The sequence below is a fragment of the Streptomyces sp. SAS_270 genome, assembly GCF_052543295.1.
Map to the genome: position 1 here is coordinate 42,243 of NZ_JBMNDS010000025.1, position 57,671 is coordinate 99,913.

Consider the following 57,671-nt stretch of genomic DNA (forward strand, 5'->3'; position numbering starts at 1 on the left):
CCTGGTGGAAGCGGGCCCCACGGGCGTGTGGGGCCACGATCGGGTGAAGCGGATCGATCACTCCTCCCGTGGGCTGTCCAGCCTACGATGATGCTCTCGACAACAGCCCACGGGAGGCACGTGATGTCCGCAGCACCCGTCGAGTGGTCCGAGCACCCGGCCGAGCATCGGCCCAAGACACTCCTCGAAGTGGCAGACGACATCATGGACCGGATGCCTGGCTACCGCGTCGAGATCATCGGAGGCCAGATCCTCGTGTCCCCGCCCCCAGACGGCGCCCATGCCCGCGCCCTGACCAAGCTCATGCGTCCCTTCCTTGCCGCGGGCCTGGACGAGGAGGAGACGAACGTGCTCCAGGCAGTCGGGCTCTGGCTACCCGAAGGAGACGCAGCCTTCGCGGTACCTGACCTCGCGGTCGTCGACGCCGACTTCGAAGAACATCTTGTCAAGCGCAACTGCTACGCCCCGGTCTGCTTCCGCCTTGTCCTGGAAGTCACTTCCAGTAACTGGACGACTGACGTCCTCATCAAGGACTCCGTGTACGCCGAGGCGGAGATCCCCATCTACGTCATCGTCGACCGCAAGCACCAGCGCCTCCACGTCCTCACTGACCCCGCCGAAGGCGAGTACGCAAACCATCGAGTCCACGCCCCCGGCGAGATCGCCCAGCTCCCCGACTCCATCGGCGCCAAGGTCACCCTGGACGTGGCGGAGATCCTCGCCGCCGGGCAGCCGAAGCGGGACTGATCCGGCGGCCGGGCCATCGGTGTGAAACCCACCGAGAGACCCGCCCCCCTCCTCTTCCTCGGCGGCCGCCTGGGCGGTGCACTCCCGGTACGTCTCACGGCGCGCGCCACTCCGCCCACACCTCCTTGCCTCCACCGCTACGCCGCCCGTTGACTACCCGGTAGTGCCCCCAGTCCTCGGCACACGCCCGCAACAGCCAGAGCCCGCGCCCACTTTCGGAGTCGAGACTGGGACCCGCCCCCGGACTCACCGTCGGCGGAAACGGACAGCTGTCCCACACGCTCAACCGCAGCCGCCCATCAGCGCGTACGAGCCGCACGGCGACGGGATCCCACGTACAGGCAAGGGAGTTGGTCACCAGCTCGGACGCGACGAGCTGGGCGTTGTCGAGTACGGCGGGGGTGACTTGGTAGCGGGTGAGCACCGCCCGTACGTGAGCACGGACGATGCCGGGTCCGAGGGGCGAGTGGGGGATACGGAGGGCGTACTCCCAGTCGGCGTCGAGCGGAGAGCCATCGGAGTTCGTCAGGGCGAGTTCGGTCATGGCCGTAACTCCTCTTTGAGGTACGGGGGTTGGATGAGGGGGTGGAGATGAGGATGAGGTCGGGTGACGCGGGCGGTGGCTCTGTCGCCGTGCGGTGCCACGCGCTGTGCGTGGGCGGGGCGGTGCGCTTACGGGAACCCCGGTGTCACGTTGGGTAGTTGATGCGACACTGAAGGTAGAGGGTGCGGAGTAGGATTACTACCTACTCGGGAAAACCACTACCCCAACGAGTGAGGGGACGACCGCATGCCGCCAAGGGAGACAGCAACCGTACGGCAGCAGCGCGTGGGTGCCGAGCTGCGCAAACTGCGAGAGCGGTCAGGCCTGAACTCCCGTGAGGCAAGCGAGCTGTTGAGCGTCAACGCGGCACGCATCAGCTCCATCGAGGCCGGCCGCTTCGGCGTCAGCGCTGATCGGGTCCGTATGTTCGCCCACAGCTACGGCTGCTCGGACGATCCGTACATCGAGGCTCTCGCGGCCATGACCGCAGGACGGACCCGCAACTGGTGGGACGAATACCGCGAGACCCTGCCGGCGGGCCTCCTGGACCTCGCCGAGCTGGAGCACCACGCAACAGCGATCCGCACAGCCCAAGTCGCCCACGTTCCCGGCCTGTTCCAGACCGTCGACTACGCACGCCTGATCTTCAGGCAGTCCATCCCGAAGCTGTCACCACCCGAGATCGAGTACCGCGTCACGCACCGCATCAAGCGCCAGGGCATCCTCTTCGCGACCAACCCCACCCCGTACACGGCGATCATCCACGAGGCCGCCCTGCGCATGCGCTTCGGCGGTCGGGACGTGACACGCGAACAGTTGGAGCACATCGTCGAGATGAGCGAACGGGACCACGTGACCGTCCTCGTCATCCCGTACGACGCCGGAGTCTTCCCCGGCGCGGGACAGAGCGTCCTCTACGCCGAAGGCCCCGTCCCCCCGCTGGACGCCGTGCAACTCGACGCCGAACATGGGTCCGTATTCCTCCACGCGGACCTCCAACTGGAGAAGTACCGCACTTTCATGACCCGCTTCGAGGCGGTCGCCCTCAAGGAGACCCCCTCAAGAGACCTGATCCGCGAGATCATCAACGCCCTCTGAAAGGCCCCGAAGTGCCCACCCTCCACTGGCAGAAGTCGTCCTACAGCAGCGAGGGAAACAACTGCCTCGAACTCGCCACCGCCCCCGACGGAACGATACACCTCCGCGAGTCCGACGACCCGGCGGTCACCCTTTCCCTCCGCACTGCCACTCTCACTTCTCTCCTGGCAGCCACACGCCGAGACATATCAACCGCAGATCTTGCCGGGCGAGGAAAGCCGTAGGGTCACGCCGTACGACCACCCCGCGGGCCACCGCCATCCGCCGCACACTCCAGCGCACCAGCGCAGGCGGGCTCATCACGCTGCCCACCAAAACTCGTGCTGCCGAGCGCCGCATCGCCATCCCCACCCGCTGCGTCCGCTCACTTAAGCACCGCCACGAGCAGCAGCGCGAGCGTAAGGCCGCGGGCCCGGCGTTGCAGAACAAAGGGCACGTTTTCACCAATGCGACAGGTAGAACGATCGACCCGACCAACCTCACCCGCACCTTCACCACATTCCTCCGCAAGGCCGGCCTCCGCCGCATCCGCTTCCACGACCTCAGACACGCCACCGCCACTCTGCTCCTGGAACAGGGCGTCGACCTCGTCGTCATCAAGGAACTCCTCGGGCACGCCCACATCGGCGTCACCGCCGGGGTCTACGCCCACGTACGCCTCCGCCCCCAGCGCCAGGCCATCGACACCCTGGGGCAGGTCCTCGGTGACCAAGACGACGACCCCGACTCCCTCACCCACCGCAGTCGTCGTCCGCTGACGTTGCCGTCAAGCACCACAGAAGCCCCACCAGAAACAAATTCTGGGTGGGGCTTCTGCATTCAAGGTCATTGCCTCAAGTGACCGACCGTTTGTTGGCGCGGATCATCACTCCTCCGGACCAACGATTCTTACTGAATCCGGAAATTCACTAAGCAAGCCTGAATCACCTGCCACGACCCTGGTTCCCCTAAGTCGAAGGTCACGCAGGGAACCCATACCGAGAAGCGGAGCCACCGATCGCACCTCCCCCCCGTACGTAACTCTGAGCTCTTCCAGATTATTTAGAGCTGACACTGCGCTGAAGTCCAGCGGCTCAGGCTGAATTGACTCCCCTCCGCCAATCAGCCAGCATCGGCGCAGATCTTGGAGGCATCGAAGAGGGGCAAGACTTTCAACGCGCGCCTCAAGAATCTCCAGGTCGTCGAGTTTCGTGCAGTTCTCCAAACCGCGAAGATCCACAATCTGCCCCACACCTTCCAGCTTGAATGACGAGATCCCGGGCGCACTCCTCAGGAATCCCAAATCACTCCTACCGGATGACCAAATCGTCAATCTCGCCAGGGCGGGAAACCCTGCAAGGTCAATTGCGCCCGCCCGATCATCTAGCGCCAACGCCGCCAGAGAGGCGTTCCGGACTGCAGGGATCGCAACTTGCCCCCTCGTGAGGAGCACCAGTTCGCGGAGTCCAGCGATTTTGAAAGCGTGCGAGTCATCGACGATGCGGCCTTCGATCTCCAGATACTTGAGCTCCGGCAAGCTGGACAAGAAATCAAGGCCGCCCAGCCGTGCGCTTCCGCTCGCACGGAGGAACAATCCGTTGAATTCTCCGGACTGATACTGCTGGCCGAGTTCACGCTCATCGATCGACTCGTCGGCTCGCCAATTCAGGACTCTATAGTCCGCCCGCATTAAGGAACCTCATTTCGGCGATTCAAAAGCGTACCGCCACCCACGCCGCCATATTGATCTATTACCGACTGCTCTTGCTCCCTGATCGCTTTCCAGGAGTGGCCAGACATATCGTTCACCGATATGTTGGAAATGTCGCTTGTCGTGTAACCCGCCGACTTCACAGCCGCCTTGTCTGAATTGAAAGCGGCATGCAGGCGACTGTGTATGTTGGTTGAACTGGACCCAACATACACCTTGCCATCCTTCATCGTGATGGTGTAAACCCCGGGCACGGTCGGAGCATTCTTGAATCCGAACGTGCTACACGACGAGTTATGCACCAGCACCGGCGTATTCCCCGCCAGCACATAGTACGTATGCAGACCATCAACCGTGAGGTTGTACGTCCGCGCATGCCTAGTGAAGGCGCGGTTCCCCGTGACGATGACAGCACTTCCGTCGTCGGTACGCAAGGTCATGCCCGGTTGAAGGGCGCCCGCTTCGACCCAGTCATGCTCGGACGGGGACCAGAAGGGGTGCTCGTGCGTGGCGGTGAGCTTTTCGATGCCGTCCTTGGTGGCAATGGACAGCTCGTTGAAGTACTTGTCACTCTCGGTGCGGATGAGCCGGGCCACCTTGCGGGGCTGCGTCTTCCCGGTTTTCGGGTCGGTTGCCTTTACATGGTCACCGAGTTTGACGTCCTCAATGTTCTTGGTCGTTCCGTCTGCCATCAGGACATCGGTTCCGGCCAGGAAGCACTTGCATGGACTCCGCAGGTTGACACCAGTCTCACCTCGGCCAGCCGGACCTTCCCCCGGTCCGGCCAAAGCCATCATGGTGACCGCACTCGGAGGGCGCATGGTGCCCGCACATCCGCTTTCATGACCCAATCGCATGCAGGCCTGGAATTTGACCATCTCCAGGATGGTCTGACCCGCTTCCTCATTCGCACTGGGTTCGGTCAAGCAACCCGGACTTTCGCCCCTACACCATGACTCGGCCACCTGCGAGAGCTTATCGGCGTACTTTTCCGCGTACTTCCAACTCCGGTCGACGAAAATACCGGGATAGACCTCCTTGTGTGTCTTGATGAAGGAAGCGGGGTAGATATTTCCGGCCTTAAATGCAGCCTGATAGTTCTGTGAGTACCTCGGCGGTCCGGATGAAGCCGGGTGTGTCGGAGTCCTGTTCTCGTGGTTCGTCGTTGACCTTGTGGGGCAGTCGAGGTCTGCACACAAACCGGTGGGGTCGCTGTTACCTATCGGGCTGTTGCTGCTGTATGCATATCCGTTCATCTGCAGCGGGTCCGCGATGTCGATGATCGGGTCTGCGGAGAGGAAGCGGCCCGAGCTCTGGTCGTATTCGCGGGCGCCGATGTGCGTCAGGCCAGTGGCCACGTCGTCGATGCCGACGCCGAGGTAGCTGCGCTTGTTGGGCCAGCTCGACGGCTTGGTGCCGCGGGCCTCGCCGTACGGCTTGAACACGCGGCGCGTGACCGGCTGGCCGCTGGAGAGGTCCACCGACGTGTTCGCCGTGCCGAGGTGATCGGCGATGAGCACGCTGAGCTTGTGGCCTGTCGTCGCGCCGTTGGTGGCGGTTCGGACGACCGAGGGGGCGCCAGGCTGGGCGTAGGAGCGCGAGGCACGGGTGATGGTGCCTGACGCGTTTGTCGTCAGTTCCGTCTCGCCCACGTACAGGGTCGAGCCCGATGACGAGTTCTCCAGGATGCGGCTTCCGTCGGCGTCGTAGACGTACGTCGTCTTCTTGCCGTCGTCCGTGATCGAGTCGAGCTTGTTCTCCGGCGACCAGACCAGGTTCTGTGTCGTGTTGGACAGGTCCCGGACCGTGGTGTTGCCCGTGTCGTCGTAGGTGTAGGCGCTGCCCTTGCCGGACGGGGTGGAGCTAATGGAGGTGACCGTGTGCGGCTGGGTCGTGCCGCCGGTGACCGTCTTGCCGTAGCGGTGGGTGAACGTGACGTTCTTCGTCGCGTCCGCCGTGTCGTGCTCGGTCATCGTCGCCCGGTTGCCGAGCCAGTCGAACGTGAACGACTGGCGGTAGGCGGTGGCGCCGGTCGACACCGTCGCCGCGTCCGGGGCCGCCGCAGCGAGCGTCGACGTCAGGGAGGCGTCCGGGCTGGTGGTGTCCGTCGCCGCGTCCGGGGCTTCGGCTACCGGGCCGGACTCGGCCGCATAGTCAGTGCGGTACCCCCACGTCGTGCCGCTCGACGACTTGCAGCCCGTGCCGTTCCCGCCAGGAGTGGTCTTCGATGTCCATGCGTGCGCGAGCTCGCCCATCACGTCGTACGTGAAGCACTGGGTGTCCCAGGTGTCACCGGTCGCATCACTGAGCCGGCGGGCATTGGAGGTGATCGTGCCGGACGTGTCGTAGGAGTAGTAGCTGTCCGTGATGCGGTGCGGGCCCGAGGTCTCGCGGTCCGAGACCGTGCGCTGAAGGCGGCCCGTGTACGGATCGACGAAGTTCGACATCCAGACGCGGTAGGGCTGGGATCCGGAGACCGTCCGCAGTACCTCGCCGTACGGCGAGTACGTGGCATCAGCCGTGTACCAGCTCTGGCCGGAGGTCGACTCCTCCAGACCGTCGGCGTTGTAGCGGGTGACGACCTTCTCGCGCGACAGGCCACCGGCGGCGGGCAAGGTGACCGACTGAGGCTTTCCTGTCGGCGTGTACGTGTAGGCGTACGCGTATGTGCCGGCCAGGCCCGTCGTCATCGTGTTGGACGGGACGACCGTCTCGTTGCCGGTGACGTGGTACTCGGTGTCGTAACCGGTGACGCGGTTGATGTAGTCGCCGTTGGCGGTGTGACGGATCGATGCCACCGGCTTGCCGAGCCCGCCGGTCAGCGTGTCGTAGGTGTACTCCTTGGCAGGGCTCGCGGTCGCGGACCCCTGCCTCACCTTGAGGACGCGTCCGAGTACGTCGTACTCGGTGAAGACCTCCTGCTGGCGTGCGCTCTTCACCCGGTTCGGGCGGTCGGCGTCGTCGTACCACGTGGACGTGGTACCGGTGTCGGGATCGGTGGAGGACATCAGCCGACCACGGGCGTCATACGTGTACGACCACACGTTCCCGGCCGGGTCAGTGACTGTGCTGCGGTTGCCTCGGGCATCGTAGTCGTAGGTAGTCGTACGCCCCTCGGACGCACCGGAGTCCTGCTTGGTGTAGTGCTTGATGGAGGTGACCCGCCCAAGGGCGTCGTAGGACGTCCGTGTTGTCGGAGTCGTCGAGCCCGCAGGATTCACCCACGTGCTGGTGTCGCTGTAGCTGGTGTACGTCGAGTGCTTGTAGTCGCCGCCCTGATAGACCGACGAACGGACCTCGCGCTCCAGACCGTCGTAGCGGTGCTTGACCGAACTCGGGATGAGGGACTTCGATTTCGGAGCGAAGAGTCCTGAACTCGGGTCACCCTTCGCGAGGTATCCGCCGGTCACCTCGTCGACGAGACCATGGTCGTCGTACGTCGTGTCCGTGACGATCCGACCGGGACCCTGGGCCTCGCTCTGCTTCTGGACCTCACGCGTCAGACCGTCGTAGAGAGTCACCTCACGGCTGTAAGAACCGTCGTCCTTGAGTGTCTTGACGGTCATTGCGGCCGGACTGTTCCGGTCGGACGTGGCGATCGCCATCTGGTAGTCGATCTCGACGTTCGGCGACTTGCCGCCGGACGAGCGCGACGGGGACCAGCCCTTCACCAGGCGCCCGAGGGCGTCGTACTCGTTGCGCGTCACGCGGCCGTTGGGGTCGGTGACCGTCAGGGCCAGACCACGGCCAGGGTCGAATGTCGTGGTGGTGGCGTGGCCCTTGGCGTTGATCGACTTGACCGACGTGACCGGTCCGCCGTCGTCACCGGGGGTGTACTGCGTCTCCGTGGTGCCCGTTCCCGGCGCGGTGACGGTCCGGACGCGGCCCAACGGGTCGTAGGTCGTGCTGGTGACGACCGAGTACGCGGTTCCGGCTCCGTCGGCCTGCGCCTCCGAGGTGAGCAGACCCTTGGTAGGCGTCGCCCCATAAGCCAAGCTGTCGTAGGAAAGATGCACCGCCGACTTGAGCTCGGTCGCCGGATCGGCGGTGGCGTAGCCGGCGCAGGACGTGCCCGTGCTGCGCTGCTCCTTCGGCAGGCCGATCAGCCACGCCGACGTGTTGTGCAGGTACGACGTAACGGTGCAGGTCTGGTCGGAGAGCGCCTCGCCGGTGCCGTTGGGCTTGACGACGGCCGTCTCCACCTGGGTGGGCAGGCCGTAGGTGTCGTCGACCGTGGTGAGCGTGCGGACGGCACGCCAACTGTCGCCGTCCGTCTGGATCTCATCCGCTCGCTTGACTCCCACACGGTGGGCGAGCAGCGGCTCCCCAGCGGTCCCGTCCTCGTACTCGCGCGAGCGCGACGCGGTCTGCTTGGACCAGGGGAAGTTCAGGTTGCGCTTGAGGACCTCTCCGTCGGAGTCGCGGTAGGTGATGGACTCCGCTGTCATGCCCGCGTACTGCGGCGCATCGTCCGTCAGGAGCGTGTACTTGCTCTCGGAGTCCTTTACCTCGCCGCCGGTGCCCTGGAAGTAGCGCGTCACGGCGTACGACTGGGACTGCTTGACGCCTGCCTCGGATGCGGACTTGCTGCCCTTGAGAGTCGTGACCTGCCGGTAGCCTCGCCAGTCGCTGTACGTACGCAGCGCGGGCCGCGTGAACTCGTCGTCGCTCTTCGCCCAGGCCGGGCCCGAGTACTTGTACTTGGTGACGACCGGCTTGCCATGCGAGGTGACCTTGTCGGTCTCGGTGACGGAGTCGACGACGTACTTGTTGAACCAGGCCTTGGCGGGCGTCCTCTCGTCACCGTCGGGCGACCAGCGGACGGGGTAACAGGTGCCGTTGCTCTTGCCCTTGTCCTCCGAGGGCTCGGCCGCGCAGCCGCCCTTGTACTCGACCTCGATGTCACCGCCGTACTCGGTGGAGACCGTGCCGATGCGGGGGCGGGTGAAGCCGGGCCGTTGGTCGCTCTTGTCCCTGGGCACGAGGTTGGGCAACTGGCGATCCAGAAGTCGCTTGCGCAATTCCTTCGGCGAGCTGGTGCCCACCGTGTAGGGCGCGAAACTGATGCCGTCCTCGGACTGGAGGGTGCCGGTGGTGTCGCCAGACGCGTATCCGGTGCGCGTGATCGAGTCGAGCCACAGGCCGGGCGCGGAGTCGTACCAGCCGTCGGGGAAGGACTGTTGGAGCGTGTACGTGTCCACCTTCTGGAGGGCGCTGGAGCCGGGGCGCTGCGCGTAGGTGGTGACTGCGGAAAGGCGCAGGCGGGTCCAGAAGGTCGGGAAGGCGGGGCAGAGCTTCGACGTGGACTTGCAGTTGAGGTTTCCGGGGCTGTCCCACCAGGGGCGGTAGGCACCGGGGTCATCGGTCTTGTCGAAGTTGGCGCCGGCGCAGACCGTGGCGGAGGCGAGGCAGCGCTGGGCCACGATCAGGTCGACCCTGGCGGACGGCTTGGTGAGGTCCGAGGAGCGCATGCCGTACTCGATGGAGTCCGGGTAGGCGGCTCGGTCGTAGGCCTCCGGCGTCTTGAACTTCTTCTTCACCGCGTAGTAGTTGGTGGACTGATGCCAGTCGATCACCATCGCGTTGCCGTGAACGTCGACGACCTTGTCCAAGCCCCAGCGCCAGGCCTGCTGCTTGCCGGAGCCGCAGCGCGAGTCCACGAAGGCGGTCGCATGGCAGGGCTCGCCGGGGTGATTGCCGAAGACGGGGACGGTCGAGACCGAGTCGGTGTCGGCGTGGCCGCCGCCCACGCTGTTCAGGCCGTAGTAGTACTTCGTGCCGTCCGGAGTCGTGACGACCCAGTACTCGCCGTTGTTGTCGTCGTTGCTGCCGCCGGTCTTCCGCTCGACGCGGGTGCCGTCGTCCTGCTGCGGGCGGTAGATCTCGGTGTCGGTCTCGGGGTTGCTGCCTGCGGCGGCGTCACGGACCAGCTCGGTGGTCTTGCCCGCCAGGGACATCACCGCGTTGTACGACACCCAGCACAGGTCGGACGTCTTGTCCTTCTTGGCAGTGTTGTTGGGGGTGCCGGAGTCGAGCTTCTTCCGGTCGTCCTGGCAGGTGCGGTAGCGGCGCTCGATGTGGCCGGGGTCGTAGTCCCACCCCTCGCCGATCCAGGAGGCCTGTGGCGAGGAGACCGCGGTACGGCCGTCCACCGTCTGCGAGTTGTAGTCGAAGGAGACCTTGGGGGCGGGACCTGCGGGCGGGCTCGGCACCGTCAGCGGATACGACCAGCTGAACGCGCCCGACGATCCTCCCGCTTCCCACTTGCCGTCGGAGGCGAGCGGTGTCGCCTTGAAGCTACTTGCCTCGGATGCGCCCGAGTCGACCGCGCCGACGACGGCGGTGTCGCCGGCGGCCGCGGGAGTCACCGAGGTGGACCTCCGGTAGGCCGCCTGCGCCACGCCCGAACCCTTGGCGTCCGAGGACGTCGCCGAGGCCGGGGTCACCGTGCCGTCGGCCGCCGGGTCGACGGTCGCGGTGAGGGACTTCGACGCGGTGTCGTTCGTCGTCTCCAGTTCCTCGTACGTCTGGCACGCCTCGTCGTCCGGCGTCGTCAGATAGCACTCGGGGAACTGCACGAAGCGCAGACGGGAGGCCCAGTCAGCACCGTAGAGGCTCTTGAACTTGGAGTAGTCCAGCTTCACGGAGACCGGGACCGCGCCGGTGTCCGGGGCGCGGAGGACCAGTACGGCGCCGTCCACGCCTTGGCTGACCGAGGAGGTGCGGTCCGGGATGGTGACCTGCCATGTGCCCGTCGGGGCCGGCTGGTCGGGGGCCTGGCCGAGGCTGACGGGGAGGGTGCCGACGGGCGACAGGGCTGCCTGGTCGGCGGTGGCACCGGCGGCGGCTGTTCGGGCCGAGGCCGTCGTCGTGGTCGTGGTCGTGGTCGTGGTCGAGCCGAAGTTGACCGAACCCGTCAGGTTGGAGGGCGGGCTCGTCGTGCCCGTCTTTGCCGTGAGGAGGTCCTTGGGGACATCGGCCTTCAGCGTGGCCAGGTGGCGGCTGAAGACCTTGCCCGGGATCGGCAGATCGCGCTTCAGGTCCTCCAGGGTCAGCGTCTCGCGCCCCGTCTCCGCCTTGTCCGGATTCGGTGGCAGCGCCAGCGACTGCGCGGGCAGCAGACCCACCAGCAATGCGGCTGCCGTCACGGGTACGGCTGTGCGCGCGAGGCGGCGCCTGCGGGCATGCGAAAGTCGCTCGAACACGGCGAGGTCCCCCGGACCAATTGGTGCGGGGCCAATGACAGACCACGCGTGACGACGTAACAGACAGCGAAGATTCTGTGATCGTCCTGTGAGGAAATGCCAGACATGACCGGACGATGTGATCATCATCACGGAACGTAACGCATCGCTACGCAACGAATAGATCCGAAGTCCGGATACCACTTCGCAAGGGATTGACCAGCACTTTTGCATCTTTTGACGTGTACACGTGCGCAGCATGGCAAATGACCAGGCGTTTCACACCGGTTGGCGATGCTCCGCGCCTTTTGCCCCCCCCAAGGACGCGGGCCCACTCACTCCTCGTCAGCCGTCCGCCCCCCTTCCACCAGCAGCGGAGGGTCGCCCCTCGCACCTCCCCCACGAATCCCGCACAGGATGACGACAGCTTCCCCATAGGTCATCATCGGCTGGCCCGGCCACGCCCTGTCACGTGCCGGTTCCAAGAGGGAAGGGGAACCCGCCCGATGACGCGCATCACGCGCAACTGGCGTCGCATGCCCGGCCGTCGGGCCGGTGCGGCACTGGTCGCAGCCGCGGTCGCCACGACCGGCATCGTCTACGCCGGATTTCAGCTGGACAGCGACGCAACGGACGACGGGACCGGGCACGGCTCGAACTCGAAGACCGTCACTGAGGCCACGGCCATCAACCGGGCGGCCAAGACCGGCAAGTCCGTTGAGGTCACCGCCGCGCGCACCTCGCACTCGACCACCTGGGCCCGTCCCGACGGACTCATGACGAAGCGGCTCTACTCCTCGCCCGTCCGCGCCAAGGTGGGCGGCGAATGGAAGAAGATCGACCCGAGCCTGCACCACACCAAGGACGGGTGGGAGCCGAAGGCCACCAACACCCGGATGGTGTTCTCGGACGGCTCCGGCGGGAGCGGTGAGCGCGCCTCCCGCTCCACCGTGCGTCGCGTCTCCCTGGTGAAGGGAGCGGCCGACGCCGACACCGGGACCCCGCTGGTGACCCTGCACGTCGGCGACGGCGCCTACGACATCCAGCTCACCTGGCCCGGCGCCGTTCCCGCACCCGTCATCGACGGCAACCGCGCGCTGTACCCGGAGATCTTCCCGGGCGGCGACCTCGTGCTCACCGCCGACGACGACGGCTTCGGACAGCTCGTCGTCCTGAAGAACCGTCAGGCGGCCTCCGACCCTCACGTTCAGCAGCTCGTCTACGGCCTCCACTCCACCGATCTCACGTTCCGGCTCGACCCGGCCTCGGGCATCGTCAGCGCCGAGAACGCCGACGGCGAAGAGGTCGCCGTGTCGCCCACCCCGCTGATGTGGGACAGCAGCGGGTTGCCTGCCGGCACCGACACCGCCGTGGGCGAGTCCGCCCAACCCACCGAGCCCGAGTCCCCGGACCCGACGGACTCCGTCAGCTCCTCCCCCAGCGAGAGCGCGAGCCCGACGGACGAAGACCCCGTCGAGTCGGACGAGCAGAGCGACACCGACGTAGAGGCGCTGCCGTCGGCGAGCGACGGCCCCGAGCCGACAGTCTCGGAATCCCCGTTGCCGTCCCCGCCCGCCGAGCCGACCCCGGCACCGACGCAGACGGGCTCGGCGGCAACGCTGAGCCTGCCCTCACTCGACGGCCCGTCGCCCGACTCGCGCGGTGACCTCGTCGAGACCGACCTGTCTGCGGGGCAGTGGCTGCTCACGCCCGACCAGGACTTCCTGGCCGACCCGGAGACCACGTTCCCCGTGTTCATCGACCCCTCCGTCAAGAGGCAGTCACAGAACTGGACCACCGCCTACAACCGGTTCCCCAAATCCACCTTCTACAACGGCAAGGGCTTCAACAAGGGCGGCACCCACGAAGCCCGCGTCGGCTTCGAGTCCGACACCTGGGGCACCTCCCGCTCGTTCTTCAACATCCCTTTCGACAAGGACCTGAAGGGGACGAAGATCACCAAGGCGAAGTTGACCCTGCTGGAGACGTACTCCTGGTCGTGCCAGGACCGCTCGATGAGCGTTCACCTCACCGGCGAGATCGACTCGCACACCAATTGGAACAACGCGCCCAAGCTCCACGACGGCAACAAGCTCGCGACCAAGAGCTTCGCGCACGGCTGGAAGTCCAAGCAGTGTCATGACGACTACGAGTCCTTCGACGTGAAGAAGGGCGCCCAGAAGACCGCCGACGACGGCGATGACGACACCATCACCTTCGGGCTGCGCGCCCGCGACGAGCACGCCCAGTACGCGTGGAAGAAGTTCCAGGCCAACGGCGACTTCCCGCCCTCTCTGGAGCTGGTCTACAACCGCAAGCCCACGATCGTCTCCGGCTCCCTCGACCTGGGCCCGGACGCCAAGTGCACCACCACGCCGTCGTACGTCCGCATGGGTTCGGGCGACCTGACGTTCACCGCCAAGGCCGCGGACAAGGACAAGAACCTCGACCGCCTCGACTTCGACCTCTGGCCGACCGGGCAGTGGGACAGCACCGGTGACCTCCTCAAGTCGACCGGCACGGTGTCTGCCGGTGCTGACACCGACACAGCTCTGAGAACAACGAAGGCCTTCTCCACCAGCGGGCTCAAGAACGGCACCACGTACTCCTGGCGAGTGAGGGCGATCGACGACGCCGGCAGTACGTCGGCGTTCTACCCTGCCAAGACGCCTTGCCGGTTCGTCCTGGACACGGCCGCACCCCGGCCGCCCAAGGTCAGCTCCACCGACTTCCCGGATGCCGACGGCGACGAGAACGGCTTCGGCAGCGGCGGCGAGGACTCGAACTGGAGCACCCTCAAGTTCGGCACCGCAGGCTCCTTCACCGTGCGTGCCCTCAACACGGACGTCGTGCGCTACGAGTACGGGTTCAACTCGGCCAGCTACCCCTGGCATCTGGACCGCACCTCCGGCACCGCCACCTCCGTCAGCGCGACCCTCAGCAACGCCAAGCCGCCGACCGCGGGCCCGAACGTCCTCTACGTCCGGACAGTGGACAGCGCGGGCAACGCCTCGGAGCCGACGAAGTACTTCTTCTACGTCACACCGCGCGACCAGGCCGACGCTCCCGGAGACTTCACCGGCGACAAACTGCCGGACTTGATGGTCGTCACTGAGGGCGGCAACCTGTCCCTCTATCCCTCCCAGGCCGACAAGGACGACCTGACCAAGGGCACCGGCGACCTCGACTACTCCATGTCCGGCGCCTACCGGGCCAACCCGGACAAGGACCCGAACGGTGACGAGCTGCCGCCCTACGCCGCGGCACCCTCCGGCCACTTCAAGGACGCCCTGATCACCCACAACGGCGACATCTACGGCGGCGACGGCCTCCAGGACCTCGTCGCACGCGTCGGCGGCAAGCTCTGGGTCTACCCCGGCGACGGATATGGCGCCGTCAACATCGACAAGCGTCGGGAGATTCTGCTCCCCGAGGGCACCCCAAGTCCCTCGGACATCACCCAGCTCGTCAGCGCCGGGGATGTCACCGGTGACGGGCAAGCCGACTTCTTCGCCACTGTCGCGAACGGCGCCGACGACGAGCTGTGGGCGTTCACCGGCTACCACGGCGCCACCGTGGACCAGGCGATCCGCCTGTCCGCCTCCGGCTGGAAGGACCGCGACATCGTCACCGCCCAGGACATCACTGGCGACGACGTCACCGACCTCGTCTACCGCACCGACGTCTCGTCCCGGCTGCTGCTCCGCAAGGGCATCGCCGCGAGCGGCGCGGGAACCGACCTGAACTCGCTCGCCTCCGCCGCCGGCTCCTCCGGCGGGGCCGACACCGAGTACGGCGCCTCCGGCTGGTCCAGCAGCAGCGTCCCGCTCCTGATCGGCACGCCCGATGCCAACGGGGACTCCGTCCCGGACATCTGGGCCGTACGGTCCGACGGGTCGGTACGGTTCCACGCGGGCGGCAAGGCCGCTCTCTCAGGCTCCGGAGCGGAGATCATCGCCCCGGCGAGTTACTGGAAGACACGGATCGCCATCGGGTGAGCTGGTACGCGTACGTCCACGTGGGCGCCGTTTCCACAGGGTGGAAGCGGGGCCCACGTGCGTGTCGGGGCACGATCGGGTGACGTGGTGCGAACGGGACGCCGACAGCTCGCCCGGCCTACGATGATGCGCTCGACACCAGCCCACAGGAGGCACGCGATGTCTGCAGCATCTGTCGAGCGGCCGCACGGCGAACGGCCGCTGATCGCAGAGGCGAATCTCATCATGGAGAGTCTTCCGGGCCGCTGCGTCGAGATCATCGGAGGCCAGATCCTCGTGAGTCCAGCCCCGACGGCCCTCACTCGGAAGCCCTGATGCTCTTCGCCCTCCCCTTCATGCAGCTCGGCCTGATGCGGGCGCTGCCAGGTATCGGCCTCTGGCTCCCCAGCGGTCCGGAGGACTACGTGATCCCCGATCTGTCCGTGGTGGACGACGACTACCGCGAGCACCTGGTGGAGAACAGCTGCTACGACCCGGAATGCTTCCGCCTCGTCCTGGAAGTCACCTCCGGCAACTGGAAGACCGACCTGCGTACCAAGGTCTCCTACTACGCCAAGGCGAAGATCCCCGTCTACGTCATCATCGACCGCCGGCACCAGCGCCTGCACGTCCTCACCGACCCCACCCGGGACAGCTACGCCACCCACCGCATCCACGCCCCCAGCGAACTCGTCACCCTCCCCGACTCCATCGGCGCCAAGGTCACCGTCGATGTGACCAGGATCCTCGACGCCGGCCGGCCCAAGCGCCCCTGAGGCCCTCGGCCGGGGACCCCGAGGGCAGCTCGGGGTGGGGGTCAGGGGTGGGTCCGGGATCTTCCCGATGGCTTGCGGGCGGGGCGGCGGCAGACTCGTGGGCATGGCGAACTCACTGTTGCGCAGAGGAAATCGCGGGGTCGTGGTGGCGGCCGGGGCGCTGGCTGCTGTTCTGCTGGCCGCGGGAGCTGTTCCGGCGGCGGCCGCAGCGCCCGTGCACCGCGAGGCACAAGGGAATCAAGGCAATCAACGGCATCAAGGGCTGGACGAGAAGGCGTTAAGGGCCTCACTCGCCGGCCTGCCCGACGAGAACGTGACGGGCGGGCTCATTCGCATGAGCGGGAGCGACGGCCGATGGACGGGAACGGCGGGGCCCTCCGTCCCCTCCCCCGACGCGCACTTCAGGATCGGCAGCATCACGAAGATCTTCACGTCGACGGTGGTGCTGCAACTCGCCGCGGAACACCGGCTGAGCCTGGACGACACGGTGCAGCAGTGGCTGCCGGGGCTTCTCCCCACGGGCTACCACCCCATCGCCGTCCGCCAGTTGCTCAGCCACACCAGCGGGCTGCAGATACCGACCTGTGCCAAGGAGGACGTCCCTCCGCTGGAGGTGATCAGGTCGGCCCTGTCCTGCGGGACGCCGACGGAACCCGGCAAGGTCACGCAGTACAACGGCATCAACTACTTCATCGCCGGGCTGATCGTGGAGAAGGTGAGCGGCCACTCGTACGGTCATGAGGTCACCGCCCGCATACTCCGCCCCCTGGGCTTGCGCGACACCTCGGTGCCCGCGCTCGACGACTGGTCGATACCGGCGCCGTACACCCGCGGACTGGTGGCGGTGGAGGGCTCGGACGAGCTGAAGGACGTGAGCGTCCAGAGCCCGTACTCCTGGGCGGAAGGCGGCATGATCTCCAACGCCCCCGACCTGGGCCGGTTCTTCACGACCCTGTACCGCGGGCGGCTGCTTCCGCCCGCCCAGCAGAGGGAACTCTTCACGCTGCCCACCGGCGTCACCGGCGACAAACAGTTCAGCTACGGCGGCCTGCAGCGCACGGCGTTGCCGGACGGCACCGTCGTCTGGGGCAAGAGCGGCTCGTACCCCGGCTACACGAGCGGCGTCTTCGCCACCCGCGACCTGCGCCGAGTCCTGGTCTACTCGATCAACCCGACGGGCCGGGCCCCCGAGCTGCCGTACGTCATGCGCATAGCCGACGCGGCGTTCTGAGTCTCGCGCCCAGGCACCCCAGGCCCCCCTAACCCAGGGTCATCCCCAGGTCCGCCCCCAAAGACCGCGCCCCCGTCCCGCTGCCAACGTTGCTGTTCAGGCCCTGGTTCCTGGGTCTGGACAGGTCGCGTCGGCTCATGGCCGGGAGGGGCTGATCACTATGCAGCCGTACGAAGAAGAGGATTACGAGGAGCGCTACGAAGAGCGTGGCGAGGGGCGCCATGAGGAGCGCTACGAGGAGGAAGAGGAGTTCGGGGCCGAGGAGCACCGTGAGGCGCGGCGCGGGGAGCGGCGTGGGGAGCGGGTGCCCGAGTCGCTGGAGAGCCCGTTCAGCGAGGAGGAGGAACTCCAGCTGGCCACCGAGCTGTTGGGGGTCACCTCGGAGGAGGAGCTGGAGCAGTTCCTCGGCAACTGGCTGAAGTCCGCCGCGAAGAAGGCCGGCGGGTTTCTGCGTTCCTCGGTCGGCAAGCAGCTCGGCGGCATCCTGAAGAACGTCGCCAAGCAGGCCCTGCCGAGCATCGGAGGCGCCATCGGAACGGCGATCGCCCCGGGGCTCGGCACCGCCGTCGGCTCCAAGCTCGGCTCCTGGGCGAGCAACCTGTTCGAGGTGGAGGGCGAGGGACTCGACCACGAGGAGTACGAGTTCGAGGCCGCCCGGCGCTTCGTCGCCCTGTCCGGCGCCGCCGCCCGCAACGCGGCCCACGGCTCGCGCCGCACCGCCCCGCGCGCCCTCGCCCAGCAGGCCGCCCATTCCGCGGCCCGCCGTTACGCCCCCGGGGTCGCCCGCCGCTTCAGGGCGTTCGCCGTTCCGGCGCCCTGGTACTGGCCGGCGCCCATCCCTGTGGACGTCGACGGCCAGGCACCGGCGGACGCCGCCGGCGCATCGGGTGCGCCGGTCAAGGAGGAGTGGGGCTGGGCTCACGCCGAAGAGACCGGACAGTACGCGGAGGAGGAACGGGGCGAGGAAGAGGAGGAGGGTCGTCGGGAGTACGGCGAAGAGAGGCACCACGGCTTCGGCGAAGAAGCCCGGCGTCGCTACGGCGAAGAGGAAGAGCGCGGCTTCGGCGAAGAGGCCCACCGGGGTTACGGCGAAGAGGCGCACCGCGGCTTCGGTGAGGAAGAGCGGCGCGGCTTCGGCGAAGAGGCCGGGTGGGAGCGGGCCGAGGAGGCGCACGCTCACGGTGAGGGTGCGCGGCACGGCGGGCACGAGGGCGGGCATCACAACGGGCATGCCCGGTCCGGCCGTTGGGTCCGTCAGGGCCGCAAGATCGTCATCATGGGGGCCTGACCGCCGTGGACATGCGGCCGGCAGCCACCGCGCTGCTCGAGGGCGAGGCCCGCGCACTGCTGACCCGGCTGGCCCGGGTCAAGCCGTTCGCGCTGCACGAGACCATGGTGCCTGCCGCCGCACCGTCCCCCGCCGCCCAGAGCGCGATCGAGCGCTTCCTCATGGAGGGGCGGGCGAAACTGCGGGGCCGGGTCGGCGCGTATCTGGAGTGGCTCGAAGGGCCGGGCGGGGAACGGGAACCCGAGTGGCAGCAGCACCAGTTTTCCCTGCTGCGCTGGGAGTTCAACTCCGTACTGACCCACTTCGACCTCTTCCAGGAAGCGGTCACCCAGCGCAGTGAGCGCGAGGTGGGCGTGCTGCTAGCGGGGCTGGACGTGGCGGCGGTCGACGCGCTCACCTCGCCGGGCACGCCGCTCGCCGATCCGCCGCCCATCGTCTGCTACCTGGCCCGGGGTCCCGGCGGCGCGATCCGCCGGGTGCACACCCGGATCCCGGGCGGCGGCCGCAGCCCGGTCGCGCTGATCCGGATTCCGCGCGAGCGCATGGTCGGATACGGCATCGGCTCCTCGCTGACCCATGAGGTCGGGCATCAAGCAGTCGCGCAGCTCGGCCTGTTGGAGTCGTTGCGGCCCGTGCTGTACGACATCGAGCGGGGTGCCCGCACCGAGGCCGAGCGGACCGCCTTCCGGTACTGGGGGCTGACGCTCTCCGAGGTGCTGGCGGACTTCTTCGCCGTGGGGAAGCTCGGCATCGGCGGCACGCTGGGCCTGATGGCGGTGGTGTCCCTGCCGCGCAGGCTGGTGCTCGCGCCGGCGCCGCTGGACGACCCGCACCCGTTTCCGTACCTCCGGGTCCGGCTCAGCTGCGCCATGGGCGAGGCCCTCTACCCGCATCCGCAGTGGGGGCAGCTCGCCGAACTGTGGGCCTCGCTCTATCCGCCGCGCCGCGCCACACCTGAGGTGCGGGACCTGATCACGGCGCTCGAACGGTCCATGCCGCGCTTCGTCCGGCTGCTGGCGGCTCACCGTCCGCCCTCGCTGAGCGGCGCCCGGCTGGCCGATCTGATGCCCCGCGGCAGCCGCACGCCGGCACTGCTGACGGCGCGCCACCGGCGCTGGATGCGGCAGCCCGAGCTGCTGCGCACGGCGCCGCCCACGCTCGTCTTCGCGGTCCTCGGGCAGGCCAGGGCCGCGGCGCTCATCACGCCCGAGGAGGAGAGCCGGCTCCTCGGGGAGCTGATCGCCCACTGGGCGCTCGCGAGCACGCTCGGCACCCTGTCGGCGTGCGCGGCCACCGCGCCGCCGCTGCCTACGGCCGCCGCAGCCGCCGTATCCGCACCCGGCTGCGCATCCGAATCCGCATCCATTTCCACATCCGCATTCGTTTCCGAAAGCCGTTGAGGAGGCCGTCATGGCCACGATCGAAGTACGGCCCCAGCAGATCCAACAGGGCGGGCGCGTCTCGCTGCTCGCCAAACCCGCTCCGCGGGGACCGGCCGGAAGCACCGAGCCCACCGCCGCGGACGCCACGGCCACCGTCACCTGGGAGGTCGTCGGCTTCGGGCCGCTGACCCCCGACCCCGCGGACCCCGCCCGGGCCGTCTGGGACGTGCCGGACAACCAGCAGCCCGGGGGCTACACCGCCCGGGTCACCTTCCGCAGCCCCGGTGTCGCGGACGACGTGGGAACGGCCGACGTCACCGTGGCGGTGCGGCCGTTCGCCGCCGGCGACAGCATCAACGTGCAGCTGCGCAGGGCGGGTTCGGATCCGACGGACGACCAGGCGCTGTGGACGGCGATCCGCCGCTCCACCGACCGGATCTCGTTCAACGAGTACAGCGCCTTCATCGACCCGATCATGTGCAACACCACGCCCCTGCCCGGCGCCCACGAGCCGCGCAAGCAGATCGGGCCGCGCGCGCTGCCGTTCCCGGGCGTGGACGCCTACCGGCTGCTGAAGGTCGCCACCGAGGTGTTCCTCCTCGTGCGCTGCGGGGTGCTGGTCTCGGCCGACGACCTGATCACGCCGTTCGAGGGCGTCGACCTGGAGGAGGAGCGGCGGCGGTACGGCGAGTCGGGCGACGTGGACGGCGACGCGTTCGCACGGGCCATCCAGCAGCGCTGGCAGCGCTATATCTCGGCATCCTCGCCGGGTGACCGCCGCCCGGACGAGCAGGACTTGGCACTGCTGCCCTACCTCGGGGTGATCCGGCTGAAGCTGGGCGAGCTCGCGATCACCGATGCGGACAAGTTCGGTGTGGAGTGCTTCGGCATCCTCCGCGACAAGCTGACGTTCCCCTGCTTCCTCGAACTGATCTGGTCGTACTGGCACGAGGAGGGCATGCTGGTCAACTCGACCGAAGCCATCGCCAACCGCTTCCAGAACCTGCACGGCCCCGGCGACTACGACCCGCTCGCCCACGTCGACATCGACCCGCTGCGCGCCCTCAACCAGCTGATGTGGGGCTACGTACAGGACGAGCAGAACCGGCTGACCTCCCTGCGGCGGGCCTACGAGTACGACCACCAGTACGGGATCACGCAACTGGCGCCCGGCAACCCGCCGTTGCGGCCGGTGGACAGCCGTCCCCGCTTCCTTGAGGCCTTCCACACCCTGCTGAGCCTGACGTCGGTGTTCTTCCGCGAGGACGACGACACCACGGTCATCGCGGACGGCTTCCCGGTGCTCAACGCGCTCAAGGACGTCCATCTGCTGCTGACCGAGGGACAGCACAACCAGTACGGCGACCTGCCGTGGACGGCGCGGCAGGAGATGCTCATGGAGGAGTGGATCCTGGCCCGCCCGGAGATGCGCGAGTTCCTGCCGGGCCGCACGATGGTCGCCTATCCCGAGCAGTGGATGGACCGCGTCGACACGATGAAGCGGCTCCAGGGCTGGACCCCGGACACCGTCATCCACTTCCGCGACCTCGGCCGGTTCGGCGAGCAGCTGCTCCTGACGATCCGCTACGGCAACTGGAACTCGGTCAACGACCGTACGCAGGCGGCGAACTGGGCGCGCTACTGGCGTTCGGAGATCCAGGGATACCTGCACTCCTACCGCTCGGTGACCGGCGTCGACCTCGGCCTGGAGCGCACCGACGCACGCATCGACGCCACGATGCCGGCGGTGCACTTGCGGCGTCGGCTCCTTGAGCAGCAGGGCCGGCACTCGGTGGCCGCATCCTCCGGCGGTGACCGCCGGGACGGGCGCCGCATCGAACGGGCCCAGTCCAGGCCGCAGTTGCCCCCGGCCGCCGCCCGTACCCCGCAGGCCCTGCCCGGCGGCAGGCAGCCCGCCCGGCGTCCCGCGCAGTTGCCGCCGGGCCGCAACGCGGGGGCGCCCCGGCGCCGGCGCCCGGAAGGGGAGTGAGGGGCATGCCGACCGCCTGGAATCACCCCGAGGGGGCGCGGCTCGCTGCGCCCCCGGGGGCCGGCGCCCGGCCCTCGCGGGCCGCCGTCCCGGACGCCCGGGTCGCCCGGCTCTCCCCGCACTCCCGGGGCGCCCGTGCCCGGCGCGTGCAGGACACCACCGCCCGCAATCGTGCCTACGCCCGCTCGCTGGGCTGGGGCCACCACCTCCCGGCGCTGCGCCGGGCACTGAACTCGCGCCGTACGCAATGGGACTGGGCCGCGCTCGGCGACGAGACGATGAAGTGGCAGGCGGCGCAGGGGATTTCGCCCGCGGACGGTGACATCGGGGCCACCACCTGGCCCCTGCTGCGCACGGCCGCGGGAGTGGCCAAGGACCCCGCGGTCTCCTTCCAGCTTCCGGCGTCGGGTCCGGGGTTCCGGGCGTCCGGCCGCCCCGCACACCGATTCGGGCGGCCGGAGACCGGCCGGGCCCTGCTGGCGGTCGCGGCGGCCTGGAGCCGGGCGCACCCGAAGGGGCCGGTGCTCGACATCCGCGATCTGAGCCGGAGCGGCGGCGGCCCACTGCCGGGGCATGTCTCCCACCGCCTCGGGTTCGACGTGGACATCCGGCCCGTCAAGTCCAACGGCCGTCAGGGACCCTTGAGTTGGCGCCAGCCCGGGTACTCGCGAGCACTCACGCAGGAGCTCGTCGACCTGCTGCGCGGCAACCAGGTCCTGCCGGTCCACGCGATCTTCTTCAACGACCCGGAGGTACGCGGAGTGCGTCCCCTGAAAGGCCACGACAACCATCTGCACGTGCGGTTCGCACCGCATGCCCCCACTCCCCGCGGGCCCGAGCCGCCGGCCCTCGAAGTGGCGGCCGCGCCGCGCCTGGGCATCCTCACCGCGCAGGGCAAGGCTCCCTACCGGTTCACCGCCGAGGACCTCGAATGGACCGCGCGCTTCGTCATCGGCGAGTCGGGCGGCCGGGACGACGCGGACAGCCATGCGGTGATCTGGGCGATGTTCAACCGGTACGCGCTGCTCACCCGCCCCTACTACCGGACGTTCAACGCCTTCCTGCGCGCCTACTCGACACCCCTGCAACCGGTCCTGAAGAGCTGGGGCGCGAGCAGGCGGAACATGAACCGCCCCGACTACGTGCGGACCGGCGGCACCTTCGGACCGCCCGCACCGCCCGGAATCCCGCGCGGCCAGCGCCGCGCCTACCTCGACCTCCAGCAGCGCCCCTGGTCCCAACTGCCCGCTTCCGCAAGGTCGGTGGCGACCCGGGCGCTCGGCGGGGCGATCGCGAACCCGATCGGCAACGCGACCGAGTTCGGCTCCACCTACGTCTACTTCCACGACGCGAACCACCGCTACCCGAACCCGGAGGAGTGGCGGCGCTTCACCGACAAGTACGCGGCCTCGATGAGCTGGCAGTGGATCGGCCCCGTGCAGGGCCTCGACCAGAACAAGAACACCTTCTTCGTCCAGCGCAGGCTCGCCGGCCTCCCGGTCCCCGCGGTCCGGGTCCAGGCGGCCTGAGCCCCTCCGCTTCTCCGACGTTCCCCGGGCGTCCCCCGACCGCTCGCGAACCGCCGGTTCCCCTGACCCGACCGGTCCCGAGGGAACCGGCAGCACGCATTGAACCGTCATGACGGGGCCATCATCATGGCCTTGGCAGCACCGACGACACTGCGGGGGTAGACGTCGACATGCCGGTGAACACATCGCCGTACGCGCGAACAGCACAACCCGACGGAGCCGACGAGCTGGTGCTCTACGGCAGAGAGCAGCAGCTCGCGGCGCTGGAGGAACGACTGCGACAGGCCCGGGAAGGGGTCTCGCGGCTGGTGTTCGTCGAGGGCCCGTCCGGCATCGGGAAGACGGCGCTGATCCGCCGATTTCTGCGCACGGCGGACCGCGTACGCGTTTTGCAGGCCAGCGGCGCCGAGAACGAGACGGCACTTGCCTACGGCGTACTCACCCAGCTCCTCATGCGGACCGCGGCGTCCGCCTACGCTCCGGGCCCCGGCGACGAGGCCCACACTGCGGGTTCGCGGCTGCTGGCGCTGGCCGAACGCATCCCGGCGGACACCGTGGCCGTCCTCGTCGTCGACGACGCCCACTGGGCGGACGGACCGTCGCTGGAGGCCCTCACCTTCATGCTGCGCCGCCTGCAGTCCACACCGGTCCTCACGCTGCTCGCCGTCCACGACCCGGCCGACCACGAACTGCCCGACGGCCTGCGGCGGTTACGGGACGACGATCACACGCTGCGCCTCGCACTCGACGGCCTGACCGTCGAGCAGACGGCCGCGCTGAGCAGCCGTCTTCTCCCCGCCGGGCTGCCACCGCATGCGGTCGGCAGGCTCCATGCCCACACCCTGGGCAACCCGCTGCACCTGCGCGCCCTGCTCCGCCAGGTCCCGCCCGCCGTCCTCGCCGCCGCCAACTCCACGCTGCCCGCACCGCGTTCGTACGGCCTCGCGGTGCTCGAACGCCTCGCGCGCTGCGACCGGCCGACGCAGGACCTGGTCGCCGCGGCCAGCGTCCTCGGGCTGTGCGCCCCGCTGCACCGGGTGGCCCGGCTCGCCGACCTCGACCATCCGCTGCCGGCCGTCGAACAGGCCGTCGCTCAGGGCCTGTTGGCGGAGTGCCCGCCGGGCGGACCGCCCGAGCTGGTGTTCCCGCACCCGCTGATCCGGGCCGCGGTCTATCACCACCTGGGGCCGGCGCGGCGGGCCGCGCTGCACGCCGGCGCGGTGCAGGCGACGAGCGACACCGTCAGCCGCACCTGGCACCGGCTCCTCGCGGGCCGGGTCCCGGATCCGGCCCTGGTCGCCGATCTCGCCGCGGGCGCCCGCCGCCAGGCCACCGCGGGGTCCTGGTCCAACGCCGCCTCGATGGCCTCGCACGCGTCACGGCTGGCGACGACGCGCCCCGAGCGGGAGCGGCTCACCGTGGAGGCGGCGGACGCGCTGCTCTGCGACGGTCGGGTGTCGGAGGCCGCCGACCTGGTGCGTTCGCTGCCGGGCGACATGGCACGGGCGGCGCTGCGCTATGTCCACGGCCACCTCGCGTTCGTACGCGGTGAGACGCCCGGCGCGCGCGTACTGCTCGACGACGCGTGGCAGCAGTGCGACGCCTCCGCCGACCCGGCGCTGGCCCGGCGGATCGCCGAGCGCCTCTCCTACGTCTGCCTCAGCCAGGGCGAGGCGGGCGCCGCGGTGCGCTGGGCGCGCCGTGCGGAGCGGCTGCCCGCCGTGCCGTTCACCTGCGGGATGCTGCGCTACGCGCAACTGGCCGCGCTGGGTCTGACGGGCGCGGCCGAGGAGGGCATCGCGCTGGCGTCCCGGCTGCCGGAGTCGGTTCTCGTCCAGCCCGACGACGTGGACCTGCTCCTCGGCAGGGGCGCGCTGCGGCTCGGCTGCGACGACCTGGAGGGCAGCCGCGCCGACCTCCGCTCGGCGGCACCCCTGTGCCTGCGCGGCCCGGTCCCGCTGCGGGCGATGGCCCAACTACTCCTCGGTGAGACCGAGTTCAGGCTCGGCAACTGGGACGGCGCGCTGCACGAGCTGGAGTCGGCGGCATCGACCGCCACCGCGGCCGGGCTCGCCTGGCTGGAGCCCGTCGTCCACGCGGACGCCGCGGCCGTACTCGCCGTACGGGGCCGGACCGAGCGGGCCGCCGCGCACCTCGCGACCGCCCGCCGCAGCGGTGGGTACGGGCAGAGCGAGTCGGGGATCGCCCATGTCGCCCGCGCGGAGGCCCAGTTGGCGGCGGCGCGCGGTGCACCCGACGAGGTGGCCGCCGCGCTGACGCCGCTGCTGCGGCGCGAGGCCGTGGCGGAGACGGTCGTCGCCCCGTGGCGCGACCTGCTCGCCGACGCGCTGACCTCCCTCGGCGAACACCGCCAGGCCGAGCGGATCCTGGACGGCCTGGACGCCCCCGCCGCCCACCGGGACCGCCACTCCCACCTCGCGGCGGCGGCCCGGGCGCGGGGCACCCTGCTGGCGGCGCGCAGATCACCGGCCGCCGCCGAATGGTCCTTCCGCAAGGCCCTCGGCCACGCCGAACAGGTCCCGGACCCCTTCAACCGCGCGCGGGTCGCCCTCGCCTACGGCGCCTTCCTGCGCCGTACGGGAAAACGCACCGCCGCCGCCGAGCAGCTGAGCCGGGCCCTGGACACGTTCACCGCGCTGGGCGCCGCCCCCAGCGCCGCCCACTGCGATCGCGAACTGACCGCCTGCGGCCACCACTCCGCCGCCCCCGACTCCCCCCTCACCCCCCAGGAACTGGCCATCGCCCGCCTCGCCACCTCCGGCCTGACCAACCGCCAGATCGCCCGCCGCCTGGTCCTCAGCATCAAAACGGTCGAATTCCACCTCAGCCACGCCTACACCAAGCTGGGGATCACTTCCCGTATGGGCCTGCTGGACAAGCTGCCCTCCGCACCGACCGCACCCCAGTGACCGCCTGAAGCCGGACACAGAAGGCCGCCCCGTCGGCCAGATGTCGCGTGACCCCTGTGACCGGTGGGGCCCCTGTCACAGACTGCCCGTATGGCACCCCTGAGGAAAGTCACCGCCGCGCTGGCGGCCACCGCGGCCCTGCTGCTCGCGGCAACCACCACCGCCTCGGCGACGGCGCCCGCCCCGCACGGCACGCGCGTGCGGGAGAACTTCGACCGGCTGCCCCTCGGCCCGGTCACCGCGGGCAGGGGCTGGACCACGGACGCGTCCAACGGCACGCTGACCGTCGAGCCGAGCACCACGGGGCACGGCCGCGAACTCCGTATCCGCACCGAGGGCAACGGCCGCGCCTTCCTGGTGCTGTCCGACCTCGCCCCGCACGGCAACAGCCTGTGGGCCCGGCTGCGGCTGCGCGTGGCCGCGTTCCCGACGGCTCCCGACTGGGCGCACTGGACCGTCGCGGAAGCGTCCGGCGCCGACTCGCCCACGCTGGTACGACCGCTGGGCGGCCAGTACGCCCCCACCGAGAACGCCAACTTCTGGGGCGTCGGCTCCGACCTGGGTCCCACCGGCGACTGGACCGCCTGGAAGACCTCCGCCCCGGCCATCGCTTCGAAGTGGCAGTGCGTCGAATTCCACCTGGACGCCACGGACAACCAGGTCACCGTCTACCTCGACGGCGTCGAGCAGCCCGACCTGACTGTCTCCACCCACCACCACGGCGGCACCTCGGACGACTTCACCTTCCCCACCTTCGACAAGCTCAAGCTGGGCTGGCAGCTCTACCAGGCCGACCCGGCCCCGTCGTCGTACGACGTCCGCCTGGACGACATCGCCGTGAGCACCCGCCGGGTGGGCGGCTGCTGAATTCCCCGGAACGGGATACCGCCTCGCCTCAACGAGTGACCCCACCAGCCAGCCCCCGCCCGCAACAGCGGTGCCGTACCTAATCTGATGGCATGTCAGATGATGAGTCGTACGAGCTGCTCGGTTTCGACAACGTGCTGATGCCGGTGGGGGATCTCGGGGAGGCGGTGGCGTTCTACGAGCGGGTCGGGTTTCCGGTGGCGTTCCGGCTCGACGAGGCCGGGATCGTCCTGCTGAAGGTAGGCAAGGAGACGCCGGGGGTGCTGCTGCGGCTGGAGGAGGAGCTCAGCAGGCGGCAGCCCGTGTGGGCCTCGCCGCGGATGTGGCTGGAGGTGCGGGACGCGCGGGCGAAGGCCGAGGCGCTCACCGCGGCCGGCCTGGACCTCCTCGCCGAGCCCTTCTCCTGCGCCACCGGGTGGACCGTCGAGATCGCCGACCCCTGGGGGAACAGCATCGGCTTCACCGACTACAGCAAGCGGCCCGAACTGGCCCGGGCCTCATAGGGCCCACCTCACACCAGCCCCACCCTCCCTTGGCTTGAACGTGTTCAAAAGCAGGTCTACAGTCTTGCCCAGAAGCTTTTGAACGCGTTCAAGAGAGCGCGCAAGGGCACCGAAACGGCCCCGTCACGGGCCTTTTGAAGGGTGGGGGCATGGATCTCACGGTCGTGTCGTACGTCGTGTATCTCGTGGTCAGCGTCGGGCTGACGGTCTGGGTGGCGCGCACGCTGAGCCAGAACGGGCGGGTGTTCCTCGCCGACGTCCTGCACGGGAACGAGAAACTGGCCGAGGCCGTCAACCACCTGCTGGTGGTGGGGTTCTATCTCGTGAACCTCGGGTTCGTCGCGCTGTACCTGAGCGGCGACGACAACATCGGCAGCACGCGCGAGATCTTCGAGGCCCTGTCGACCAAGCTCGGCGTGGTGCTGCTGGTGCTCGGCGTGATGCACCTGGGGAACGTGTACGTGCTCAACAAGATCCGGCGGCGCGGGATGATGGAGCGGGAGCAGCTGCCGCCCGTCGCGCCGCAGGACTGGATCGCCCCCGCGGCCGGGGCCTGACCCCGATGGCCGCCACCAGGCCCACGGGGCCCGCAGCCGGGGCCACCGGGGCGATGGGGACCACCGCCCGGGCCACCGGACGCACCGCCGACCGGGACGCCGCGCGCGTCCCGGTCCGCGGGCTCACCGTCCTCTACGACCCGCAGTGCTCGCTCTGCGCCCACGTCCGCGACTGGCTCGGCAGGCAGCGCCAACTCGTACCGCTGGAGCTGGTCGCGGCCGGCTCCGAGGAGGCGCGGCGGCGTTTCCCCTCGCTCGACCACCGCGCCATGCTGGAGGACATCACCGTCGTCGGGGACGCCGGCCAGGTCTACCGGGGCTCCGCCGCCTGGGTCGTCACCCTGTGGGCGCTGCGCGAGCACCGGCCGCTCGCCCACCGGCTGAGCACCCCGGCGGGCGCCAGGCTCGCCAAGGGCGCCGCACTGGCGGCCGCCAAGTGGCGCGGGGCGCAGTGGCAGGGCAAGCAGGGCGGGACGCCGTGGCAGGGGCAGCCGGGCGGCGCCGGGTACCAGTGGGGCGACGGGTGGACGTACGACCCGGGCCGCGGGTGGACGTTCGCGGCTCCGGGGTGTGCCGACGGCACCTGCGGCACTCGTTAGGCTCCTTGCGTGCCCGCGAAGAACGACAGCCCAGAGCCCGCCACGAGCCTCAGCCCCGCCGGCGAAGGCGACGGCGGTGCGCCCAGCAAGTCCGAGCAGACCCGCGCGCTGATCCTGGAGACGGCGATGCGACTGTTCCAGGAACGGGGGTACGACAAGACGACGATGCGGGCCATCGCCCAGGAGGCCGGTGTCTCCGTGGGCAACGCGTACTACTACTTCGCCGGCAAGGAGCACCTGATCCAGGGCTTCTACGACCGGCTGGCCGCCGAGCACCGGGTGGCCGTGCGCGAGGTCCTGGAACGCGAGACGGATCTGGAGGCGCGGATCTCCGGGGTTCTGAAGACCTGGCTGGACATCGCCACGCCGTACCACGAGTTCGCGGTGCAGTTCTTCAAGAACGCCGCCGACCCGGACAGCCCGCTCAGCCCCTTCTCCGCCGAGTCGGAGCACGCGCGCGAGGAGGCCATCAGCGTCCACCGGGAGGTGCTGGCCGGGTCCAAGGCGAAGGTTCCGCCCGAACTGCGGGACATTCTCCCGGAGTTGATGTGGCTCTCCCAGATGGGCCTCGTCCTGTACTGGGTCTTCGACCGTACGGAGGGCCGCGAGCGCAGCTACCGGCTCGCCGAACGCGGTGCGCGCCTGACCACGCGGGGCGTCGGCCTGGCCCGCTTCCGGGTCCTGCGCCCGCTCGTCCTCGAAGTCCACGACCTGTTCACGGACTTCCTGCCCGGCATGACGAACGCCCTGCCGGACCCGGCCAGGAAGAAGCCCGACGCGAAGCAGCACCCCGACGCCAAGAAGAAGCCCGAAGGGAAGAAGGGGCGCCCGTTCGGCGCGGGCACCCCTCAGTAGGTCCTGCCAGCAGGTCCTGCCAGCAGGTTCCGTCAGCAGGTCCCGTCAGTAGATCCCGTACGCGGTCAGTTCACCGCGTCGACCTCCCCCTCCGCCAGCTCCACGTCGTGCACCAGGGGCTGGCCGCCCACGGTCACCTGGCGGGCGCGGGAGCCGTACGAGGCCGCCGACACCGACAGGAGGTACGTCCCCGGGGCCGGGACCGAGAGGATGTACGAGCCGTCGGCGAGGGACGCGACCCGGTCCAGCTGACGGCCGCCCTTCGACAGGAGGGTGACCGCGGCGTCCTCGACGGGGGTGCCGTCGGCGTCGCGGACGAAGCCGTGCACCACGGTCGGGCCGCCGTCGCCGTCGGCCGGAGCCGGCTCCGCGACGGTGTCCTCCTTCGGCTCCACCGCGAGGTGCGGCAGCCGCTTGTCCAGCCAGACCGGCAGCCACCAGTTGGAGTTCCCCAGCAGGTGCATCGCGGCCGGCACCAGCGCCGTACGCAGGATGAACGCGTCCAGCGCCACGGCCGCCGCGAGGCCGACGCCCGCCATCGCCGCGCCCGAGTCGCCGCTGAGCACGAAGGCGAGGAAGACGCAGACCATGATCAGGGCGGCGGAGTTGATGACGCGACTGGTCTCGGCGAGGCCCACCCTTACCGCACGCGCGTTGTCCTTCGTGTGGACCCACTCCTCGTGCATGCGGCTGACCAGGAACACCTGGTAGTCCATGGAGAGGCCGAAGAGCAGCGAGAGCATGATGACCGGCAGGAAGGCCTGGATCGGGCCCTCCTTGCCGAGGCCGAGCAGGTCCAGGCCCCAGCCCCACTGGAAGACCGCGACGAGTACGCCGAAGGACGCGGCGGCCGCGATCAGGTTCATCAGGGCGGCCGTCAGGGGCACCACGACGGAGCGGAAGGCGACCATCAGGAGCAGGAAGCCGAGGCCGATGATGGTCGCGATGAAGTACGGCAGCCGGTCCCCGGTCACGGACGCGAAGTCCTTGAAGATCGCGGTCACACCGCCGACATGCGCCTCGGCCCCCGCGGCCGGGATCACCTCGTCGCGCAGGGTGTCGATGAGCTGGTCGGTCTTCTCGGACTGCGGTGAGGTGGTCGGGACGACCTGGATCACCGACACGCCGTGCGCGGGCGGCAGCGCGGCGACCCGGGCGACCCCGTCGGCCGCCTGGATGCCCTTCACCAGAGCGGTCGTGTCACCGCCCTCCGTGACGACCTGAAGCGGTCCGTTGAAGCCGGGGCCGAAGCCCTCGGCGAGCAGGTCGTACGCCTTGCGGGTCGTCGACGACGCGTCGTTGTTGCCCTGGTCGCTGGCGCCCAGTCGCAGCGACAGTACGGGCAGGGCGAGGACGGCCATGACCACGAGGGCGAGGGCGGCGATCCGGATCGGGCGCTTCTGCACCGTTCCCGACCAGCGGGCGGCGAGACCGCTCGTGCGCTCCGGCTCGGGCCCGTCGGCGGCCAGCTTGCGTCGCTGCTTGCGGCTGAGCACCCGGGGGCCGAGGAAGCCGAGCAGCGCCGGCAGCAGGGTGACCGAAGCGATCACGCTGAGGACGACGGTGAGCGAGGTGCCGATGACCACGCCGTCCAGGAAGCGCAGGTTCGTCACCAGCATCCCGGCGAGGGCGATGCACACGGTGCCGCCCGCGAACAGCACGGCCCGGCCCGAGGTGTTGAGGGCGGTGGCCGCCGAATCCTCCGGCTCCATGCCCCGCAGGATGCCCTTGCGGTGCCGGGTGACGATGAACAGCGCGTAGTCGATGCCTACGCCGAGTCCGATCAACGAAGCGAGCAGCGGGGCCACTTCGGGCACGTCCGTCACATGGCTGAGCAGCTGTGTGGAGAACAGTCCGGTGCCGACGCCGAAGATGGCGATGCCGATCGGCAGCAGCATCGCGAAGAGCGAGCCGAAGGCGAGGAACAGCACGACGGCCGCCGCCGCGAGACCGACCACCTCGGCGATCCCGGTGGGCGGTTCCTCGACCCGCTGGACCGCCTGACCGCCCAACTCGACCTGCAGTGAGCCGTTCCCGGCCTTCTGAGCGGTGTCGACGACGTCCTGGATCAGTTCCTTCGGTACGCCGTTGGCCTGCTCGGTGAAGGTGATCTCGGCGTACGCGATCCGCCCGTTCCCGCTGATCTGCGCCGCGCCCCGGTCACCCCCGTACGGGCTGGTGACTCCCCCGACGCCCTTCATCTTGCCTATCCCGTCGAGCGCGGGCTCGATCCGGGACCGTACCGCCTGGTCGCGAACCGTTCCCCCGTCGACCTTCCACACCACCGTGTCGGTGTCGCCGGAGCTCTCCGGGAACGCCTTCTGCATCAGGTCGAACGCACTCTTGGAGTCCGTGTTCGGCAGGGAGAAGACGTTCGCGTAGGACGTGCCCGCGGTCGATGCCGCGAATCCCAGTCCCAACAGTGCCCCCACCCACAGCAACAGGACCACCAGCCGGTGCCGATAGCACCACCGCGCCAATGTCGCCACGCTCAACGCTCCTTCGATTGTCGCTCGGTCGGTCCCCCAGGTCCTGGGCACCAGCATTGGCGCCGACGCGCACGCGACAACACGGCTCGCCCATGACTCTCAAGGAACTCCAAGGCGCGAACGGCCCCACGGATCAGCGCGCCTGCCGATACTGGGGGCATGACGGCTCCAGGAACCGTGCTGGTCGTCGAGGACGAGCCGAGCATCGCCGACGTCCTCGCCATCGCCCTGCGCTACCACCGCTTCGAGGTGATGATCGCGGGCACCGTCCGCGAGGCGCTCACCCTCGCCGAGCGCACCCGCCCCGACGCGGCGCTTCTCGACGTGATGCTGCCGGACGGCGACGGCCGGGCGCTGGGCACCGAACTACGGCTGCGACAGCCCGACCTGGCGATCGTCTTCCTCACCGCCCGCGACGCGCCCGCCGAGATAGTCGGCGCCCTCGGCTTCGGCGACGACTACATCACCAAGCCGTTCAACATCGACGAGGTGATCGCCCGCATCTCCGCCGTACTGCGCCGCACCCGCCCCGCCGACGTCCTCCCGCAGCGCCCGCCCCTGCGCTACGGCGACCTGGAACTGGACGAGACGACGTACTGCGCGCACCGCGGCGACCGCACGGTGGAGCTCACCCCCACCGAGTACGCCCTGCTGCGCTTCCTCGTCCGCAACGGCGGGCGGATCGTGCCCAAGGAGCAACTGCTGCGCCATGTATGGCAGTACGAGCACTCGGCTGAGTCCACGGTCGTGGAGACGTACATCAGCTATCTGCGGCGCAAGCTCGACACCCTGGGGCCGCCGGTGATCCAGACCCGGCGGGGCGTCGGATACGGGCTCGCGTGAACATCCGGCACCGCCACCGCCACGGGATCCACTCCCTGCGCGGCGGACTGACCCTCGCGAACGTGGCGCTGCTCGCCCTCGGCATCATCGTCGCGACCGGCGTCAGCCTGATGGGCATGCGGCACTACCTGCTCGACCAGGTCGACGCCCAGCTGACAAAGACCCGGGACTCACTGGGGAGCTCCGGGCTCACCATGCGGGACATCGACTCGCTGAGCGCGCTGGCGTTCGTCCGCGACCGGCTCGTGTCGCCGACGGACGAGCGGCCCAAACCGGACTCGATCTTCGTGGGCGTCGACACCCGCGGGAAGGCCGTCACCGTCGCCGGCTTCGCGCCGACCGGCACCCAACTCGCGCTCGCCGACGCGGTCGACGACCCCCGCGCCCTCGCCCACGACAGCGAACCGCACGACGTCATCGTGCACGACGCCGCCTACCGGGTGACCGCGACCCGGCTCGCCGACGGCATGTACGTCCTGTTCGCCACCTCCACCGACGGGCTGCACAAGGGCATAGCCAAGGCGCTCAGGCTCGACCTCGCCGTCGGCACCATGCTGCTGTCGCTGCTCGCCTGTGTGACGCTGTTCAGCGTACGGCGCCGGATGCGGCCGCTGGAGGACATGGTGGAGACGTCGTCGGCGATCGCCGAGGGCGACCTGACGCGCCGGGTGCCCTCCAGCCACCACCCGACCCAGGAGGTCGAGCAGCTGCGCCTCGCCCTCAACTCGATGCTCCACCAGGTCGAGTCGGCATACCGCACGCGCGAACGCAGCGCGGCCCAGCTGCGCCGTTTCGTCGGGGACGCCTCGCACGAACTGCGCACCCCGCTCTCCGCGATCCGCGGCTACCTCCAGTTGTACGACAAGGGGATGCTGCGCGACCCGGCCGAGCGCAAGCGGGCCTGGGACCGGATGAACGGCGAGGTCGACCGCATGGGGCGGCTCGTCGACGAACTCCTCACCCTGGCCCGCCTGGACCAACAGCCGGAACTGCGCTTCCGCAACGTCGACCTGAGCCGCCTGGTCCGCGACGCCGCCGAGGACCTGCGGGCCCAGCAGCCCGGCCGCCCGGTGAGCGTCGGCGCCGACGGCACCCTGCTGGTGCACGCCGACGAGTCGGGACTGCGCCAGGTCCTCGGCAACCTCGTGGGCAACGTGCGCACGCACACGCCCGCCGAGGTCCCGGTCACCTTCGGTCTGGAGCGCGTGGACGGTGTCGTACGCCTGAGTGTCGCGGACGAGGGGCCGGGGCTCGCCGAGGAGGACGCGGCGCGCATTTTCGACCGGTTCTTCCGGGCGGGCGGCGGCGCCGGCAGCGGTCTCGGCATGGCCATCGTGCAGGGCGTGGTGGCGGCGCACGGGGGCGAGGTCGCGGTGGTGACGGCGCCCGGCGCGGGGCTCGCGGTGACGGTCACACTGCCGGCCGCGACCCATGCGGTGAGCTGACTGAACGGACGGCGCCGATGTGCCGTACAGATAAGGAGAACGGCGACTGAGTACGGCGGCTGAGACCTTCCGCGCCCGGTCCGCCGTGCCACCACCGCGTTTCGCACGGAAGGACCCTGGGGTTGTCGTTCTCCACGCGCTCTGAGCACCAGCCGGACACGGACCCGGCAACCTCCGAAGCCCCGGCGGCGGACACCACCGCCGAGGGCGAGAAAACGGCGGCCATCAGCACGGATACGGATCCGAACACAGATTCGGATACGACCGACGCTGTCGGCACGGCTACGGCAGCGGACACGGATAAGGCCGAGGCCACCACCGAGGCTCCCACCGAAACCGCCGCCGATACCGATACCGCCACAGCCACCGAGACGGCCGACGAAAAGGACGCCGAGAAGGCCGCCGAGGAGTCCGTGGCCGCCGACAAGGCCGACGCCGAAGAAGCCACCGCCGGCCCGGGCGACCCCGGTGGCGACGACGGCGACGGCGGCGACGGCACGGCCGACAAGCCCGCGACCGACGAGGTCCCCGGCCCCTCCCGCCCCGGCTGGCGTGGCTGGCGTACCCGCTACCCGCTGGCCGCCCGGATCGTGGCGTGGACGACCACGGTGCTGGCCGCGGCGTTCGTCCTCGCGGGCCTCCTCGTGCCGACCAACCTCGATCTCCTCACGCCCCGCGCGTTCGCGCACATCCCGCTGGAGGCAGTCCTCGGCGCGGCCGTACTGCTCGTGCTGCCGAAGTGGCCACGCCTGGTGGCCGCCGCGCTCGGCGGACTGACGATCGGCGCGCTGGCCATCCTCAACATGCTGGACATGGGCTTCAAGCAGTACCTCGGCCGGGGCTTCAACATCGTCCTGGACTGGCCGCTGTTCGCCGACGCCGAGTCGTTCCTGCAGGACTCGGTCGGCAGGACGGGCGCGATCCTCACGGCGATCGCGGCGGTGGTGGCCGTAGTCCTGGTGCTCGTCCTGATGACGCTGGCAGTGATCCGGCTGAGCAACCTGATGGCGCGCAACACCGCGGTGTCGACCCGCACCACGCTGGTCCTGGGAACGGCGTGGATCACCTGCACGGCCCTGGGTCTGCAGGTCGCGGGCGAGCCCGTCGCGTCGAAGAGCACGGTGTCGGAGGCCAAGGACCGCGTGGAGCGGGTGGACCAGACGCTGAAGGACGAGGCGGTGTTCGCGAAGGAGACCAAGAAGGACAAGTTCGCCGCTCTGCCGGGCGACCAGCTGCTCACAGGGCTGCGCGGCAAGGACATGATGTTCACCTTCATCGAGAGCTACGGCCGCAGCGCGATCGAGGACCCGATCATGGCGCCGGGCGTCGACGCGACGCTCACCTCGGCGACCGCGAAGCTGAAGAAGGCGGGCTGGGGCTCCGAGAGCGGCTGGCTCACCTCGGCGACGTACGGCGCGGGCAGCTGGCTCGGCCACTCCACCTTCATGTCGGGCCTGTGGATCTCCAACCAGCAGCGGTACCGCACGGTGATGGCGAGCGACCACATGCCGCTGACCGACGCGTTCCGGCGCACCGGCGCCTGGGAGACGGTCGGCGTCATGCCGGGCGTCCAGAAGGGCTGGCCGGAGGGCAAGTACTACGGCCTCGACCGCATCTACGACTCCCACAAGCTCGGCTACAAGGGCCCGAAGTTCAGCTGGTCGACGATGCCCGATCAGTACACCCTGAAGGCGTTCGAGCGGCTGGAGCACGGCAAGAAGCACGCCAAGCCGCTGATGTCGTTCCTGATCCTGACCTCCAGCCACAACCCCTGGGCGCCCATCCCGAAGACGATCCCGGACTCCCAGGTCGGGGACGGCTCGGTCTACGACGGCATCGAGAAGGCGGCCAAGCGGCCGACGGACGTGTGGAAGCAGACCGACCAGGTGCGTGCCGAGTACGGCAAGTCCATCCAGTACTCGGTGACGAGCCTCATCGACTACGTGATCAAGTACGGCAACAAGAACACGGTCCTCGTCTTCCTCGGTGACCACCAGCCGATCGCCAAGGTCAGCGGCAACCACGCCAGCCGTGATGTGCCGGTCGCGATCGTGGCGCACGACCCGAAGGTGCTCGACAAGATCGCCGACTGGCACTGGACGGACGGTCTGCAGCCGGCGCACGACGCCCCGGTCTGGAAGATGAGCTCGTTCCGCGACCGCTTCCTGACGGCGTACGGCTCGCAGCCGACGGCACCGTAAGAACCGGGCGCAGACACACCGGCACCGGTACGGCTAGACGGCAGTGGCAGGCACGAGCGCCCACACCGTCTTGCCGTACCGCCCCCGGCCCCACACCCCCCACGCGGCCGCGATCCCCTCCACCAGGTGGAGGCCGCGGCCGCTCTCCTCCCACTCGGTGGTCACGCGCAGCCGGGGCTCGGCGAGGCTCTCGTCGGACACCTCGATGAAGCAGGAGCCGTCGGCGAGGGCGGTCACCGCGACCTCGAACTCCCGTTCAAGGAGCGGGCCATGGCGTACGACGTTGGTCGCCAGCTCGGAGACGAGCAGGACGACGTCCTCCAGGGTGGGGTCGTCGTTGCTGTGCCCCCAGTCGGCCAGATGGTCCCGGACCCGGCGTCTGGCGAGGCCGACGGACGCCGGATGCCGTGGCAGCCGGAAGGAGTTGCGTCTCAACACGTCTGCTCCTCACCCCGCGCACGCCTCTTACACATTCAGCTGCGTTGGGTGAGGGCGCAATGTCACCGCGGTGCGGAACGGCCCCGCGAAATCACGTCAACTGTCATATCCAGCCCAGCCGCCAGAGACGGAAGACACCGGTGCCGTCCGACAGGTACTGGCCACCGCCGACGTCCTCACTGCTGAGTACATACTCCTTGCCCTGCCACAAGGGAATCAGCGGAACGTCCCTGGCCACGATGTCCTGCATCTGCCGGAAGTCGGCCGTGGTGCGGCTGCGGTCGCTGTACTGCTGACTGTCCAGGATCAGCCGGTCGACGTCCTTGCTGCTGTACCCGTTCTTCATGGAGCCGCCGGTGCCGACGAGCGCGGCGCTGAAGGTGTCCGGGTCGGGGAAGTCGGCGACCCACCCGGCGGCGTACGCGTCGAACCTGCCCTTCGCGTACTGCTCCTGGAACTTGGTCCACTCAAGGCCCTTGGTCGTCACCTTGAACAGCCCGGAGGCCTCCACCTGCCGCTTCAGCTCGGCGGCCTCGGCGGCACCGGACCCGCGCCCGGCGCCGTACCCGTACGTGAAGTGCACCGGCAGCGTCACACCGGCCTCGGTCAGCAGTTCGCGGGCCTTCTTGGCATCGGGCTTGGGATAGGCGTCGAAGAACGCGGTCGTGTGCCCGGTGATCCCCGCCGGGATCAGCCCGTAGAGCGGGTCGTCGGTCCCCTTGTACGTCTCGTCGACCAGCTGCTCGCGGTTGACCAGCAGAGCGAGGGCCTGCCGTACGCGGCGGTCGTGGAGGGCGGAGTTCGGGCGGACGTTGAGGAAGAGGTTGCGGGTCTCGGCGCTGTCGGAGACGGTGACGCGCTGCGAGGTGTCGCTCGGCGAGAGGCCGGAGAGCAGTGCCGGGGGCAGCTGTCGGGTGGCGACGTCCACCTCCTTCGCCTTCCAGCCCGCGGCGAGCGCCTCGGCGCTGGTGTAGTAGCGCATCTCGATCGGCGTACCGGTCTGCTTGATGGCGCCGCGGTAGTCCGGGTTCGGCGAGAGGTCGGCCTGCTTGTCCTTCGTATACGACTTGAGCAGGTACGGTCCGCTGCCGTCGGCGTCGGAGCCGGAGCGCAGGGCGTCCTTCGCGTAGCGCGTGTGGTCGACGATCGAGCCGGCGCCGGTGGCCACCTTGAACGGGAAGGTGGCGTCGGGCGAGGACAGGTGGAAGGTGACGGTCAGCCCGTCGGCGTCGACCGAGCCGAGGGTGTCGAGCAGGGACTCGGGGCCCTGGTCGTCCTTGATGGCCTTGACCCGGTCGAAGGAGTACTTGACGTCCTCTGCGGTCATCTTGCGCCCGCTCGGGAAGTTCAGGTCGTCCCGCAGGGTGCAGCGGTAGGTCTTGAGCCCGCCGTTCACGAACGCGCAGCTCTTCGCGGCATCCGGCACCGGTGTGGCACCGCCCGACTCGAACGTCAGCAGGGTCTGGAAGACGTTGCTGAACAGGGCCCAGGACCCCGCGTCGTACGCACCGGCCGGATCGAGCGACGTCACCGCGTCGGTCGTGCCCACCACCATGGTCCTGTCGGAGTCCTCCTGATCGGGCAGCAGCTGCCAGCCGCCCACCCCGATGCCCGCCAGCACAAGCAGCATCGCCAGAACCCGCACGCGAACCGAACGCATCGGTTGCCCCTCCCATGCCACGTTCCCGTGGCCCCCAAGCCACTCCCCCTGTGGCACACCTCATGCCACTCCCCAGTGGCGCGGATCACCTAATCACAGGTGTTTCACCTGGGGGAAGAGGCTTTGGTTGAGATGAGAAAGAACTTACCGAGCCGGATTTCGAACCGATTCCACAGCGGACTCCCAGCTTTGGCGGTTACGCGGCACCAAGGTCACACCACACGTACTTGCCCCTGCTGCCATTCCTCGACAGCGGCTGCCAGCCCCACAGGTCAGCGCAGGCCCGGACCAGGGCCAGTCCTCGCCCCTCCTCGGCCAGGCCCGACAGCCGATCCAACGGGCAGGGCGGCTCCGGAGGTTCGGGGTCCGCGTCCCACGCACCGATACGGAGGACACCGGCCGACCAGCGGACCCGGAGGGCGGCGGGACCCCTGGTATGCCGTACGGCGTTGGAGACCAGCTCCGTCGCGAGCAACTCGGCGACATCCGTGAGCCGGATCAGACCGTGCATGGTCAGGATCAGGCGGAGGGTGCGGCGACAGACGGTTACGGCGCGGGGGTCCTGCGGAATGTAGAGCATGTACTCCCAGGGCTCTCGGGCTTCGATTGCGCCCTCGATTTCAGCTTGGTCTTCACTTTCGGGCATGCGTGAACTCCGTTCTGGGGGCGGGAGTTGGCAGGTCGCGGCGATTGCGGGCGGTGGCGGAGCCACAGCCGTCACGGCATGACGGAGTGGTGCACTTCCGGGATCCCGGCAGTTTCGCAGCGTGCGCGTCGCATCACTGACCGTATTTCCTAACTTTAGGAACGCGCAACCCGCTGTCGTATTCTGACCCCGAACGAGGCACGCACGCGGCGAAGTTGATACGAGGGGGGTGCTCATGCCGCCGAAGAGACATCTCACGGCTCGCCGAGTGCGACTGGGCGCCGAACTGCGCAAACTGCGCGAGGCGACGGGCATGAAGGCCCGGGAAGCCGCAGCACTACTCGGGGCTGACTCAGTCCAGATCAGCCAGATCGAGTCCGGGGTCGCAGGTGTGAGCGCTGAACGCGTGCGCCGCCTCGCTGCCCACTACGACTGCACCGACGACGCATTGGTCGAGGCCCTGGCGACCATGGCAGCCGACCGCACTCGGGGCTGGTGGGAGGAGTACCGAGGAGTCCTTCCGCCCGTGTTCCTGGACGTCGCCGAGTTGGAGCACCGCGCGACGTTCCTGCGCGAGGTGGTGATCACCCATGTCCCGGGACTCCTGCAGACCGCCGACTACGCCCGCGCGGTCTACTCGTACATGGTCCCCGGGCTGCCCGCGAGCGAACTGGATCCTCGGGTGGAACACCGGATGAGACGACGAGCCGTCATCGAAGGTGACGCTCCCACTCCGTACGAGACGGTCATCCACGAGTTCGCCCTGCGCGTTCGCGTATCCGACCGTCGCGTCGCACGCGCCCAACTCCAGCAAATCCTGGACCAGATCGAGCAGAGGCACGCCATTGTGCATGTCATCCCCACCGACCAGGACGACTTCGCCGGCGCCGGAGCCTCGATGATGTACACGGGTGGCCCGGTGCCACACCTGGACACCGGGCTTCGCGATGCCCCGACGGGCACTGCACTCATCGATGCGGAACCTCAGCTGAAACGGCTCCGAACACTTTTCCGTAAGGTGGAGAAGGCATCGCTGGACCCCACGGCGTCACGGGAGTTCATCCACCACTTGTCGAAGGAACTGTGAGTCACACCATGACCCAGGCCTTGTACTGGCAGAAGTCCACCTTCTCCGACGGCGGTGACGGCAACACCTGCGTCGAACTGGCGGCAGCCCCCACCACCCTCCACCTCCGCGAAAGCGACGCCCCCGCCATACAACTCACCACTACCCCCATCCCCCTCACCCATCTCCTGAACGCCATACGCTCGGGGCCCCTCCGCACCACGCCCTGACCAGGGCCGAACCCCTTAACTTGCTCCGGCCCCGTCACTCTCTCCCACGACGCCACTCGGCCCGGGAATCAACGCGCTCGTGGCCGCTGACGCTCATCAAGGAACTCCGCCGCCACGCCCACATCGGCGTTACCGCCGGCGTCTACGTAGGCCTCCGCCTCCAAGGCCAGGCCATCGACACCCTCGGCAACGCCCCTCAACCCGACCGACACCCCCGACGACCCACCCGCCGTAGCCGTTCCACTGACGTTGCCGTCACCGTTGCCGTCAAGACGCCTCTGGGGCCCGCTGAAGATCAGCGGGCCCCAGAGGCGTTCGGGCGACAGAGGAGAATCTCCACGCTTCGAACGCTTCAATTCAGAGAGCCTTCAGAAATGAGACTCAGGTTGGAATCACAATTCCCTGAACGCTCATGAATTGGGTAGCCCAGCATCGTACTGAAGACACTCAAGCATGGAAATCCACAGGGCCTGTCACTTCTTCGAGACCATCGAAATACCACTTGCCGCAATGGAGAACATTCGGACAAGCGCCTTCCGGACATCCGAGTCGCGATCAAGTCGCTCCAATGATTCGAACCTTTCCGGATCCAGGTCGACCGTAGCGATTCCACCGGATTCCTCGCCCTCTGCAGACGAGAACAACACGAGGCACCTGTATGCCCGTACGGCGCCCCCTCGCTCCTCTCGCATCAACGACTGGAGGACGACAGCGCCGTCCCTGACCTGACTGCGGAGAGCGTCCACTGAGGACCACCGGGCCGCCAAGGATCGCTCCTCCGCTTCCATCTGAATCGCCAACAGCGTTTCGAAGTCGATCTGACATACGCGAAAGTCAGGGTCGGTCGAATGAATCAGAGGCATTAGAAATCACTCCGAATCGTATACATCGATGCGTATTTCCGCATCCGGGTCGATACGCCCGTCCGCGATCCTCCTTTGCCCTCCAAGGATTCTTCCGTCGCGCGAAACGAGGATTCCGTCTCCCTCTCCAGGGTTATTAATCCCCTCCAGGAGCTCGCTGGCGTTGCCGTCAGCGTTGACGTCAAGCACCACAGCAGCCCCGTGGAGCGGCCCTGATGAAATCCTCTCATCAGGTCCGCTCCACGGGGCTGCAGAATCTCACGAGTCAGCTAAAGCGGAAATTCACATTTCCACGGCACATCCAGCTCTTCGGGATCAACACCCGCCCGGATGACCGACTCGTCAACATCGTCAATCGACGAGACGATCTCGTCATGAACGATGGACATATTCCCATCATAGATGTCGTTGTCGTCGGTCAATAGATCGCGAAGAACTTCAAATGCCCGAACTCTGAATTCCCCGGATCGGAGTGGGATAACCCAGATCCAAGACTCGCTCTCTGCGGAACTAGACGTCCTGCGGGCAGCGACCTCTGATTTTGACATGAGAAGCCTGTTCACCGCCTGAATCTGCATTTTAGGGCTCCCAGAAGATTCGAACGATCGGACCGTCAAAGGTGTGGACTTGAAGGTGCGGAAGATCCCCATCGCGGTTTCCGGCGCCATGTCCAAGGACTCGACCGTCCTCCCCGAGTTGGTCATCCCAGTGATACGTTCCGCGCTTAGTTCCGTAGTATTGTTTCGTTCCAACGCCATCCATTCCAGACGCGTTTCTGTAGCCGTCTCCTTGATACGTCCGAAGGAAAAGCTCTTCTGCTTCTGAACGACTCTTCACCGTGACGCTCGTCGCGCCATCAGCCAAGGATTTAGACGCTCTAGAAACGCTTCCACTTGACCACGGAATACAACCACCGGAGTTGTGAACCAGGACCGCAGTCTCGCCCGCCAGCACATAGTACGTGTGTAGATCGACGACGGTCAGGTTGTACATGTCGGCTTCGCCGGGGCGGGAGTTGACATCGACGATCTGCACGTGCTTGTCGGTAGCAGTGTTGAGGACGTGGCCGGGGCGGAGCCCGGCAGCCGGCTCCCAGGAGTGGGTGGTGTCATCCCAGAAGGGGTGACGGGACGTGGAGTGGAGCGTTGCGGTGTGGCCGTCATCGATGCGGATGGTCACGTCGACGAGGTCGTCGTCGTGGTGGACAAGGCGGGCCGTAACCGTCCTTGAGCCCTTGCGTTTGCCGGTGTCAGGGTCGCCCGCCGCCACATTGTCGCCGGGTTTCACCTTGGCGATCGGTTTGCTCTTCCCGTTCTTCAGCAGGACGGGCGTGGCGGGCGAGAAGCTGCAGCCCGCTTTGAGCAGCCGTGCCACGGCGCTTTCCCCAGCCTCGCCCGCGACCGCCTTTGAAGCGCCTCGCGCCAAGAGCCCCTCGCCGATGGAGCCCCAGGCGAGGGTCCCCACAGTGATGATGTCCTCGACCAACGCCTCGCCGCAGTCGCCACGTCCGGTGAGGCAGTGGTAGGTGGCTTTGATACCCCAAGGGTCATTCTCATTCCCTCGCAGCAGTCCAGCTCGTCCCGCCGTGTCACAGAATGCATTGAGGTTGGAGCCGTGCTGGTAGCACTTCCTCTCAGCCCACTTTGAAAGCATCTGACTGTAGGTGGTATTGGCGTAACCGCCCGCAAGACCCATGCCTACGAGTTGTTTCCTGGTGGGGATCTCTATCTTGTCGACCACGGGCTGGCCGTTCTTGGATGTCCCGCTGCCGGTTTTCGCCGTTCCGCTGTCGCCTCCGCTGGCAGGGCCAGAAGTTCCACCTCCGCCATCACCAGGGGTGATCTTGCACTTATTGCCGTCGCACTGCGTGCCGTCCGGTCTCATCCCGATCAGCCCGGTGGGGTCGGATTCGGTCGCCGGGTTATTACCCGCGTACGCGTAGCCGTTGAGGCTTTGGGCGTCGGCCGCGTCGAGGATCGGGTCGACGCTGAGGAACTGGCCGATACCCGGGTCGTATTCGCGGGCGCCGATGTGGGTGAGGCCAGTGGTGGCGTCGCGGGTTTTGCCGAGGAATCCCTTGTCGTTGGGCCAGGGGCCGTAGGCGGGTGTGCCTCGGTCGGCGCCGAACGGGGTGGTGTAGCGCTTGGTGAACGCCTGGGTGGTGTCGGGGGCGATGGCGAGGCTGGAGGTCCCATGTTGGTCGCCGGCCAGGTAGGTGAGCTTGTTGCTGCCGGACTCGTTGGAGCGCATGGCGACCGTCGTGCCGCCGGAGGCGTAGGAGCGCTGAGCCCAGGTGGTGCCGTCGGCGCGAAGGTGGAGTTCGGTAGCGCCTGCGTACAGGACCCGTTCGCCTTTCGCCGCGGCGCGGATCAGCAGATTGCCGTCGGCTCCGTAGAGATAGTCGGTGGAGGTGCCGTTCTCCGTGAGCTTGCTGAGCTTGCCCTCGTCGGACCAGGTCAGGTTCTGCGTGGCACCCGCCGCTTGGCCGGGGCGCGTCTTGGTGTTGCCTGTGGTGTCGTAGCTGTAGGCGCGGTCCGGGCTGGTGCAGTCGGCCTTGGTGCTGGTGCCGGTCATGGTGTGCGGCTGGGCGGTAGCGGTGTAGCAGTAGGTCGTCTTGGTGTTACCGCTGCTCGCGTGGGCCGTCTCGCTGGTGCGCTGTCCGGCGTCGTTGTAGGTGTAGCTGGTCCAGTACGGGGCCGGGCCCGACAAGCTGGAAGCGCTGCGTGCGTCCGAGCACTTCTGCGAGGACGGCGTCCATGCCTCGGTGAGGCGCTGATGGCCGTCGTAAGCGAAGCACTGGGTATCTGCCGAGCTGGTGCCGCCGAGCGTGGTCGGGTCACTGATCGAGGTGACGTTTCCGGCCTGGTCGTGGGCGTAGTTGAGGTCTTGCAGCATGTACGGGTGGGTCTGGTCCGTGACATGGCTGCGGGTGAGGCGTCCAGTGCCCTCCTCATATGTGTTGGTGACGTAGAGGGACTTGTTCTCTGTGCCGCCGGTGCCCAGCGTCAGTTGCTCGGGCTGGCCCAGGGCGGAGTAGTCGACGTCGTCGAGGTAGCCGGTCGAGCCGCCGATCTCGGTGAGGTCACCTAGTCCGTCGTACTTGAAGTTGATGATCTCCGAAGGCAGGCCGCCCATCGCCGGTTCCTTGCTGTACTGCAGGCTCCCGTCGACGTTGTAGTAGCTCTCGTACGCCAACGTGGACGGGGCGCCCGCCTTCACGAGCGGGTCGTCGGCGGGCAGTTCGAGCTGGGTGCCGGTGGCCCGGTCGAGGCTGTCGTATGCCGTGACGGTCTGCGTGTACGCCTGACCCGTCTTGCCACCCACGTACCGGGTGGAGGATGTGGGCAGGCCCTTGAGCAGCGTGTCGTAGTTGGCAGCGGTGAGTTGGTTGGCGTCGGTCTTGGATCCACTCCAGGTGCCTGTGCCTCGGCCCAGCTCGTCATACGCCGTCAGGAGTGACTTGCCGCGCGAGTCGGTGGACTTGATGACCTGGTCGAGGGTGTTGTACGCGGTGGTCGTCGTGCCCTTGTCCGGGTCGGTGGTGCTGGTCTGGCGGCCGAACAGGTCGTAGGTGTACGTCCACTTGGCGTCATCCGGACCAGCGACCGACTTCTGTTGGTCGTCCTGGGCGTAGGTGAACTTCGTGGATGTGTAGGAGGCGCCGGGGCTGGTGCCGAACTCGGCATCGGCCGGGCTCTCTGCCGCGTACTCACGGGACTCCGTCGTCCGTCCCCGTATGTCGGTGATGGTGCGCTGCGCGGAGCCACCCTGGAGGGCTGTGGTGGCTGTGGAGTCACCGGTGTAGCTGATGGTCGTGGACCACTTCTTGACCCCGTAGACGTTCAGGGTGTTGGTGGTGGGCCGGCCGGCTCCGTCGAAGTCCGTCTCGGTCTGGGTGGGAGCCTCGCCGTATTCGGCGCGGGTGTAGCTGCCGTTGGGGGTGCTGGTGGTGTCGAAGATGTCGGCGTACGACTCGTAGGCCAGTCCGCGGGTGTCGTAGCGGGTGTCGGTCAGCAGTCGGCCGCCCTGCGGGGTCGGCGACTGGGTCTGCAGAGGACGCAGGAGGGAGTCGTAGAGGGTGTAGCTCGTGTTGTAGGTGTCGCCGTCTTTCTTCAGCGTCGAGCTGGACACCCAGGAGGGCTTGGAGGAGTCGAGGTGGTACGCGTACGTGGTGTTGGGGGCCTGGCTGCCGCGGATTCGGTTGGGCAGCCACACATCAGTCAGGCGACCGAGCGCGTCGTAGTTCTGCTCGGTCTTCTTCAGGTTGATGTCGTAGCTGCGCAGCGTCTGACCGCGGCGCGGGTCGTAGTACGCGGCAGAGCGGTTGCCCTTGGGGTCGGTGGTGATCGTCTTGGTCAGCGGGCCTTCGTCGGCCGGGGTGTAGGCGGTCGAGGTGGTGTGGCTCGCCACGTCGGTGACGCTCAGCGGGCGGCCGAGGCCGTCATACGTACTCGTTGCGACGGTCTGCCAGCCCGTGGGCGTGCGCTCGCCGTTCGAGTCGGCGGTGGCGGTGTAGCCGGTGGCACGTCCGGTCCAGGTCGCCTCGCCCTTGGTGGGCTTCTGGGTGGCCAGCCAACTGGTCGCGCCGGACGTGTCGTAGACAGTTGCGGTGTCCGATAGAACGTCGCCGCGAGTGGCCGTGGTCGTCGGGAGGCTCAGGCTCGTGTCCGCGATCGAGCAGACCCGGCCGACGGTACGGGCGCGCGAGGTCAGACCGGTGATCCCGACGTCGTCGTTGCGGGCGTACCAGGTGCGAGTGCAGGTCTCGTCGCCGCTCACGCCCAGCTCGCCGGAGTCGCTGACTGTGGCGGGCATGCCGTAGTCGTCGAAGGTCGTGGAGATGGAGCGGGTGCGCCAAGTCTTCGGCACGGTCAGGTAGGTGTACGTCCTGTTCGTTTTGGTGCGCACATAGCGGGCCACGTGATCACCGGCGTCGGGCGGGGTCTGCCGCGCGGTCTCCTTCGACCACGGGTCGTTCGCCGTCGCCGAGATCGCTGTGGATCCGTCGTAGGTGACCTGTTCACGCAGTTGCCCTGCGTACTCGTCGCTGTCCGTCAGCGAGGCGACGCCGAGGTCGGGGGCCGACAGCGGGGGGAGGGAGACGGACTTGGTGGTGCCGTCCTTGTTCTTGTCGCCGTCCATGCCTTGCAGGTAGAGCGAGACCGTTTTGGAACGGGTGACGCTGGTCGCGCCGGTCTGGACCGTGACCTGGTGGTAGCCGCGCCAGTCCGACCAGGTGCGCTCGTCCTTGGGCGTGAACGGTTCGTCAGCGTAGTGCCAGGCCGCGCCGCTGTAGGAGTAGGCGGACTCGACGGCGTCGTTGTTCGCGGTCGGGTCCGAGACGACCACGGCCAGCACCCGGTACTTCTGGAACCAATCCACCGAAGCGTTCTCGGCGCCGTTGATGTGCCAGAACTGGGGATAGCAGGAGCGCGTGTTGGTGTCCTGCGCTGCCCCCAGCACCTCGCTGCGCACGCACTCCGGCGACGACAGCGTCACCGTGGTGATCGCCCCGGTCTCGGAGGTGACGGTCGAGATGCGGGGGCGGGTCAGCGGCAGGATGTTGTCTGTGGCGTCGACCCGGTTGGGGCGCATCTGGTACGTGAACGAGATCGGGTTCACCCCGATGTCCGCGTCACCCGCTTTGCCGGTCCGCTTGAGTGACTTGAGGGTCAGCACCTGGTCGGAACTGTCGCCGATGTCGCCGCCGTCGAGGTACTGCTGGGTCAGCGACCAGGAATCCACCGGGTCGTAGGCACTGGTGGTGACGTTCCAGGATGAGGTGCTGATGCCGGTCAGCATCTTACGACTGAAGAACGAGGGTCCCGCTGCGTTGCAGTCAGTGTCGCCCTTGGAGCAGATCGCGTCGAACGGCACGTCGGGCCAGTTGTCGGCGGTGTCCTTGGTCAGGCTGGAGCAATCGGATGCCGTGCAGCGCTCCGCGTGGGTGAAGGTCACCTTCGCGTCGGCCTTGTCGGTGAACAGGGCGCCCTTGCGCAGGCCGTACTCGATGCGGGTGAGATATCCGCCGCGGGTGTAGGACGTGCTGGCCGTGGTGGCCTTGTTCTTCTTGTAGTAATTGGAATCCTTCGTGTACCAATAAGTTTCGGCGTTGCCGTGGGTGTCTTCGACGTAGTCGAGGTTCCAGCGCCAGGCCTGGGTGAGCGATCGGTCGGCGAAGACGTCGCCCTTCGAGTAGCCCGGCTCACCGGAGTCGTCGCCGAACACCGGCACAGTCCAAGTGGAGTTGGTGCGCTGAGTGTCCGCGCCGTCCAACTTGTTCAGGCCGAAGACGTACTTGGTGCCGTCGCCGGTGGTGACGGTCCAGTACTCGCCGTCGTCGTCGCCGTTGGTCGCGTCCGTGGATCGCGTCACCGTCGACGCGTCGTCGTCCTCAAGCCGCCACGCGCCGCTGTCCTTGTCCTTGACCAGTCGAGTCGACTTACCGTTCAGGACCAGGCGGGCGTTGTCGTACTTCCAGCATTCGTCGAAGACGTCCTTGTGGCCGTCGTCGTCGCAGGAGCCATAGGAGCGCTCGACGTAGGACTCCGTGAGCGTGAAGCCCTCACCGACCGAGGTGCCCTGGTTGTTGGTGGTCGCGGTACGGCCGTCGACGCTGCCCGAGTCGTACGACAGGGAGAGCGACGGCGAGGGGCCTGCCGCAGCAGGCGGCATGGTGAAGCCGTACGACCAGGTGAAGGCGCCCGAGCTGCCGCCCGCCTGCCAGGCCGAGGACGCCGAGAGCGGTGTCGCGGAGTAGTTGCCAGTGCCCGCCGGGGACTGTCCGGAGCCGGTGGCCGCCGCGGTGACCGCGAGGACGGTCGCCCCGGTGGAGGCGCTGGTATCAGTGCCCACCAGCTGCGAGGACATGCCGTCGTGCGCCTCGGGCAGTTGCACCTTCGCCGAGACGGACTGGTGGACGATGTCGTTGTCCGACGTCAGCGGTGTCTGCTTGCGGCATTCCGCCTTCTGCGGCGTCGTCAGCACGCAAGCGGGCAGCTGCACCAGACTCAGTCGCTGGGACCAGCCGCCACCCACGGCCGAGGCGAAGCCGCCGTAGGCGACGCTCACTTCGGCGGTGCCTGTCTTCTCCGCCTCGGCGGTCAGCAGGACGCCCGTGATGCCCGCCTTCCGGGCCGCCTTCTGGTCCAGAACCGTGATACGAGCCTGGCTCCCCTCCGCCACTGCCTGCTTCGCGGGCGACGGGCTCACCGCCACGGGGACACCCGCGGGCGAGGCCGTACCCGCCTTGCCGCTGCTCACCTTCACCATTGCGTCGCCCGCCTTGGGCCAGACTGCCTTCTGCTGCGCCGCGGCACGTGTGGCCTGCGCGGCGTTGGCCTTCCGATCCTTGGCGACCTCGGCCCGAGCCTTCTTCGCACCCGGCCCGTCGTAGACCTTGACCTTGCTCACCCGCTGCTTCGGCAGGTCGGGCCGCCCCAGACCGCCACCCAACTGAGCCTCGGCCACCTGGGCCAAGCCCAGGGGCACCACCAACGCCAGAGCCAGCGACTGTGCCAGCAGCCGCCCGTTCCGGTGCCATGCGACACGACGGCCCCCACGGCGTCTTCTTGAGGTGCCTATGCCAAAAGCCATTGTTTCCGCCCCACCCGGTCCAGAAGAGAGAAGTTCAGCAAGTCATGTGCGCGGTCGCGCAGGGCCGCATCCGGTGCGGCGCGGGCAGCCTCGTCGCAAGCCGCCCGCGCCCACTACCGGTGAGTCAGTCACCCACGGTCGTGTCGACCTGTTCCGAACCGGCCATTGCGCCGGCCCAAATGCGCACCTCCGCGACCCGACCCGGCAGATAGCGCTGCCAGGCACCGCCGGTGAAGCCCTTGCCGACCGCGAAGTCGCCCGAGCCCACCTTCGCGTTGAACGCCTTGGCATCGTCGTTCTGCGTGTGTCCCAGGTAGAGGCTGATCGTGCCTTCCTGCGCGTCGAACACGCCGGTCAGCCGGACCATGCCATCCAGCAGGGCGCTCTCGTCCGAGGAGACGGCGCTGAACGTGCCATCGGCGTTGAGCCGCCCGAAGCGCCAGAACCCGACGGGTACGGTCTTTTCCTCGAAGGTGTCCGGGTCCGTGATGGTCTGCTTGCCCGTCAGGTGATACCAGAACCCCCAGGCAGACCCGTCCGCTGTCCGCTGTCCCAGCACCTGCCCGGTGTACCCGACGTCCTTGCCCGCGAGCTTGTCCCCGTCCAGAGTTGCCAGGGTGGTCGCGGTGAATGACCCGGTGTCATCCACCAACGGCCCGGTGGCTGTGGCCGCGTCGTCCACCCCGTCCAGCACGATCGCCTCACCGTCCACCGACGCTCCGCCCGTCAGCGTCAGCGACTTGCCGTAACCCGAGACAGTGTCCGCGATGGTGGTGCCGTTGCCCCCCTCGCCCGACCAGTCCGCGACCAGTTCCGCCCCCGCGTAATCCTTCGAGACGGCCAGACGGGCCTCCTCGGAAATCTCCGCGGGTGCCAGGGCCCGCTGCCACACGGCCACTTCGTCTGCGGAACCCTGCAGGTAGTCGGTGTAGGCGTCGGCATACATCCCCCGGCCGATCTGCAGCGGACCGGTCGCCTTCCACGCGGTCCCGGCGTCCACCGTGGTCTGCAACTTCCCGTTGAGGTAGAGGCTGATCTTCTTCGTGTCCGCGTCGTGCACCCCGACCACATGAGTCCACACACTGCGTGGAGTTGCCGTCTTGGCCTTGGCCTCACGGAACGTTCCGTCATCGGCCAGCACGCGCATGCTCCAGGTGTTGTCCCCTCCACCTCCGTACGACAGCAGGAACGGACTGTATTTCTTCGCGAAGGGGCTGGCGGTGTCCGGTGACTGGCTCAGTACCGTGAGCGTGTGCGCCGCGCTGGCGTCAACACGCACCCACGCAGAGACCGTGTAGGAGGCTGAGGTGTCGAGCACCTGATCGGCGGTCGCCGCGTACGCGGTCGTGCCGTTGAGTGCGAGCCCCGTGTCGACGACCGGCGTATCCAGCGGCTGGCCCTGCGCATCCTGGGTCATACGGCCACGACGGCCCCGCTTGTCACGGATGGCGTCGCCGGCCAGCGTGGCGTCGTGCCCTGTCGTACCAGCGGCTGCTGCGGAGTCGATCGCGGCACCGTCGGATTCGGAGAAGTGCCAGCGGGCCACAGGGCTGGCACCGTCGTGAACGGCGAAGTCCACGTAGCGCCGGGCACCAGGACGGCCTGAGCCGACGTCGTCCCTGGCACGGACGGCGAGATGGTAGGTGCCTCCGTGATCAGGGGTAATGACGGCCCGCCAACCAATGACGTACGGGCTGCTCTCATCGAGGAGTTGACAGGCAAGGACGGAAATTCCCCCCGAGCACGCCTTCAACGTATTCAGCCAGGATCCCGAATTCAGGCTGTACTCGTAAGCGGCATTGTTCGTGTCGCCTTCAGCAGCTTTGAACGTGAAGATTGCCTTCTGCCCGGGACCGCCCCCGGCCACACAGTCGTTGGTCGTGCACTCTGTGTACGGGGAACCAATGGTCACCTTCGGCGGATGGGGCGCTGTCGGATCGACCTTGAAATAGCACCAACCGGTCGTCGACGCATTCGACGGCCCCGCCAGGTAGCTCCTACCTCCGTCGTAGTACGAGCGCACCCAGGCCCGATAGCGGTAGAGGGTGCCCTCGGTGAGCGCCGACCAGGAAAGCGAAACCTTGGATCCGTCCCCCACGTAGCCATTGGAGGGCACTACATCGCCATTGCCTTCCGAAGTGTCCGCCCAAGTACCGTCACCCTTCTGCTGATCGACGTCGACAGCCACCCTCAACTGCGCATCCTTCTCCCCGCCGGGCTTCGTCTGCGCCGTCGCCATCAGCGATGGCGACGGGTCGGACACCACCAGCGGATCCGATGAATGGCTGTCGCAGGCCGGTTTGTTGTCGACGTTCAGCCCGACGCCAGTCGGCTTGTCAGGCAGCCCGACGAAGTCCACCGCAAGCACAGCATCGTTCTTGAAGCGCTTCCACGCCGACGTGTCCGATTCGTCGTGGGCCCGGACCTCCAGCGTGAGCCGGGAGAACTTGCCCGCGGCGAAGTCCCGCACCGTCGGAGTCAGGTTCTCGTTCGACTCGCCCGGGTTGTCGTTGAACTCGAGAGGTGCGTCCGGCGAATCCGGATCGCACAGCGACCCGCGCCCCGCCGACACGTTCTGGTCCACCATCAAGTCCAGTTCCTTCGGACGCCTCGACCAGATGGTGGAGTCGGAGATGTTGTCTGTACGAACCAGGTCAACCAACCTGGGATCACATTGAAAAGCCCACGGCTCGGTCACCCGGAACGTGGTGTCCAGGACCTTCTTGCCCTTCAGGCTGGCCGGCGAGAACTCGAAATACAGCTTCTGCACATAGCCGGGTCCGCAGGGATAGCCGTTCCACGTGCCGCACTTGCCCGCGCCCTTGCCTTGATCGTCGTCCCCGTTGCCCCAGCCGTACGACTCGTAGCCGTCGCTGCGCAGCAGGGTGCGTTCCGACTCGCCCCATGTCACCGTCGGGTCGATGAACAGGGGGAACGCTGAAGCATCGGTCTTGGTGAGCAACTCCGCGTCCGGCACCACCGACAGCGAGTTCTTGGCGACTTCCACGTCCATGCGGGCCACGGTGTCGCCCTGGCCGGGTTCCAGTCCCGAGCCGGACGGCGCCGACTCCGCCGGATCGGACGGCACCTCCGACCCATCGGCGGCCAACGTCGTCTTCATCAACTGCGCCTGCGTTCCGGCCTGGCCGGCCGAGTCCCACATTTGCGCAGGCGGCGTCTTGAACACCGTACGGCCGCTGTCGTCGACGGCCGCGAGATTCCCAGCTGCTCCCTCACGAACCTTCAGACCCTCGGACTTGAGATCGAATGTGAGCTTCTTCAACTTGTCGCTTGCCGCGGCCTCGGGCGTCTTGACCACGAACACAGGCTGGAAGCTCTCGGGTGTCGCGGTCACTCTCAGGTCGACGCCCGGCAGTACGTCGGCGTACACAGCGCTGGTCCCGTCCAGCTCGGGAGCCGGCAGCGTGCCTGGCCACCCGAGCTCCAGCGACATCCCGTGATCGGCGATCCGGGCCAGGGGAACCTCATCGCCACCTCCCGAGAACGCCATCCCCACGGCAGCCGCCTTGGGCCCCACCGATCCGTCGGAACGTTTCTCCAAGGTCGCGTTCGGCGCCTGCCACCCACCGCCCTGCTTGGCGACGCGCACCGGCACGACCGATTCCTCCAGGGTGAAGGTGTACCCGTCGGGGTTGGCGTACACCGTCGTCCGCTCAGAACGCTCCCCGGTCACCTCTACCCGCCGGCCCGACTGCTGGGCCTCCGTCAGAGCCTGCTGCCCCTCGGACACAGACGCAGGATCCGGCTCCGCCCCCGCGGCGTACGCCTCCGTCCCCGGTACCGTCAACGTCGCAGCCAGCACGGCAAACGCAGCCGCCGCAACACCGGACGACCTGCGCCGCCCGCGTCTCCGACGACCCACCATGCCGCGCCCACCCCAGCCCACCGACACAGAACCCCGCCCCCAGAGTCACAAGATCTTCAAATGTGACCAGGATTCAACCTCCCACTCTCACCCTCCGTCAAGGAAACATCACCAGGCGCGATGACCCCTCTTGGCGCTGCAGTCACTCAGGTGCTCCCCGTCGTGGAGCGCTTAAGAGCTGTTCAGCGCGTGAAGGTGAGCGCTTGCTACTCGACGCAGTCACGTGAGCACGAGGGGCTCGGTTTCAGCCAATCAAGGAGTTCACTTCGGTCTCCGGGCAGGGCTACTCAAGGGCCCTACCCCCCCTTTACTGCACGGCAATGAGCCGACATCGAGCCATCCAGCGAGTCTGTGTGCCAGAACACATCAGCGGAATCCGCTCACGCCCGCAGCGACGCCAGCTCCACCACAGTGATGTCCGACGGCGCCCCCACCCGCACCGGCGGCCCCCAGGCCCCCGCGCCCCGGGACACGTACAACTGCGTGTCGCCGTAACGCTCCAGTCCCGCAACCGTCGGATTGGCGAGCTCGGCCACAAGGTTGCCCGGCCACAGCTGGCCGCCGTGGGTGTGTCCGGACAGCTGGAGGTCGACTCCGTGTCGTACGGCGTCGTGGATCTGTACCGGCTGGTGGGCGAGGAGTACGCACGCCCTTGTCCGGTCGCGATCGCCCAGCGCCGCGCCGAAGTCGGGGCCCTGACCCTCGCTCTCTCCCTGCAGGTCGTTGACGCCGGCGAGGTCGAAGCCGTCCACCTCCACCCGGGCGTTCTCCAGGGGGTGGATCCCCAACTCCCGTACTTCCTCGACCCATTGGGCGGCCCCGGAGAAGTACTCGTGATTCCCCGTCACGAAGAACGAGCCGTGCCGGGCCCGGAGCTGCGCAAGCGGAGCAGCAGCAGGCCCGAGGTCCTTGACGCTGCCGTCGACCAGATCCCCCACCACCGCGATCAGGTCGGGCTGCGTCGAGTTGATCGTGTCGACGACCTTCTGGGCGAAGCCCCGCCCGAGCACCGGCCCCAGGTGGATGTCGCTCACCACGGCGATCCGGAACCCATGAGCAGAACGCGGCAGCTTGGCCAGCGGAACGGTTACCCGCTTGATCCTGGGCCCGCGCAGGACGCCGTACGCCCCGTATCCGACCGTCCCCACCGCACCGGCAGCGACCGCACCACCCACCACGCGCGAGACGAAGAGCCGCCGACTGGGATCCCCGTTGGACTCCTCTTTGGACTCCTCGCCCCCACTCACCGGCGGCCGCGTACGGACCGCAGGGGGCGGGCCGGAACGTCCGCCCGCAGCGGATGGCGCGTCAACGCCCTCCGCCTGAAACACGACCGATTCCGCGCCGGACCGAGGACGGATGCTCCGGCCCGGCCCCGACCGATGTCCGAGCAGGCGCCGAACGACGGGCCGCACAAGCTCTCCGGCGAGAACCCCCAGCAGCAGGTAGATCGCGAGCGCCATCCACAGGAACCCGGGCCAGCCGACCACCTGCTGCACCCAGAGCGGCGCCCCACCCCGCTCGGCGACCAGCGCGCCGACCATCAGCACGGGCCCGGCGACGATCACCCCGGTACCGACGCGCCGGGCAACCCCCGCCCCCCGCGTCGTGTCCCGCACGAGCCGCCGCCACACATACCAGTGCAGCCCCGCGACCACGCCGAGAACGACCAGCCCCACCAGCACGAAGACGACGATCACGTATCCCCCGTTATGACGTGCGGCGCAGGGCGCGAACTCCGCGCAACCCGATGCCCCCGACGACCGTCCCAAGAACAAAGGAGACGACGGCGAGCGTCAGATGCACCCAGAAGTACGCCGTCGGGTCCCCCGCGTCGTCGAACGCGAGCCCGCTGCCGTCCTTCCACAGGTTCTTGACGAAAGTGATCCAGATGATCCAGCTCCACACCCCGAAGGCGAGCAGGAACCAGGAGACGGGGCGGCTGAGCTTCATACGTTCAGTATCGCCGCCGTTCGCCGGGCGCCGCGGCCGGGGTGGGGAGGGCCGCGCGACTTCACGCGCTGTGGCATGTACGTTTCCGACCGTGCCCGCACCTCAGAAGACCGCCAAGCGCACCTTGCTGGTCGCCTCCGCCACACTGCTGACCCTCTCGCTGACGGCGCCCGCGTTCGCCGACGGGAGCACGTCGCCGAGTCCCACGACCAGCCCGTCGACGACCTCCTCGGCCGACCCGTCCTCCTCGGCCGACCCGTCGGGGACTCCTTCGGTGACACCCCCGCCGAACATGTCGACCGTCGGCGGAGCGCAGCTCGGCCGTCCCGGCACGCAGGCGAACCTCGGCAGTGGTGCCCCCGTGCTCCCGAAGGACCTGACCGCCCGCTCGTGGATCGTCTCCGACGCCGAGTCGGGTGACGTTCTCGCCGCGCACAACGCGCACTGGCGGCTGCCCCCGGCGAGCACCCTGAAGATGCTCTTCGCCGACACACTGCTGCCCCGCTTCCCGAAGACGATGACGCACAAGGTCGCGTTGTCGGACCTCGCGGGCGTCGGCGCGGGCTCCAGCATGGTGGGGATAAAGGAGAACGAGACGTACTCGGTCCACGACCTGTGGCTCGGCGTCTTCCTTCGTTCCGGCAACGACGCGGTGCACGTCCTGTCCGCGATGAACAAGGGCGTCGACCAGACGGTCAAGGACATGCAGGAGCACGCCGAGGACCTCCAGGCCCTCGACACGCATGTCGTCAGCCCGGACGGCTACGACGAGAAGGGCCAGGTCTCCTCGGCGTACGACCTGAGCCTGTTCGCCCGCTCCGGCCTGCAGAAGAAGGACTTCCGGGAGTACTGCTCCACGGTCACGGCGAAGTTCCCGGGCGAGACGAAGAAGAACAAGAAGGGCAAGAAGACCCGGGAGTCCTTCGCGATCCAGAACACCAACCGCCTGCTCGCCGGCGACAGCGACATCACCCCGTACCAGGGCATCGCAGGGGTGAAGAACGGCAACACCACCAACGCGGGCGCGACCTTCACCGGCGTCGCGGAGCGCGGCGGCAAGGTGCTGCTCGTCACGGTGATGAACCCGGAGAAGGACGAGCACAACGAGGTCTACAAGGAAGCGGCGAAGCTGCTCGACTGGGGCTTCCAGGCGGCCGACAAGGTCCAGCCGGTGGGTGAGCTGGTCGCGCCGAAGGGCGTCGAGCCGAGCGCGCAGGCGGGGGCGAACGCGTCTCCGGACGGCGCCGCCTCCGGCAAGCCGGTGGCCGCGGCCTCGGACGCGAAGCTGCGGACGGGCGGCATCGGCGTCGCGCTGGGCATCGCGGGCGGCGTGCTGGTGCTGCTCGCCGCGGGGATCTTCCTGGTCAACCGCCGCTGGCCGCTGCCCGATCTGGTGCGTCGCCGTTCGGGCCGCTGACCTGGGCCTCCCCCTCCGCCTCCTCGGCGCTCTCAGCCCCCTCGGCCTGCTCCTCGTCCCCCTCGGCCTGCTCCTCGTCCCCCTCGGCCTGCTCCTCGTCCCCCTCGCTCTGCGTCGCCGTCCACGCGGCGCAGAAGAGCACGAGCTTCGAGGTGAAGTTGATCCACAGCAGTAGCGCGACGGGCACGCCGAAGGCGCCGTACATGCTCTTCGAGGCGACGCCCTGGATATAGCCGCTGAGCAGCAGCTTCAGCAGCTCGAAGCCGACCGCGCCGATCAGCGCGGCGGTGATCAGCCGGCGCCGCGGGGGCTCGACCCCGGGCAGCAGTGTGAGGACGTACAGCAGGAGGAGGAAGTCGGCGAGGACGGCGACGAGGAACGCGGCGGTCCGCAGCACGAGGCTGCCCCAGCCGCCCCGTTCGATGCCGAGCTGGTCGGCGATCCAGCCGACCATGGCGGAGGCGACGGTCGACGCGGCGATGGTGACGAGGACGGCGCCGCCGAGGCCGACGAGCACGCCGCCGTCCTTGAGCTTGCGCACGAGGGGGTTGCCCTCCTCGTCGTCGCGCTCCCACACCGCGCGCAGGCACTCCCGCATCGAGCCGACCCAGCCGATGCCGGTGACCAGCAGCAGGGCGCCCGCGATGACGCCGACGGTGCCCGCGTTCTGGGCCAGCGAGTGGATGTCCATCTGGTCGGAGATGCCGGGGACCTGGTCGGCGATCTTGTCCTGGAGGTCCGTCTGCTGACGGTCGCTGAGCGTGGCGGCGGCGATCGCGGCGGCGACGGTGAGCAGCGGGAAGAGCGCGATGAAGCTGATGAAGGTCATCGCCGCGGCGAGTCGCGTCCACTTGACCCGGTCCAGGCGCTCGTAGGAGCGCCACGCGTGCGTGGTCATCAGCCAGGTGACCACCGGCCCGATACCGGGGAGCTTTTTCAGCCAGTCCATGATCCGATTCTTCCCTCCCGCCGGAACACCCATGTCCGGGTACCCCAGAACCGCAGGACAGTGGCGAGCGCCATGCCGATCCCGGCGCCCGAGACGGTGTCCGCGCGCGGCGAGGTGAAGCCGAGCCCGTAGTGGCTGACGGCGATGCACAGCAGCTGGACGAGGGCTCCGGCGACGTTCACGGCGAAGAAGGCGCCGTACTGGCGCAGTCCGCGTGGGGCGTTGCGGTACGTGCCGAGTGC

General features: G+C 68.3%; 36 protein-coding genes and 2 pseudogenes (1 of these 38 only partly in view). 23 read left to right on the plus strand and 15 right to left on the minus strand.

What is annotated here, in order from left to right; genetic code table 11:
• Positions 1–123: 123 nt before the first annotated feature.
• Positions 124–747, plus strand: a complete 624-nt coding sequence (locus ACN6LB_RS18860; protein ID WP_445026929.1) for a Uma2 family endonuclease — start codon at positions 124–126, stop codon at positions 745–747.
• 94 nt (positions 748–841) lie between these two features.
• On the opposite strand, the gene ACN6LB_RS18865 is transcribed toward ACN6LB_RS18860, so the two are convergent.
• Positions 842–1,291, minus strand: a complete 450-nt coding sequence (locus tag ACN6LB_RS18865) for an ATP-binding protein (protein WP_445026930.1) — start codon at positions 1,289–1,291, stop codon at positions 842–844.
• 246 nt (positions 1,292–1,537) lie between these two features.
• On the opposite strand from ACN6LB_RS18865, the gene ACN6LB_RS18870 reads away from it, so the two are divergent.
• From ACN6LB_RS18870 to ACN6LB_RS18880, 3 genes and pseudogenes are all read left to right on the plus strand, one after another.
• Positions 1,538–2,389 carry a helix-turn-helix domain-containing protein gene (locus ACN6LB_RS18870; protein ID WP_445026931.1) on the plus strand — a complete coding sequence of 284 codons (852 nt, stop codon included), beginning with the start codon at positions 1,538–1,540 and terminating at the stop codon, positions 2,387–2,389.
• 11 nt (positions 2,390–2,400) lie between these two features.
• Positions 2,401–2,613, plus strand: a complete 213-nt coding sequence (locus ACN6LB_RS18875) for a DUF397 domain-containing protein (protein WP_445026932.1) — start codon at positions 2,401–2,403, stop codon at positions 2,611–2,613.
• 32 nt (positions 2,614–2,645) lie between these two features.
• Positions 2,646–3,147, plus strand: a pseudogene (locus ACN6LB_RS18880) (site-specific integrase); the annotation flags it as partial.
• 107 nt (positions 3,148–3,254) lie between these two features.
• Here the strand turns inward: ACN6LB_RS18880 and ACN6LB_RS18885 are convergent.
• Both ACN6LB_RS18885 and ACN6LB_RS18890 read right to left on the minus strand, forming a co-directional pair.
• On the minus strand, positions 3,255–4,058 hold the full coding sequence (locus ACN6LB_RS18885; RefSeq protein ID WP_445026933.1) for a hypothetical protein: 804 nt from the start codon (positions 4,056–4,058) through the stop codon (positions 3,255–3,257).
• Positions 4,058–11,227, minus strand: coding sequence for a polymorphic toxin-type HINT domain-containing protein (locus ACN6LB_RS18890; RefSeq protein WP_445026934.1), 7,170 nt, complete (start codon positions 11,225–11,227; stop codon positions 4,058–4,060). Before ACN6LB_RS18890 ends, ACN6LB_RS18885 begins: the two co-directional genes overlap by 1 nt.
• 542 nt (positions 11,228–11,769) lie before the next feature.
• Here ACN6LB_RS18890 and ACN6LB_RS18895 point away from each other — a divergent pair.
• The 13 genes and pseudogenes from ACN6LB_RS18895 (at position 11,770) to ACN6LB_RS18955 (ending at position 29,747) form a co-directional block, all read left to right on the plus strand.
• Positions 11,770–15,261: a DNRLRE domain-containing protein gene (locus ACN6LB_RS18895; protein ID WP_445026935.1), complete on the plus strand. Its 3,492-nt coding sequence runs from the start codon at positions 11,770–11,772 to the stop codon at positions 15,259–15,261.
• A gap of 159 nt (positions 15,262–15,420) precedes the next feature.
• A pseudogene (locus ACN6LB_RS18900) lies at positions 15,421–16,016 on the plus strand (Uma2 family endonuclease).
• Between the two features lie 103 nt (positions 16,017–16,119).
• On the plus strand, positions 16,120–17,247 hold the full coding sequence (locus ACN6LB_RS18905) for a serine hydrolase domain-containing protein (protein ID WP_445026936.1): 1,128 nt from the start codon (positions 16,120–16,122) through the stop codon (positions 17,245–17,247).
• 160 nt (positions 17,248–17,407) lie between these two features.
• Positions 17,408–18,535, plus strand: coding sequence for a hypothetical protein (locus ACN6LB_RS18910; RefSeq protein ID WP_356131818.1), 1,128 nt, complete (start codon positions 17,408–17,410; stop codon positions 18,533–18,535).
• A gap of 11 nt (positions 18,536–18,546) precedes the next feature.
• Positions 18,547–19,935 (plus strand): hypothetical protein, encoded by a 1,389-nt coding sequence (locus ACN6LB_RS18915; RefSeq protein ID WP_445026937.1) that lies wholly within the window; start codon positions 18,547–18,549, stop codon positions 19,933–19,935.
• Between the two features lie 10 nt (positions 19,936–19,945).
• On the plus strand, positions 19,946–21,907 hold the full coding sequence (locus ACN6LB_RS18920) for a hypothetical protein (protein ID WP_445026938.1): 1,962 nt from the start codon (positions 19,946–19,948) through the stop codon (positions 21,905–21,907).
• Positions 21,908–21,912: 5 nt separating this feature from the next.
• Complete coding sequence (locus ACN6LB_RS18925) at positions 21,913–23,436, plus strand: penicillin-insensitive murein endopeptidase (RefSeq protein ID WP_445026939.1); 1,524 nt, start codon at positions 21,913–21,915, stop codon at positions 23,434–23,436.
• 170 nt (positions 23,437–23,606) lie between these two features.
• Complete coding sequence (locus tag ACN6LB_RS18930) at positions 23,607–26,366, plus strand: ATP-binding protein (RefSeq protein ID WP_445026940.1); 2,760 nt, start codon at positions 23,607–23,609, stop codon at positions 26,364–26,366.
• A 90-nt stretch (positions 26,367–26,456) separates the two neighbouring features.
• Positions 26,457–27,233: a hypothetical protein gene (locus ACN6LB_RS18935; protein WP_445026941.1), complete on the plus strand. Its 777-nt coding sequence runs from the start codon at positions 26,457–26,459 to the stop codon at positions 27,231–27,233.
• A gap of 92 nt (positions 27,234–27,325) precedes the next feature.
• On the plus strand, positions 27,326–27,736 hold the full coding sequence (locus tag ACN6LB_RS18940; RefSeq protein ID WP_445026942.1) for a VOC family protein: 411 nt from the start codon (positions 27,326–27,328) through the stop codon (positions 27,734–27,736).
• Between the two features lie 149 nt (positions 27,737–27,885).
• Positions 27,886–28,293 (plus strand): hypothetical protein, encoded by a 408-nt coding sequence (locus ACN6LB_RS18945; RefSeq protein ID WP_369233723.1) that lies wholly within the window; start codon positions 27,886–27,888, stop codon positions 28,291–28,293.
• Positions 28,294–28,346: 53 nt separating this feature from the next.
• Positions 28,347–28,892 (plus strand): thiol-disulfide oxidoreductase DCC family protein, encoded by a 546-nt coding sequence (locus tag ACN6LB_RS18950; RefSeq protein WP_445026967.1) that lies wholly within the window; start codon positions 28,347–28,349, stop codon positions 28,890–28,892.
• Positions 28,893–28,901: 9 nt separating this feature from the next.
• The gene (locus ACN6LB_RS18955) at positions 28,902–29,747 is read left to right on the plus strand and encodes a TetR family transcriptional regulator (RefSeq protein WP_445026943.1); all 846 of its coding nucleotides are present in this window, start codon (positions 28,902–28,904) and stop codon (positions 29,745–29,747) included.
• A 65-nt stretch (positions 29,748–29,812) separates the two neighbouring features.
• Here ACN6LB_RS18955 and ACN6LB_RS18960 read toward each other — a convergent pair whose 3' ends face one another.
• Entirely contained in the window at positions 29,813–32,227 is a 2,415-nt protein-coding gene (locus tag ACN6LB_RS18960) for an MMPL family transporter (protein ID WP_445026968.1), read from the minus strand.
• Between the two features lie 168 nt (positions 32,228–32,395).
• Here ACN6LB_RS18960 and ACN6LB_RS18965 point away from each other — a divergent pair, with 168 nt between their 5' ends.
• The 3 genes from ACN6LB_RS18965 to ACN6LB_RS18975 all read left to right on the plus strand — a co-directional run bounded on the left by ACN6LB_RS18965 (position 32,396) and on the right by ACN6LB_RS18975 (position 36,725).
• Complete coding sequence (locus ACN6LB_RS18965) at positions 32,396–33,079, plus strand: response regulator transcription factor (protein WP_356131791.1); 684 nt, start codon at positions 32,396–32,398, stop codon at positions 33,077–33,079.
• 2 nt (positions 33,080–33,081) lie between these two features.
• Positions 33,082–34,524, plus strand: a complete 1,443-nt coding sequence (locus tag ACN6LB_RS18970; RefSeq protein ID WP_445026969.1) for an ATP-binding protein — start codon at positions 33,082–33,084, stop codon at positions 34,522–34,524.
• Between the two features lie 122 nt (positions 34,525–34,646).
• On the plus strand, positions 34,647–36,725 hold the full coding sequence (locus tag ACN6LB_RS18975) for a sulfatase-like hydrolase/transferase (protein ID WP_445026944.1): 2,079 nt from the start codon (positions 34,647–34,649) through the stop codon (positions 36,723–36,725).
• Positions 36,726–36,758: 33 nt separating this feature from the next.
• Here ACN6LB_RS18975 and ACN6LB_RS18980 read toward each other — a convergent pair whose 3' ends face one another.
• The 3 genes from ACN6LB_RS18980 to ACN6LB_RS18990 form a co-directional block, all read right to left on the minus strand.
• Positions 36,759–37,163, minus strand: a complete 405-nt coding sequence (locus tag ACN6LB_RS18980; RefSeq protein ID WP_445026945.1) for an ATP-binding protein — start codon at positions 37,161–37,163, stop codon at positions 36,759–36,761.
• Between the two features lie 103 nt (positions 37,164–37,266).
• Positions 37,267–38,823, minus strand: a complete 1,557-nt coding sequence (locus ACN6LB_RS18985) for an ABC transporter substrate-binding protein (protein ID WP_445026946.1) — start codon at positions 38,821–38,823, stop codon at positions 37,267–37,269.
• A 196-nt stretch (positions 38,824–39,019) separates the two neighbouring features.
• Positions 39,020–39,469, minus strand: a complete 450-nt coding sequence (locus ACN6LB_RS18990) for an ATP-binding protein (protein ID WP_445026947.1) — start codon at positions 39,467–39,469, stop codon at positions 39,020–39,022.
• A gap of 235 nt (positions 39,470–39,704) precedes the next feature.
• On the opposite strand from ACN6LB_RS18990, the gene ACN6LB_RS18995 reads away from it, so the two are divergent.
• Together ACN6LB_RS18995 and ACN6LB_RS19000 are read left to right on the plus strand one after the other, a co-directional pair.
• Positions 39,705–40,556: a helix-turn-helix domain-containing protein gene (locus ACN6LB_RS18995; protein WP_445026948.1), complete on the plus strand. Its 852-nt coding sequence runs from the start codon at positions 39,705–39,707 to the stop codon at positions 40,554–40,556.
• A gap of 8 nt (positions 40,557–40,564) precedes the next feature.
• Positions 40,565–40,765 carry a DUF397 domain-containing protein gene (locus tag ACN6LB_RS19000; protein WP_445026949.1) on the plus strand — a complete coding sequence of 67 codons (201 nt, stop codon included), beginning with the start codon at positions 40,565–40,567 and terminating at the stop codon, positions 40,763–40,765.
• Positions 40,766–41,634: 869 nt separating this feature from the next.
• Here ACN6LB_RS19000 and ACN6LB_RS19005 read toward each other — a convergent pair.
• The 6 genes from ACN6LB_RS19005 to ACN6LB_RS19030 all read right to left on the minus strand — a co-directional run bounded on the left by ACN6LB_RS19005 (position 41,635) and on the right by ACN6LB_RS19030 (position 55,063).
• Positions 41,635–41,817 (minus strand): hypothetical protein, encoded by a 183-nt coding sequence (locus ACN6LB_RS19005; protein WP_445026950.1) that lies wholly within the window; start codon positions 41,815–41,817, stop codon positions 41,635–41,637.
• An 80-nt stretch (positions 41,818–41,897) separates the two neighbouring features.
• Positions 41,898–42,206 (minus strand): hypothetical protein, encoded by a 309-nt coding sequence (locus ACN6LB_RS19010; RefSeq protein WP_445026951.1) that lies wholly within the window; start codon positions 42,204–42,206, stop codon positions 41,898–41,900.
• A gap of 1 nt (position 42,207) precedes the next feature.
• On the minus strand, positions 42,208–49,224 hold the full coding sequence (locus ACN6LB_RS19015) for an RHS repeat-associated core domain-containing protein (protein WP_445026952.1): 7,017 nt from the start codon (positions 49,222–49,224) through the stop codon (positions 42,208–42,210).
• Between the two features lie 124 nt (positions 49,225–49,348).
• The gene (locus tag ACN6LB_RS19020) at positions 49,349–53,110 is read right to left on the minus strand and encodes a LamG domain-containing protein (RefSeq protein ID WP_445026953.1); all 3,762 of its coding nucleotides are present in this window, start codon (positions 53,108–53,110) and stop codon (positions 49,349–49,351) included.
• Between the two features lie 380 nt (positions 53,111–53,490).
• On the minus strand, positions 53,491–54,810 hold the full coding sequence (locus ACN6LB_RS19025) for a metallophosphoesterase (RefSeq protein WP_445026954.1): 1,320 nt from the start codon (positions 54,808–54,810) through the stop codon (positions 53,491–53,493).
• A 10-nt stretch (positions 54,811–54,820) separates the two neighbouring features.
• A complete protein-coding gene (locus tag ACN6LB_RS19030) occupies positions 54,821–55,063 on the minus strand; it encodes an SCO4848 family membrane protein (protein WP_356131773.1) in 243 nt (80 codons plus the stop codon).
• A 91-nt stretch (positions 55,064–55,154) separates the two neighbouring features.
• Here ACN6LB_RS19030 and ACN6LB_RS19035 point away from each other — a divergent pair, with 91 nt between their 5' ends.
• On the plus strand, positions 55,155–56,480 hold the full coding sequence (locus ACN6LB_RS19035) for a D-alanyl-D-alanine carboxypeptidase (protein WP_445026955.1): 1,326 nt from the start codon (positions 55,155–55,157) through the stop codon (positions 56,478–56,480).
• On the opposite strand, the gene ACN6LB_RS19040 is transcribed toward ACN6LB_RS19035, so the two are convergent.
• Together ACN6LB_RS19040 and ACN6LB_RS19045 are read right to left on the minus strand one after the other, a co-directional pair.
• Complete coding sequence (locus tag ACN6LB_RS19040) at positions 56,428–57,429, minus strand: YihY/virulence factor BrkB family protein (protein ID WP_445026956.1); 1,002 nt, start codon at positions 57,427–57,429, stop codon at positions 56,428–56,430. The genes ACN6LB_RS19035 and ACN6LB_RS19040 overlap by 53 nt on opposite strands.
• Positions 57,417–57,671: the 3' portion of a GtrA family protein gene (locus ACN6LB_RS19045; protein ID WP_445026957.1), read on the minus strand. The gene runs 180 nt beyond the window's last position; 255 of the gene's 435 nt are visible here — the last part of the coding sequence; the start codon falls outside the window, past its right edge; its stop codon occupies positions 57,417–57,419. Before ACN6LB_RS19045 ends, ACN6LB_RS19040 begins: the two co-directional genes overlap by 13 nt.

What these genes read in the sequence shown, in the direction of transcription:
- ACN6LB_RS18860 (WP_445026929.1), top strand. Translation starts at nt 124, where the DNA reads ATGTCCGCAGCACCCGTCGAGTGGTCCGAGCACCCGGCCGAGCATCGG.
- ACN6LB_RS18865 (WP_445026930.1), bottom strand. Translation starts at nt 1,291, where the DNA reads ATGACCGAACTCGCCCTGACGAACTCCGATGGCTCTCCGCTCGACGCC.
- ACN6LB_RS18870 (WP_445026931.1), top strand. Translation starts at nt 1,538, where the DNA reads ATGCCGCCAAGGGAGACAGCAACCGTACGGCAGCAGCGCGTGGGTGCC.
- ACN6LB_RS18885 (WP_445026933.1), bottom strand. Translation starts at nt 4,058, where the DNA reads ATGCGGGCGGACTATAGAGTCCTGAATTGGCGAGCCGACGAGTCGATC.
- ACN6LB_RS18895 (WP_445026935.1), top strand. Translation starts at nt 11,770, where the DNA reads ATGACGCGCATCACGCGCAACTGGCGTCGCATGCCCGGCCGTCGGGCC.
- ACN6LB_RS18905 (WP_445026936.1), top strand. Translation starts at nt 16,120, where the DNA reads ATGGCGAACTCACTGTTGCGCAGAGGAAATCGCGGGGTCGTGGTGGCG.
- ACN6LB_RS18910 (WP_356131818.1), top strand. Translation starts at nt 17,408, where the DNA reads ATGCAGCCGTACGAAGAAGAGGATTACGAGGAGCGCTACGAAGAGCGT.
- ACN6LB_RS18915 (WP_445026937.1), top strand. Translation starts at nt 18,547, where the DNA reads ATGCGGCCGGCAGCCACCGCGCTGCTCGAGGGCGAGGCCCGCGCACTG.
- ACN6LB_RS18920 (WP_445026938.1), top strand. Translation starts at nt 19,946, where the DNA reads ATGGCCACGATCGAAGTACGGCCCCAGCAGATCCAACAGGGCGGGCGC.
- ACN6LB_RS18925 (WP_445026939.1), top strand. Translation starts at nt 21,913, where the DNA reads ATGCCGACCGCCTGGAATCACCCCGAGGGGGCGCGGCTCGCTGCGCCC.
- ACN6LB_RS18930 (WP_445026940.1), top strand. Translation starts at nt 23,607, where the DNA reads ATGCCGGTGAACACATCGCCGTACGCGCGAACAGCACAACCCGACGGA.
- ACN6LB_RS18935 (WP_445026941.1), top strand. Translation starts at nt 26,457, where the DNA reads ATGGCACCCCTGAGGAAAGTCACCGCCGCGCTGGCGGCCACCGCGGCC.
- ACN6LB_RS18940 (WP_445026942.1), top strand. Translation starts at nt 27,326, where the DNA reads ATGTCAGATGATGAGTCGTACGAGCTGCTCGGTTTCGACAACGTGCTG.
- ACN6LB_RS18945 (WP_369233723.1), top strand. Translation starts at nt 27,886, where the DNA reads ATGGATCTCACGGTCGTGTCGTACGTCGTGTATCTCGTGGTCAGCGTC.
- ACN6LB_RS18950 (WP_445026967.1), top strand. Translation starts at nt 28,347, where the DNA reads ATGGGGACCACCGCCCGGGCCACCGGACGCACCGCCGACCGGGACGCC.
- ACN6LB_RS18965 (WP_356131791.1), top strand. Translation starts at nt 32,396, where the DNA reads ATGACGGCTCCAGGAACCGTGCTGGTCGTCGAGGACGAGCCGAGCATC.
- ACN6LB_RS18985 (WP_445026946.1), bottom strand. Translation starts at nt 38,823, where the DNA reads ATGCGTTCGGTTCGCGTGCGGGTTCTGGCGATGCTGCTTGTGCTGGCG.
- ACN6LB_RS18990 (WP_445026947.1), bottom strand. Translation starts at nt 39,469, where the DNA reads ATGCCCGAAAGTGAAGACCAAGCTGAAATCGAGGGCGCAATCGAAGCC.
- ACN6LB_RS18995 (WP_445026948.1), top strand. Translation starts at nt 39,705, where the DNA reads ATGCCGCCGAAGAGACATCTCACGGCTCGCCGAGTGCGACTGGGCGCC.
- ACN6LB_RS19000 (WP_445026949.1), top strand. Translation starts at nt 40,565, where the DNA reads ATGACCCAGGCCTTGTACTGGCAGAAGTCCACCTTCTCCGACGGCGGT.
- ACN6LB_RS19010 (WP_445026951.1), bottom strand. Translation starts at nt 42,206, where the DNA reads ATGCAGATTCAGGCGGTGAACAGGCTTCTCATGTCAAAATCAGAGGTC.
- ACN6LB_RS19015 (WP_445026952.1), bottom strand. Translation starts at nt 49,224, where the DNA reads ATGGCTTTTGGCATAGGCACCTCAAGAAGACGCCGTGGGGGCCGTCGT.
- ACN6LB_RS19020 (WP_445026953.1), bottom strand. Translation starts at nt 53,110, where the DNA reads ATGGTGGGTCGTCGGAGACGCGGGCGGCGCAGGTCGTCCGGTGTTGCG.
- ACN6LB_RS19030 (WP_356131773.1), bottom strand. Translation starts at nt 55,063, where the DNA reads ATGAAGCTCAGCCGCCCCGTCTCCTGGTTCCTGCTCGCCTTCGGGGTG.
- ACN6LB_RS19040 (WP_445026956.1), bottom strand. Translation starts at nt 57,429, where the DNA reads ATGGACTGGCTGAAAAAGCTCCCCGGTATCGGGCCGGTGGTCACCTGG.